This window comes from Nocardioides donggukensis (assembly GCF_014842875.1).
GTDB classification, from domain to species: Bacteria; Actinomycetota; Actinomycetes; order Propionibacteriales; family Nocardioidaceae; genus Nocardioides; species Nocardioides donggukensis.
Genome location: NZ_JACYXZ010000002.1, coordinates 511,973 through 569,063 on the forward strand (window position 1 = coordinate 511,973; position 57,091 = coordinate 569,063).

The 57,091-nt window shown below is 73.2% G+C and carries 54 protein-coding genes and 1 riboswitch (2 of these 55 cut by a window edge); of the genes, 7 read left to right on the plus strand and 47 right to left on the minus strand.

Annotated features, from left to right (window positions below):
- From IE331_RS08785 to rpe, 4 genes are all read right to left on the minus strand, one after another.
- Window positions 1–274, minus strand: the start of a protein-coding gene (locus IE331_RS08785; protein WP_318646797.1) for a bifunctional 3,4-dihydroxy-2-butanone-4-phosphate synthase/GTP cyclohydrolase II. It extends 974 nt beyond the left edge of the window; 274 of the gene's 1,248 nt are visible here — the first part of the coding sequence; its start codon is at window positions 272–274; the stop codon falls past the left edge of the window.
- Window positions 271–939, minus strand: a complete 669-nt coding sequence (locus IE331_RS08790) for a riboflavin synthase (RefSeq protein ID WP_192142587.1) — start codon at window positions 937–939, stop codon at window positions 271–273. Before IE331_RS08790 ends, IE331_RS08785 begins: the two co-directional genes overlap by 4 nt.
- Window position 940: 1 nt before the next feature.
- On the minus strand, window positions 941–2,011 hold the full coding sequence (gene ribD, locus IE331_RS08795; protein ID WP_201931485.1) for a bifunctional diaminohydroxyphosphoribosylaminopyrimidine deaminase/5-amino-6-(5-phosphoribosylamino)uracil reductase RibD: 1,071 nt from the start codon (window positions 2,009–2,011) through the stop codon (window positions 941–943).
- 107 nt (window positions 2,012–2,118) lie between these two features.
- A riboswitch (FMN riboswitch) is annotated at window positions 2,119–2,249 on the minus strand.
- Between the two features lie 282 nt (window positions 2,250–2,531).
- A complete protein-coding gene (gene rpe / locus IE331_RS08800) occupies window positions 2,532–3,194 on the minus strand; it encodes a ribulose-phosphate 3-epimerase (protein WP_192142589.1) in 663 nt (220 codons plus the stop codon).
- Between the two features lie 193 nt (window positions 3,195–3,387).
- Between rpe and IE331_RS08805 the strand changes: the two genes are divergently transcribed.
- Window positions 3,388–3,729 carry a hypothetical protein gene (locus tag IE331_RS08805; RefSeq protein WP_192142591.1) on the plus strand — a complete coding sequence of 114 codons (342 nt, stop codon included), beginning with the start codon at window positions 3,388–3,390 and terminating at the stop codon, window positions 3,727–3,729.
- Window position 3,730: 1 nt separating this feature from the next.
- On the opposite strand, the gene ligD is transcribed toward IE331_RS08805, so the two are convergent.
- The 39 genes from ligD to IE331_RS09000 form a co-directional block, all read right to left on the minus strand.
- A complete protein-coding gene (ligD, locus tag IE331_RS08810; protein ID WP_192142593.1) occupies window positions 3,731–4,735 on the minus strand; it encodes a non-homologous end-joining DNA ligase in 1,005 nt (334 codons plus the stop codon).
- Window positions 4,736–4,744: 9 nt separating this feature from the next.
- Window positions 4,745–6,310, minus strand: coding sequence for an MFS transporter (locus tag IE331_RS08815; RefSeq protein ID WP_201931487.1), 1,566 nt, complete (start codon window positions 6,308–6,310; stop codon window positions 4,745–4,747).
- Window positions 6,310–7,737, minus strand: a complete 1,428-nt coding sequence (locus tag IE331_RS08820) for an RsmB/NOP family class I SAM-dependent RNA methyltransferase (RefSeq protein ID WP_192142597.1) — start codon at window positions 7,735–7,737, stop codon at window positions 6,310–6,312. The genes IE331_RS08815 and IE331_RS08820 overlap by 1 nt, the downstream gene beginning before the upstream one ends.
- Complete coding sequence (fmt, locus tag IE331_RS08825; protein WP_192142599.1) at window positions 7,730–8,668, minus strand: methionyl-tRNA formyltransferase; 939 nt, start codon at window positions 8,666–8,668, stop codon at window positions 7,730–7,732. The genes IE331_RS08820 and fmt overlap by 8 nt, the downstream gene beginning before the upstream one ends.
- 13 nt (window positions 8,669–8,681) lie before the next feature.
- A complete protein-coding gene (gene def / locus IE331_RS08830; RefSeq protein ID WP_192142602.1) occupies window positions 8,682–9,227 on the minus strand; it encodes a peptide deformylase in 546 nt (181 codons plus the stop codon).
- Window positions 9,228–9,260: 33 nt separating this feature from the next.
- Window positions 9,261–9,671, minus strand: a complete 411-nt coding sequence (locus tag IE331_RS08835; protein WP_192142604.1) for a YdeI/OmpD-associated family protein — start codon at window positions 9,669–9,671, stop codon at window positions 9,261–9,263.
- A 57-nt stretch (window positions 9,672–9,728) separates the two neighbouring features.
- Window positions 9,729–11,795, minus strand: coding sequence for a primosomal protein N' (locus tag IE331_RS08840; RefSeq protein WP_192142606.1), 2,067 nt, complete (start codon window positions 11,793–11,795; stop codon window positions 9,729–9,731).
- A 44-nt stretch (window positions 11,796–11,839) separates the two neighbouring features.
- Window positions 11,840–13,036, minus strand: coding sequence for a methionine adenosyltransferase (gene metK, locus IE331_RS08845; RefSeq protein WP_192142608.1), 1,197 nt, complete (start codon window positions 13,034–13,036; stop codon window positions 11,840–11,842).
- A 73-nt stretch (window positions 13,037–13,109) separates the two neighbouring features.
- Entirely contained in the window at window positions 13,110–14,384 is a 1,275-nt protein-coding gene (coaBC, locus tag IE331_RS08850) for a bifunctional phosphopantothenoylcysteine decarboxylase/phosphopantothenate--cysteine ligase CoaBC (protein ID WP_192142610.1), read from the minus strand.
- A 7-nt stretch (window positions 14,385–14,391) separates the two neighbouring features.
- A complete protein-coding gene (gene rpoZ, locus IE331_RS08855; protein ID WP_192142612.1) occupies window positions 14,392–14,718 on the minus strand; it encodes a DNA-directed RNA polymerase subunit omega in 327 nt (108 codons plus the stop codon).
- Between the two features lie 11 nt (window positions 14,719–14,729).
- The gene (gene gmk / locus IE331_RS08860) at window positions 14,730–15,326 is read right to left on the minus strand and encodes a guanylate kinase (RefSeq protein WP_192142615.1); all 597 of its coding nucleotides are present in this window, start codon (window positions 15,324–15,326) and stop codon (window positions 14,730–14,732) included.
- 8 nt (window positions 15,327–15,334) lie between these two features.
- Window positions 15,335–15,655 (minus strand): integration host factor, actinobacterial type, encoded by a 321-nt coding sequence (mihF, locus tag IE331_RS08865; RefSeq protein ID WP_192142617.1) that lies wholly within the window; start codon window positions 15,653–15,655, stop codon window positions 15,335–15,337.
- 113 nt (window positions 15,656–15,768) lie between these two features.
- Window positions 15,769–16,215 (minus strand): hypothetical protein, encoded by a 447-nt coding sequence (locus tag IE331_RS08870; RefSeq protein WP_192142619.1) that lies wholly within the window; start codon window positions 16,213–16,215, stop codon window positions 15,769–15,771.
- Window positions 16,212–17,048 carry an orotidine-5'-phosphate decarboxylase gene (pyrF, locus tag IE331_RS08875; protein ID WP_192142620.1) on the minus strand — a complete coding sequence of 279 codons (837 nt, stop codon included), beginning with the start codon at window positions 17,046–17,048 and terminating at the stop codon, window positions 16,212–16,214. The genes IE331_RS08870 and pyrF overlap by 4 nt, the downstream gene beginning before the upstream one ends.
- Window positions 17,045–17,881 carry a nitronate monooxygenase gene (locus IE331_RS08880; protein WP_192142628.1) on the minus strand — a complete coding sequence of 279 codons (837 nt, stop codon included), beginning with the start codon at window positions 17,879–17,881 and terminating at the stop codon, window positions 17,045–17,047. Before IE331_RS08880 ends, pyrF begins: the two co-directional genes overlap by 4 nt.
- Window positions 17,878–18,711, minus strand: coding sequence for an iron-sulfur cluster-binding protein (locus IE331_RS08885; RefSeq protein WP_192142630.1), 834 nt, complete (start codon window positions 18,709–18,711; stop codon window positions 17,878–17,880). The genes IE331_RS08880 and IE331_RS08885 overlap by 4 nt, the downstream gene beginning before the upstream one ends.
- On the minus strand, window positions 18,708–19,799 hold the full coding sequence (locus IE331_RS08890; RefSeq protein ID WP_201931488.1) for a quinone-dependent dihydroorotate dehydrogenase: 1,092 nt from the start codon (window positions 19,797–19,799) through the stop codon (window positions 18,708–18,710). The genes IE331_RS08885 and IE331_RS08890 overlap by 4 nt, the downstream gene beginning before the upstream one ends.
- On the minus strand, window positions 19,796–23,128 hold the full coding sequence (gene carB / locus IE331_RS08895; RefSeq protein ID WP_192142639.1) for a carbamoyl-phosphate synthase large subunit: 3,333 nt from the start codon (window positions 23,126–23,128) through the stop codon (window positions 19,796–19,798). Before carB ends, IE331_RS08890 begins: the two co-directional genes overlap by 4 nt.
- 1 nt (window position 23,129) lies before the next feature.
- Complete coding sequence (gene carA / locus IE331_RS08900; protein ID WP_192142647.1) at window positions 23,130–24,317, minus strand: glutamine-hydrolyzing carbamoyl-phosphate synthase small subunit; 1,188 nt, start codon at window positions 24,315–24,317, stop codon at window positions 23,130–23,132.
- A complete protein-coding gene (locus IE331_RS08905; protein ID WP_192142649.1) occupies window positions 24,314–25,600 on the minus strand; it encodes a dihydroorotase in 1,287 nt (428 codons plus the stop codon). Before IE331_RS08905 ends, carA begins: the two co-directional genes overlap by 4 nt.
- Window positions 25,597–26,529: an aspartate carbamoyltransferase catalytic subunit gene (locus tag IE331_RS08910; RefSeq protein ID WP_192142651.1), complete on the minus strand. Its 933-nt coding sequence runs from the start codon at window positions 26,527–26,529 to the stop codon at window positions 25,597–25,599. Before IE331_RS08910 ends, IE331_RS08905 begins: the two co-directional genes overlap by 4 nt.
- Complete coding sequence (gene pyrR / locus IE331_RS08915; protein ID WP_192142653.1) at window positions 26,526–27,116, minus strand: bifunctional pyr operon transcriptional regulator/uracil phosphoribosyltransferase PyrR; 591 nt, start codon at window positions 27,114–27,116, stop codon at window positions 26,526–26,528. Before pyrR ends, IE331_RS08910 begins: the two co-directional genes overlap by 4 nt.
- Window positions 27,117–27,879: 763 nt before the next feature.
- A complete protein-coding gene (locus IE331_RS08920; protein WP_192142655.1) occupies window positions 27,880–29,373 on the minus strand; it encodes an HNH endonuclease signature motif containing protein in 1,494 nt (497 codons plus the stop codon).
- Between the two features lie 494 nt (window positions 29,374–29,867).
- Window positions 29,868–31,205, minus strand: coding sequence for a dihydrolipoyl dehydrogenase family protein (locus tag IE331_RS08925; RefSeq protein WP_192142657.1), 1,338 nt, complete (start codon window positions 31,203–31,205; stop codon window positions 29,868–29,870).
- Between the two features lie 33 nt (window positions 31,206–31,238).
- Window positions 31,239–32,075 (minus strand): DUF1206 domain-containing protein, encoded by an 837-nt coding sequence (locus IE331_RS08930; RefSeq protein WP_192142659.1) that lies wholly within the window; start codon window positions 32,073–32,075, stop codon window positions 31,239–31,241.
- Window positions 32,076–32,126: 51 nt separating this feature from the next.
- Window positions 32,127–32,528, minus strand: coding sequence for a transcription antitermination factor NusB (nusB, locus tag IE331_RS08935; RefSeq protein ID WP_192142661.1), 402 nt, complete (start codon window positions 32,526–32,528; stop codon window positions 32,127–32,129).
- Complete coding sequence (efp, locus tag IE331_RS08940) at window positions 32,528–33,091, minus strand: elongation factor P (protein ID WP_192142663.1); 564 nt, start codon at window positions 33,089–33,091, stop codon at window positions 32,528–32,530. Before efp ends, nusB begins: the two co-directional genes overlap by 1 nt.
- Window positions 33,092–33,164: 73 nt before the next feature.
- Window positions 33,165–33,608 (minus strand): type II 3-dehydroquinate dehydratase, encoded by a 444-nt coding sequence (locus IE331_RS08945; RefSeq protein ID WP_192142664.1) that lies wholly within the window; start codon window positions 33,606–33,608, stop codon window positions 33,165–33,167.
- The gene (gene aroB / locus IE331_RS08950; RefSeq protein WP_192142665.1) at window positions 33,605–34,711 is read right to left on the minus strand and encodes a 3-dehydroquinate synthase; all 1,107 of its coding nucleotides are present in this window, start codon (window positions 34,709–34,711) and stop codon (window positions 33,605–33,607) included. Before aroB ends, IE331_RS08945 begins: the two co-directional genes overlap by 4 nt.
- Window positions 34,708–35,187, minus strand: a complete 480-nt coding sequence (locus tag IE331_RS08955) for a shikimate kinase (protein WP_192143193.1) — start codon at window positions 35,185–35,187, stop codon at window positions 34,708–34,710. Before IE331_RS08955 ends, aroB begins: the two co-directional genes overlap by 4 nt.
- A gap of 26 nt (window positions 35,188–35,213) precedes the next feature.
- Complete coding sequence (gene aroC / locus IE331_RS08960) at window positions 35,214–36,392, minus strand: chorismate synthase (RefSeq protein ID WP_192142666.1); 1,179 nt, start codon at window positions 36,390–36,392, stop codon at window positions 35,214–35,216.
- A 34-nt stretch (window positions 36,393–36,426) separates the two neighbouring features.
- Entirely contained in the window at window positions 36,427–37,194 is a 768-nt protein-coding gene (locus IE331_RS08965; RefSeq protein ID WP_192142667.1) for a prepilin peptidase, read from the minus strand.
- Window positions 37,195–37,214: 20 nt separating this feature from the next.
- Window positions 37,215–38,018 (minus strand): shikimate dehydrogenase, encoded by an 804-nt coding sequence (locus IE331_RS08970; protein WP_192142668.1) that lies wholly within the window; start codon window positions 38,016–38,018, stop codon window positions 37,215–37,217.
- Window positions 38,019–38,028: 10 nt separating this feature from the next.
- Window positions 38,029–39,231, minus strand: coding sequence for an endolytic transglycosylase MltG (gene mltG, locus IE331_RS08975; RefSeq protein WP_192142669.1), 1,203 nt, complete (start codon window positions 39,229–39,231; stop codon window positions 38,029–38,031).
- A gap of 6 nt (window positions 39,232–39,237) precedes the next feature.
- Window positions 39,238–39,711, minus strand: coding sequence for a Holliday junction resolvase RuvX (gene ruvX, locus IE331_RS08980; protein WP_192142671.1), 474 nt, complete (start codon window positions 39,709–39,711; stop codon window positions 39,238–39,240).
- Between the two features lie 3 nt (window positions 39,712–39,714).
- A complete protein-coding gene (alaS, locus tag IE331_RS08985) occupies window positions 39,715–42,420 on the minus strand; it encodes an alanine--tRNA ligase (protein WP_192142673.1) in 2,706 nt (901 codons plus the stop codon).
- Entirely contained in the window at window positions 42,420–42,767 is a 348-nt protein-coding gene (locus IE331_RS08990) for a DUF6167 family protein (RefSeq protein WP_192142674.1), read from the minus strand. Before IE331_RS08990 ends, alaS begins: the two co-directional genes overlap by 1 nt.
- Complete coding sequence (locus tag IE331_RS08995) at window positions 42,767–43,276, minus strand: hypothetical protein (protein ID WP_192142675.1); 510 nt, start codon at window positions 43,274–43,276, stop codon at window positions 42,767–42,769. Before IE331_RS08995 ends, IE331_RS08990 begins: the two co-directional genes overlap by 1 nt.
- A 10-nt stretch (window positions 43,277–43,286) precedes the next feature.
- Window positions 43,287–44,639 (minus strand): replication-associated recombination protein A, encoded by a 1,353-nt coding sequence (locus tag IE331_RS09000; protein WP_318646798.1) that lies wholly within the window; start codon window positions 44,637–44,639, stop codon window positions 43,287–43,289.
- A 187-nt stretch (window positions 44,640–44,826) separates the two neighbouring features.
- On the opposite strand from IE331_RS09000, the gene IE331_RS09005 reads away from it, so the two are divergent.
- The 5 genes from IE331_RS09005 (at window position 44,827) to IE331_RS09025 (ending at window position 50,494) form a co-directional block, all read left to right on the plus strand.
- A complete protein-coding gene (locus IE331_RS09005) occupies window positions 44,827–46,416 on the plus strand; it encodes a peptide ABC transporter substrate-binding protein (RefSeq protein WP_201931492.1) in 1,590 nt (529 codons plus the stop codon).
- Window positions 46,417–46,513: 97 nt separating this feature from the next.
- On the plus strand, window positions 46,514–47,524 hold the full coding sequence (locus IE331_RS09010) for an ABC transporter permease (RefSeq protein ID WP_192142676.1): 1,011 nt from the start codon (window positions 46,514–46,516) through the stop codon (window positions 47,522–47,524).
- Window positions 47,517–48,437 carry an ABC transporter permease gene (locus IE331_RS09015; protein WP_192142677.1) on the plus strand — a complete coding sequence of 307 codons (921 nt, stop codon included), beginning with the start codon at window positions 47,517–47,519 and terminating at the stop codon, window positions 48,435–48,437. The genes IE331_RS09010 and IE331_RS09015 overlap by 8 nt, the downstream gene beginning before the upstream one ends.
- Before the next feature lie 7 nt (window positions 48,438–48,444).
- A complete protein-coding gene (locus tag IE331_RS09020; RefSeq protein ID WP_192142678.1) occupies window positions 48,445–49,491 on the plus strand; it encodes an ABC transporter ATP-binding protein in 1,047 nt (348 codons plus the stop codon).
- Window positions 49,436–50,494 (plus strand): ABC transporter ATP-binding protein, encoded by a 1,059-nt coding sequence (locus IE331_RS09025; RefSeq protein WP_404821745.1) that lies wholly within the window; start codon window positions 49,436–49,438, stop codon window positions 50,492–50,494. The genes IE331_RS09020 and IE331_RS09025 overlap by 56 nt, the downstream gene beginning before the upstream one ends.
- A gap of 62 nt (window positions 50,495–50,556) precedes the next feature.
- Here IE331_RS09025 and aspS read toward each other — a convergent pair whose 3' ends face one another.
- The 3 genes from aspS to IE331_RS09040 are packed head-to-tail and all read right to left on the minus strand — an operon-like array spanning window position 50,557 to window position 54,489.
- A complete protein-coding gene (gene aspS / locus IE331_RS09030; RefSeq protein WP_192142680.1) occupies window positions 50,557–52,353 on the minus strand; it encodes an aspartate--tRNA ligase in 1,797 nt (598 codons plus the stop codon).
- Window positions 52,350–53,762 (minus strand): histidine--tRNA ligase, encoded by a 1,413-nt coding sequence (gene hisS, locus IE331_RS09035; RefSeq protein WP_192142682.1) that lies wholly within the window; start codon window positions 53,760–53,762, stop codon window positions 52,350–52,352. The genes aspS and hisS overlap by 4 nt, the downstream gene beginning before the upstream one ends.
- A gap of 4 nt (window positions 53,763–53,766) precedes the next feature.
- A complete protein-coding gene (locus IE331_RS09040) occupies window positions 53,767–54,489 on the minus strand; it encodes an MBL fold metallo-hydrolase (protein WP_192142684.1) in 723 nt (240 codons plus the stop codon).
- Window positions 54,490–54,577: 88 nt separating this feature from the next.
- On the opposite strand from IE331_RS09040, the gene IE331_RS09045 reads away from it, so the two are divergent.
- Window positions 54,578–55,813: a DUF349 domain-containing protein gene (locus tag IE331_RS09045; protein ID WP_192142686.1), complete on the plus strand. Its 1,236-nt coding sequence runs from the start codon at window positions 54,578–54,580 to the stop codon at window positions 55,811–55,813.
- Here the strand turns inward: IE331_RS09045 and IE331_RS09050 are convergent.
- On the minus strand, window positions 55,806–57,091 hold the 3' portion of the coding sequence (locus IE331_RS09050; protein WP_192142688.1) for a lytic murein transglycosylase. It continues 82 nt past the right edge of the window; only the last 1,286 of its 1,368 coding nucleotides appear in the window; the start codon falls outside the window, past its right edge — the gene reads right to left on this strand; its stop codon occupies window positions 55,806–55,808. The genes IE331_RS09045 and IE331_RS09050 overlap by 8 nt on opposite strands.

A 57,091-nucleotide genomic window follows, 5' to 3' on the forward strand; every position in this document is an offset into this window, starting at 1 on the left:
TCGTGTACGCCGTGCGCAGCTTGTCCTTGTTGTGCGGGGTCATCAGCGGGATCTCGAGCCGGTCCAGCATGTCGGCCGGCATCGGCACGCAGATCACCCCGCTGGAGTGCCGGATCGTGAACGCCATCAGCGCCGGGGTCGCCTTGCTGGCCGCGAAGATGATGTCGCCCTCGTTCTCACGGTCCTCGTCGTCGACGACGACGACCGCCCTCCCGGCGGCGATGTCGGCGATGGCGCGCTCGACCGGGTCGAGTCGCACGGTGTCGTGGGTCACTGGGTCTCCTTCGGGGAGTGGGCGAGGTAGCCGCCGGCGAGCAGCTTCTCGACGTGCTTGGCGAGGACGTCCACCTCGAGGTTGACCCGGTCCCCGGGCTGCCGGGTCCCGAGCGTGGTGCGGGCGAGGGTCTCCGGGATCAGGCTGACCGTGAACGAGTCGGCGCCGACCCCGACGACGGTGAGGCTGACGCCGTCCACGGTGATCGAGCCCTGGTCGACCAGGTAGCGGCCCAGCCCCTCGGGGAAGCCGATCTCGACGACCTCCCAGTGCTCGCTGGGGCGGCGGGCCACGAGGATCCCGACGCCGTCGACGTGGCCCTGGACGATGTGGCCGCCGAGCCGCTTCTCGACGGTGACCGCCCGCTCCAGGTTGACCCGGTCCCCCGGTCCCACCCCGCGGAGCGAGGTCAGGTCGAGGGTCTGCTGCATGACGTCGGCGGTCCACACCCCGACTGCCCCGTCGGCCCCGTCGGCCCCGTCGGTGTCGGCGCTGTCGGCGCTGTCGACCGCGGTCACGGTCAGGCAGCAGCCGTTGACGGCGATCGAGTCGCCCGTGCTGACGTCCTCGAGCACCGTGCTGGCGCGGATCGAGAGCCGGATGGCGTCCGCCTGCTCCTCGACCCGCTCGACGGTGCCGAGCTCCTCGACGATCCCGGTGAACACTTCAGTCTCCCCTCGTCCGCTGCGGCCGCATCGTGATGCGGACGTCGGTCTGGTGCACGGTCGGCTCCTCGGTGTCGCCCGGCACGTGCGGGAGAACGGTCACGTCGGTGACCTCGAACCTCCGGGCGTCGCCGATCGTGCCGACCCCGAGGTCGGCGACGGCGCTGCGCCCGGAGCCGAGCACCATCGGGGCGACGTACGCGACGACCTCGTCGACCAGTCCGGCCTCGAGGAACGCGGCGGCCAGCGTCGGACCGCCCTCCAGGAACACGTGCTGGCGGTCCCGGGCGAAGAGCTCCTCGAGCGCGGTCCCCGGGTCGCGGGTGCGCAGGTGGAGCGACGGCGCCCGGTCGTTGAGGATCCGACGGTCCGCAGGCAGGTCCCGCTCCCCCATCACCACCCGGAGCGGCTGGTGCGGCACCGGCTCGCCGAGGTCGTCCCGGACGGTCAGCTCCGGGTCGTCCACGGCGACGGTGTTGGTGCCGACGAGCATGACGTCGCAGGCCCCGCGCAGCCGGTGCGTGTCCCGGCGCGAGGCCAGCGAGGAGACCCAGCGGCTGGTGCCGTCCGCCGCCGCGCTCCGACCGTCCAGCGTCGTGGCGAACTTCCAGGTGACGAACGGACGGCCGTGCTCGACCGCGAACGTCCAGGCCGCGTTGACCTCGCGCGCCTCCGGCTCCCGCAGGCCGGCCGCCACGTCGACCCCGGCCGACCGCAGGGTCCCCGAGCCACCGGTGGCCACCGGGTTCGTGTCCCGCTGCGCGAACACCACCCGGGCGATCCCGGCGGCGGCCAGCGCGGACGCGCACGGCGGCGTACGACCGGTGTGGTTGCACGGCTCCAGCGTGACCACCGCCGTCGCCCCGCGAGCCAGCTCCCCTGCCTCGTGCAGGGCGGCCGCCTCCGCGTGCGGCGTACCGGCGCCCCGGTGGAAGCCCTCGGCGACCTCGCGGCCGTCGGGCCCCAGGATCACGCAGCCCACCCGGGGGTTCGGGCCCAGCGGTACGCCGGGGGTGCGCGCCAGCTCGAGTGCGCGAAGCATGGCGCGGTCCTCGGCTTCGGTGAACGACATCGGCTGGCCCCTCTCGTGCCGCACGGGTCCGTCGCGGACTCCGGGGCGTCGTGGGGGCACCCTCCGGGCGACGACGCCGGGGCGCTCGTCGTCGGAGTGTCGCCTCACCGCGTGCGCTTCCCATCCGGACTCTCACCGTCGGTCCAGGATTTCCACCTGGTCAACCGGTCACTGGCTTGTGACCGGGTCGCGGACTGTCACCGCCGGCTCGGAATTGCACCGACCCCAGAGCACGCGAGCTTGGACAAACTCGACGCCTCCATCCTGCCACAGCCGCCGACGCCCGGCGATGTGAGCCCTCCCACCCCGAGCGGCCCTGTCAAAGCGCCGCAATTGCGGCCGTTCGACATGGTTTCGGGCCAGATCTCTGTCATTCGGCCGCAATTGCGGCCGTTGGGCGCGTCCGCGGAAGACCGCCCTGTCGAAGCGCCGCAATTGCGGCCGTTCGACATGGTTTCGGACGAGATCTCTGTCATTCGGCCGCAATTGCGGCCGTTGGGCGCCTCCGTGCTCGGGGAGGTCAGGCGGAGGCGGCCTCGGCCCGGGCCCGCAGCTCGGCGACCATGGCATCGGGGTCGTCGGCGGCGTAGACGGCCGACCCGGCCACGAAGACGTCGGCGCCGGCATCGGCGCAGCGCTCGATCGTCTCGAGCGAGACGCCGCCGTCCACCTGGAGCCAGGTCTCGACGCCGTGCCGGCGCATGAGCTCCCGGGCCCGGCGGATCTTCGGCAGGCAGAGGTCGAGGAACTTCTGGCCGCCGAACCCGGGCTCGACGGTCATGATCAGCAGCGTGTCCAGCTCGGGGAGCAGGTCCTCGTAGGGCTCGATCGGCGTCGCCGGCTTCAGGGCCATGCTGGCCCGGGCACCCAGGCCCCGGATCTCCCGTGCCAGCCGCACGGGGGCACCCGCCGCCTCCACGTGGAAGGTCACCGACCCGCAGCCGGCCTCCGCGTAGGCGGGCGCCCAGCGGTCGGGGTCGGCGATCATCAGGTGCGCGTCCAGCGGCTGCTCGGCGACCCGCGCGAGCGACGCGACGACCGGGAGGCCGAGGGTCAGGTTGGGCACGAAGTGGTTGTCCATGACGTCGACGTGCACCCAGTCCGCCCCGGGGATGCGGGCCACCTCGTCGGCGAGGTGCGCGAGGTCGGCGTTGAGGATGCTCGGCGTGATCTGGATACCCACGCGCAGGATCCTAGTGGCCGGCGACCCGCCGGGAGGACCGGGGAGCGCCGCGGGGGTGGCGGTGAGAGGGTGTCCGGCGTGGGTGGCAGGCTCACCGTTTCGGGACCGAGCGAGCAGGCCGGGACAGACAGGGACAGACAGGGACAGACAGGGACAGACAGGGACAGGTCGGGGCCAGGCCGGGAGAGGGCAGATGACAGCAACACTCATGATCGTCGGCGGGCTGGTGCTGCTGGCGCACAACCTCTGGCAGCGCCGCGGCGCGTCGGCCTCGGCCCGGAGGTGGACCTCGAGCTACCAGGGCCATCTCAAGCACCGCAGCGTGCTGCTGGTCCGGCCCCTGGTCGCGGTGGTGGTCCTGGCGGCCGGCGTCGTCGCCGCCGGCGTCCCGTCGTACGTCGCCCAGGTCCTCGCCGTGCTGGTCGTGCTCAGCCTCATCCTGCTGGTGGCCTGCCTGATCCTGCCGGCACCGATCCCGCGGTGGGTCCAGCCCGCGTGGTACCGCGAGCTCGGCCGCGGGGAGCCGTCCCCCTGACCTACCGGCTGCCGCCCACGCCGCTCGGCGACGAGGAGCCGTCCGGCTGGTCCGGGTCGGGGGGCGGCGCCGTCCCGGCCGCCTCGTCCCGCGCGGCCCACTCCAGCAGCGGTGCGAGGTCGAAGGGGTGCTCGTCGATGTCGGCGTGCAGGTCGCCGAGCTCGGCGTACCGGGCCGGGACCGTGAGCATCGTCAGGTCGTGCGGGTCCACGTCGTCCACCTCGTCCCAGCGGATCGGCGTGGAGACCCGGGCGTCGGGGAGCCCGCGCACCGAGTAGGCGGCCGCGATCGTGTGGTCCCGGGCGTTCTGGTTGTAGTCCACGAAGAGGTGGTGCGGGTCCCGGTCCTTGCGCCACCACGCGGTGGTGACGTCGTCGGGGGCCCGCCTCTCGACCTCGCGGGCGAAGGCGAGCGCCGCCCGGCGGACGTCCTGGAAGCCGTGGTCCGGGTGGATCCGCACGTAGACGTGCAGCCCGGACCCGCCGCTGGTCTTCGGGTGGCCACGTGCGCCCAGCTCGTCGAGCACCTCGTGCGCGACGTGCGCCACGCGCTGGACCGTCCCGAAGTCGCACAGGGGCCCGGGGTCGAGGTCGATCCGCCACTCGTCGGGCCGCTCGGTGTCGGCCCTCCGGCTGTTCCAGGGGTGGAACTCGACCGTCGACATCTGCACCGCCCAGATCACGCTGGCGAGCTCGGTGACGCAGAGCTCGTCGGCGGTCCGGTTCCAGCGCGGGAAGTGCAGCCGGACCGTCTCCACCCACGGGGGCGCACCGGCCGGCAGGCGCTTCTGGTGCACCTTGTCGCCGGCCAGCCCCTTCGGGAACCGGTGCAGCATGCACGGCCGCTCGCGGAGCGCGTTGACGATGCCGTCGCCGACGGAGAGGTAGTACTCGACCAGGTCGAGCTTGGTCGCGCCGGACTCGGGGAAGTACACCCGGTCCGGGTTGGTGACCTTGACGACCCGGTCGTCGACGTCGATCTCGACGGAGGGCGGCTTCGATGCCATGCGGCCACGCTAGCGTCCGGACTCCTCCGGCTCGCAGACTCCGTCGGTGACCGAGGCCAGCGGCGTGCCGGTGACCGCGCAGTACCGGGTCGGCGCCTCCGGGTGCGGGTGCCCGCCCGACGCGGCCGTCGACGCGACCGCCGCCCCGGCCGCCGGCTCTGCCGCCGGCACTGCCTCGGGCTCGGCCAGCACGTCGTTGCTGATGGCCACGGCCGCCAGCGCGGAGCCGGCCACCAGCAGGCCGACCGAGATCAGCAGCACGGTGCGGAACCCGGCCGCGAACACCTCGGGGACGTCGTAGTCGGCGCCGGTCAGCCCGGCCACCGCGGGGAGTACGGCGATCGCGAACAGGCCGCCGGCCCGGGCGACCGCGTTGTTGACCCCCGAGGCGAGTCCCGCGTGCTCCTCGTCGGCGGCGGCCAGTGCCGTGGCGGTCAGGGGCGCGACCAGCAGTGCGAACCCGAGCCCGAGCACCACCACGCCGGGCAGGACCGCGGTGGCGTAGGAGGCGTCCGGCCCGATTCTGAGCATCAGCAGCAGGGCCACGGCGCACACCACGGGACCGAGGCTCATGGGCAGCCGCGGGCCGATCCGCGCCGCCAGCTCACCGGACCGCGCGGACAGCGCCAGCATCACCACGGTGATCGGGAGCAGCGCGGTGCCGGCGGCCAGGGGGCCGAAGCCGGCGACGACCTGCAGGTGCAGGACCAGCAGGAACAGCACCACCGAGAACGCGGCGTAGATGACGAACGTGAAGGCGTTGGCCGCGCTGAACTGGCGGGAGCCGAAGATGCCCAAGGGCAGCATCGGGTGCGGGATCCGGGCCTCGACCGCCAGGAACAGGCCGGCCGCCCCGAGGCCGACGAGGCCGGCGACCAGCACGGCGCCGACCAGGCCCTGCTCCGGCGCCTGGATCAGGGCGTAGGTCAGCCCGCCGAGCGCGGTCGCACCGAGCGCCGCCCCCGCCAGGTCGACCCGGCCGGACGCGAACGGGTCGCGCGACTCGGGGACGTGGCGGTGGGCCACGACGATGACCACGAGCGCCAGCGGCACGTTGATGAAGAACACCCAGCGCCAGGAGACGGCCTCGACCAGCCACCCGCCCAGGAACGGGCCGGCCGCGGTGGCCAGGCCGCCGAGCCCGGACCAGGCGCCGATCGCCCGGGCGCGGTCGGCCGGCACGAATGAGGCCTGGATGATCGCCAGGCTGCCGGGGGTGAGCAGGGCGGCGCCGACGCCCTGCAGCGCCCGGGCGGCGATCAGCGTGGAGGCGGTCGGGGCCAGCCCGCACAGCAGCGAGGCGACGGCGAACCACGCCACCCCGACCACGAACACCCGCCGTCGGCCCATCCGGTCACCCAGGGCGCCGCCGGTGAGGATGAAGGACGCCAGCGTCAGCGTGTAGGCGGTGACCGTCCACTGCAGGTCGGCGAAGTCGGCGTCGAGGTCGTCCCCGATCGCCGGCAGCGCCACGTTGACGACCGTGGCGTCGATCCCGGCCAGCCCGGAGCCGAGGATCGTGGCGAGCAGGATCCAACGCCCCGCTGGTGACCCGAACCTGACCGGCGCCGACATCATCCGATCCTGTCCCCCGGACGGCGGCGGAGCAAGGCCACGAACATCGCGTCCGTCCCGTGCCGGTGCGGCCACAGCTGCAGGGTGCCCGGGAGCGGGCCACCGGCGTCGGTGACCCCCGGCAGCAGTCCGGAGGCGTCCACCAGCTCGGCGTCGCCCCGCTCGGCGAGCACGGCCTCGACGACCCCGACGGTCTCGGCGAGCACCGGGGAGCAGGTCGCGTAGGCTACCACTCCCCCTGACCGGGCGGCGGTCACCGCGGCCGACAGCAGCGACCTCTGGAGCGGCACCAGGTCCGTGAGGTCCTCGGGGGTGCGGCGCCACCGGGCCTCGGGCCGTCGTCGGAGCGCACCGAGCCCGGTGCAGGGGGCGTCGACGAGGACCCGGTCGAAGCGGTCCGACGCCCAGGCGGGGACCGTGCCGTCGGCCGCGACCACGCCGAGCATCCCGGGAGACGCCGGCCGGGTGGATCGCCGGACCAGCCCGGCCCGGTGCGGGGCCCGCTCGACCGCCAGCAGCCGCGCCCCCCGCTGCGCGGCCATCGCCGCCAGCAGCGTCGCCTTGCCGCCCGGTCCGGCGCACAGGTCCAGCCAGGTGTCGTCGGCACCCTCCAACGGGAGCGAGGCGAGGGCGAGCGCGACCAGCTGGGAGCCCTCGTCCTGCACCCCGGCCCGGCCCTGGCCGACGGCGGGCACGGCGCCCGGGTCGCCGCCGGCCAGCTCCACGGCGTACGGCGACTGCGGCGAGGCGGTGCCGCCGGCGGCGACCAGCTCGGCGACCTCGGCCAGCCCGGGCCGGGCGACCAGGGTCACCCTGGGGGCTGCGTTGTCGGCGGCCAGCAGGTCGTCCAGCTCGTCGGCCCGCGGTCCCAGCGCCTCGGCCAGCGCGTCGACCACCCAGCGCGGGTGGGCGTGGGCGACGGCCGCGAAGCCCCGGGGGTCGGCCGGCGCCACCAGCCGGACCCAGTCGGCCAGGTCCCGCTCGGAGACCCTGCGCAGCACGGCGTTCGCGAAGCCGGCCGGTCCGCCGCCGGCCCGGGCCCGGACCAGGTCGACGGTGGTGGAGATGGCCGCGTGCGCCGGCACCCGCATCGAGAGCAGCTGGTGCGCCCCGAGCCGCAGCGCGTCGAGCACCTTGGCCTCCACCTTGGCGAGCGGCCGGTCGATGCAGGCGGCCAGGACCAGGTCGTAGGTGCCGCGGCGGCGCAGCGTCCCGCTGGCCAGCTCGGTGGCGAACGCCGCGTCCCGCCCGGAGAGCCCGTGCCGCTCGAGTGCCGGCGGGAGGGCCAGGTTGGTGTAGGCGTCGTCCACCCGGACCGCGCGCAGCACCTCGTACGCCGCGGCGCGCGGCGCGTCCACGCCCGCGCGGGCGGGTGGTCGACCCCCGGACCGGCGTCCTCGCTGCCCGCGTCGGCGCGGGTCAGCCATCCTCGAACCCGGTCCCGGGCTCCGGCCGGGTGCCGCGAGCCCAGTCGGCTGCGGCCATCTGCCGCTTGCCGAACGCCTTGACCTCACCGAGCCGGACCGGGGTCGTCCCGGTGCCCACGAAGACCGCCTGCTTGGTGACCTCGAGCCGGCCCGGCGGCAGCGCGTCGGGGAGGTCGCCGTCCGCGGGCGTCACCGGACCGATCTTCATCCGCTCGCCGTCGAGCATCGTCCACGCGCCCGGGCCCGGGGTGCAGGCCCGCACCAGGCGGTCGACGGCGACCGCGGGGCGGGTCCAGTCGATCCGGGCGTCCTCGACCAGGATCTTGGGTGCGAAGCTGACCCCGTCGTCGGGCTGGGGGCGGGCCTCCAGCGAGCCGTCGGCGATCCCGTCGAGGGTGCGGACCAGCAGCCCGGCGCCGCCCTCGGCCAGCCGGGCCAGCAGGTCCCCCGCGGTGTCGGTCGCCCGGATCCGCTCGGTCATCACGCCGAACGTCGGACCGGCGTCGAGCTCCTTGACGATCCGGAACGTGGTCGCCCCGGTGATCTCGTCCCCGGCCCACAGCGCGTGCTGCACCGGCGCCGCGCCGCGCCAGGCCGGCAGGCAGGAGAAGTGCAGGTTCACCCATCCGTGCCTCGGGATGTCGAGCGCGGACTGCGGCAGCAGTGCGCCGTAGGCCACCACCGGGCAGCAGTCGGGCGCCAGGGCCCGGAGCCGCTCCTGGAAGTCCGGGTCGCGGGGGTGCTCGGGCTTGAGGACCGGGACCCCGAGCTCCTCGGCGCGCACCGCGACCGGTGAGGCGACCAGCCGTCGACCGCGCCCGGAGGGGGCATCGGGCCGGGTGACGACGCCGACCAGGTCGTGGCCGGACGCGGCCACGGCGTCGAGGGCCGGGACAGCCACCTCGGGGGTGCCGGCGAAGACCACGCGCATCAGAGGACCCCGCTCACAGGCCGAGGCCGTTCGTGCGGTGCGGGGAGACCTTGACCATCGGCCGCTCGGCGCCGAACCAGTCGGACTCGCGGATCTCCTTCATCGCCAGCTTGCGCGACGCCGTGTCGAGCTTGTCGATGAACAGGATGCCGTCGAGGTGGTCGGTCTCGTGCTGGATGGCCCGGGCCAGCAGTTCGCTGCCCTCGATGCGGACCGGCTCGCCGTGCATGTCGAACCCGCGCGCCACCACCGAGAGGGCGCGGACGCAGTCGTAGGTCAGCTCCGGCAGCGAGAGGCACCCCTCCGGACCGTCCTGCAGCTCCTCGGAGAGGTCCAGCGACGGGTTCACCAGGTGGCCCACCTCGCCGTGGACGTGCCAGGTGAACACCCGCAGGCCGACGCCGATCTGGGGCGCGGCCAGGCCGGCTCCGGGCGCGTCGAGCATGGTGTCGGTGAGGTCGGAGACCAGGCGCCGGAGCTCCTTGTCGAAGGTCGTGACCTCCGTGGCGCGGGTGCGCAGCACGGGATCCCCGAACAGGCGGATGGGCTGGATGGCCACGGAACTCCTCGGTGGGTGGGTGGGCGGACCAGTTTAGGACCGGGGTCCCGGCTCCGGATCGCCGGAGCCCCACCGGCCCTCGGACCGGGCCTGCTCGACCCGCGCCAGGCCGGCGGGCCTCATGCGTCCCGCCTCGACCAGCCGCGCGACGATCCGCTGGTTGCGCTCGGACCAGTTCGACCGCGGTCGGCGCGGCTGGCACCGCAGCAGGAACCAGTCGTCGTCGAGCCGCCGCCCCTTCGAGTCGATCCACCCGAAGCAGAGCAGCACCTCGATCGCCTCCTCGAGGGTGAGCGAGGGTATCCCCCGCCCCTTCTTGGCGATCCTCACCCACACCCCCGGCGCCGTGTCGTGGTGGAGGTCCAGCCACTCCTCGAACGCGGCGGGCGTCACGAACGGCCGGATCTCCCAGCCGTCCTCGGGGCTGGTCTCGAAGCTCTCCACGGCTCGGTCCTCCTCGTCTGGGTCCCCCGTCGCGATCCCCTCAGTCTCGGTCCCTGCTCACAGCGTCAGCGGGTCGACCTGGATCCGCACCGGGTCGAGCTTGCGCGCCGAGCGCAGCCGCTGGAGCTCGGCCAGCGCCTCGCTCAGGGCCTCCCCCTGCGCCCGCGGCACCCGGATCACGGCCCGCACCTCGGGTCCGGCCCCCGGCCGGGGTGGGCCGGTCTCCTCGACCGGGACCGGGCCCAGCAGCTCGGCCACCTCCGGCAGGGCCGCCAGCGTCAGGGCGTCGTCGACCGCGCCGGGCGGCCCGGTGACGGTGGCCAGCCGGCTGGCCGGCGGCAGGTGCGCCGAGCGCCGCTCGTCGATCTCCCTCCGCGCGAAGCCACCGGGGTCCCACCGGACCAGGGCCTGCAGCGTCGGCTCGGCCGGGTCGCCGACCGCGACCGCCCGTCCCCCGGGGCGGGCCAGGGCGACGGCGTTCATCCAGCGGCGCAGCGCCTCCTCCGCGGTGCGCAGGTCGAGCCGGGCCAGCGCCAGGCCGGTGTCCATGAGGACCACGGCGGCGTACCCGGCCTCGGCCACCGGCTCGGCGCCCGGCGTGGCGACGACGATCGCCGGAGAGTCGGGCACCGACGCCAGCACCCGGTCACCGCCGGAGGTGCGGACCACGGTGCTCGGGAAGCTGCGGCCCAGCTCCTCGGCGGTGCGCCCCTCGCCGCGCACCGGGGCGCGCATGCCGCGGTGGCCGCACTCGCGGCAGGACCAGGCGGGGTCGGCGGTGCCGCACCAGGCGCACGCGGGCGGCTCGGTCGGTCCGGTCAGCCGCATCGGGCCTCCGCACCCGGCGCAGCGGACCGGGGTCCGGCAGCGCTCGCAGGCCAGGCTGGGGGCGTAGCCGGCGCGGGGCGTCTGCACGAGCACGGGCCCCGACGCCAGCCCGGAGCGGAGCGCGTCGGCGGCCTGCGTCGGCAGGCGGGTCACCCGGGCCTGCGGGTCGCGGGCCAGGTCCCGGTCGCTGGCTCCGGTGACCTCGACCCGCACCCGCTCGCGCACGGTCGCCCGGGGCGCGGAGATCTCCCGTGCCCAGCCGGTGGCGAGGAGGTACTCCGCCTCGACCGTGCGGGCGAATCCGCCGACCAGCACCGCCGTGTCCTCGGCGGCGGCCCGCAGCAGCAGCACGTCGCGGGTGTGCGGGTACGGCGCGCGGGGCTCGGCGTACAGGTCGTCGCCGTCGTCCCAGATCACGACCAGCCCCAGGTCGGCGACCGGCGCGAACGCCGCGGCCCGGGTCCCGACCACGACCCGGCGGGCACCTCGGGACACGGCGAGGAAGTCGCGGTAGCGGGCGGCCGGCCCGCTGTCCGCGGTGAGCGCGACGTGGTGTCCCTCGCCCAGGAGCCGACCGAGCGCGACGTCGACCCGGGCGACGTCCTTGCCGTCCGGGACGCAGATCAGCACCCCCCGGCCCGCGGCGCGGGTCGCGGCGGCGGCCCGGGCCAGCAGCGCCGGCCAGTCCTCCCCGGGGGCCGCCGAGAGCACCGCCCGGGGTGCCTCACCCCGGGCGAGCGCGCCGACGAACGACCCCCCGGCGTCGTAGCCGGACCACGCCCCGGGGTCGGGGGGTGCGGCCGGCGGCGCGGGCGCTTCCGGGGACGGCTGCTTCTCGGTCGTCGCGTGCCGGGGCGGGACCGCCAGGCGCAGGACGTCGGCCCTCGTGCCGGCGTACCGACGGGCGACCTGCCGCACGAGGGCCGCGACCTGCGGGGTCAGGACTGGCTCGGGGCTGACGACGCGCCGCACCGGGGACAGCCGGCCCGGGTGGTCGCTCGCGTCGAGCCGCTCCAGGACGTAGGCGTCGGCGTCCTGACCGGCGAAGCGCACCTTCACCCGGGCGCCGGGCACCGCCTGCTCGGCCATCGTCTGCGGGACCTGGTAGTCGAAGGTCCGGTCCAGGTGGGCCAGGGGCAGGTCGACCAGCACCCGGGCGACCGGCGCGACCTCGGCCGCCGGGGTCGGCGCCGTCTGCCGGGGCGCCCGACGGGTCCGGGCCCGGACCCGGGCCAGGCCGGGCAGGGTCTCGCCCTCGGCGCCCCCGCCTCGGTCGTCGTCCCGCAGCTCGCTCACGGGCCCTTCCTACCAGTCCCCGGGGACAGTGCTCCGGGGTCGCCTCAGGCGCCGGCCGCTGCCCGCAGCGCGTCGGCCCGGTCGGTGCGCTCCCAGGTGAACTCGGGGAGCTCGCGACCGAAGTGCCCGTACGCCGCGGTCCCGGCGTAGATCGGCCGCAGCAGGTCCAGGTCGCGGATGATCGCGGCCGGGCGCAGGTCGAAGACCTCGAAGACCGCCCTCTGGATGTCCTCGTCCGGCACGGTGCCGGTGCCGAAGGTCTCGATGAAGACGCCCACCGGGTGCGCCTTGCCGATCGCGTAGGCGACCTGCGCCTCGCAGCGCCGGGCCAGGCCGGCGGCCACGACGTTCTTGGCCACCCAGCGCATCGCGTACGCCGCGGACCGGTCGACCTTCGACGGGTCCTTGCCGGAGAACGCGCCACCGCCGTGCCGGGCCATCCCGCCGTAGGTGTCGATGATGATCTTGCGACCGGTCAGCCCGGCGTCGCCCATGGGACCGCCGACGACGAACCGTCCGGTCGGGTTGACCAGGATCCGGTACCCCTCGGACGGGATGTCGAAGGTGGCCAGCACCGGGTCGATGACGTGCTTCTTGATGTCGGGCTGCAGCGTCGACTCGAGGTCGATGTCCTCGGCGTGCTGGGTCGAGAGCACCACGGTGTCGACCCGGATCGGCCGGTTCTCCGCGTCGTACTCGATGGTGACCTGGGTCTTGCCGTCGGGTCGCAGGTAGTCCAGCGTGCCGTCCTTGCGGACCGCGGTCAGCTGCTGGGAGAGCCGCTGGGCCATCATGATCGGCAGCGGCATCAGCTCAGGGGTGTCGTCGCAGGCGTAGCCGAACATCAGTCCCTGGTCGCCGGCGCCCTGGCGGTCCAGCTCGTCGACCGAGGACTCCACGCGCGACTCGTGGCCGGTGTCCACGCCCTGGCCGATGTCGGTCGACTGGGCCCCGATCGCCACCTGCACTCCGCAGGTGGTGCCGTCGAAGCCCTTGTCGGAGTGGTCGTAGCCGATCTCGAGGATCTTGTTCCGGACCAGCTCGGCCACCGGCGCGTAGGCCTTGGTCTTGACCTCGCCGGCCACCACGACCAGACCGGTCGTCAGCAGCGTCTCGACCGCGACCCGGCTGTCGGGGTCGTGCTTGATGAGGAAGTCGAGGACGGTGTCGCTGATCTGGTCGGCGATCTTGTCCGGGTGACCCTCGGTCACCGACTCGGAGGTGAACAGGCGTCCGGCCACGGTGGTTCTCGCTCCCTCTGCAGGTGGTGGTGGTTGAACCCTAGCGGGCGTCCCGAAAGCCGAGACGGCGGTCTCAGCCGCGGTCGGGGTCCTCGAGCAGGAGGCCCACCCGGTCCCACACGGCGTGTGCCAGGGCCGCCTTGGTGCCGCGCGGTACGACGACCGGCTCACCCTCGGCGGACAGGATCACCGCCTCGTTGTCCGGGCTGCCGAAGACCGCGCCGCCGCTCACGTCGTTGACGACGAGCAGGTCGCACCCCTTGCGGGCGAGCTTGGCCCGGGCGTGCTCGAGGACCGTCCCGGCGTCGTCCCCGGTCTCGGCGGCGAAGCCGACCACGACGCTGCCCGGCCGGGCCCGGTCGGCGGCCACCTCGGCCAGCACGTCGGGGTTCTGCACCAGGTCGATGGCCGGGGCGGTGCCGTCGTCGGCCTTCTTGATCTTGGCGGTGCTAACCGACACCGGTCGGAAGTCGGCGGGGGCGGCCGCCATGACCACCGCGTCCGCCGAGGGGGTCGCGGCCAGGACGGCGTCGCGCAGCTCGGCCGTGGTCGCCACCCGGACCACCTTCACCCCGGCCGGGTCGGGCAGGGAGACGTTGGCGGCGACGAGGGTCACCTCCGCGCCCCGGGCCGCGGCGGTCGAGGCGAGGGCGTAGCCCTGCCGACCCGAGGAGCGGTTGCCCAGGAACCGGACCGGGTCGAGGTACTCCCTCGTGCCGCCGGCCGAGACCACGACGTGCCGGCCCCGCAGGTCGTCGCCCGGGGAGCCGCCCCGGACCAGGACGTCGCGGGCCAGCTCGAAGAGCTCGCCGGGCTCGGGCAGCCGGCCCTTGCCGGTGTCGGCGCCGGTGAGCCGGCCCTCGGCCGGCTCCACCACCACCACGCCCCGCGAGCGCAGGGTGGCCACGTTGGCGCGGGTGGCGGGGTGCTCCCACATCTCGGTGTGCATCGCCGGGGCGAGCACGACCGGGCAGCGGGCGGTGAGCAGGGTGTTGGTGAGCAGGTCGTCGGCCAGGCCGTGGGCGGCCTTGGCGAGCAGGTCAGCGGTGGCCGGCGCGACCACCACCAGGTCGGCCTGCTGCCCGATCTGCACGTGCGGCACGGCGTGGACGTCGCTCCACACCTCCGCGGAGACCGGCTTGCCGGACAGCGCCGCCCAGGTCGGCGCGCCGACGAACTCCAGCGCCGCGGCGGTCGGGACGACGGTCACGTCGTGCCCGGACTCGGTGAACCGGCGCAGCAGCTCGCACGCCTTGTACGCCGCGATCCCGCCGCTGACGCCCAGGACGACGCGAGGCCGTCCCTCCGGCTGCGGAGGAACGGCCTGCTGACTCCCGGGTCCGGGCAAGGTCAGGTCACTCGCCGGCGGTGAACGACGGCGCCGCGGCGGCGGCCTTGGCGGCTGCCTCCTCGGCGGCCAGCTCGGCCGGGTCGACGTCCTCGCAGGTGAGCAGGTCGTCGTTGATCTCGCGGAGCGCGATCGACAGCGGCTTCTCCTGGACGTGGGTGTCCACGAGCGGGCCGACGTACTCCAGCAGGCCCTCGCCGAGCTGGGAGTAGTAGGCGTTGATCTGCCGAGCCCGCTTCGCGCTGTAGAGGACCAGCTTGTACTTGGAGTCGGTCTTGGTGAGCAGGTCGTCGATCGAGGGGTTGGTGACTCCCTCGCCGGTGGGGGCAGACACGTAGATGCGCCTCACATGGTGTCGGTGGATGGATCGGGCTCGAGGTCGAGCCCCATCAAGGCTACCAACTGACCTGCCGCAGCGTGAACTTCACGATTCACCACGGTCACGTCGAACTCCTCCTCGGCCGCCAGCTCGGTCCGCGCCGTGGCCAGTCGCCGCTCCCGCTCCTCGCCCGACTCGGTCCCGCGGCCGACCAGCCGGCGGACCAGCTCCTCCCAGCTCGGAGGCGCCAGGAACACGAACAGCGCGTCGGGCATCGTCCGGCGCACCTGGCGGGCGCCCTGGAGGTCGATCTCGAGCAGGGCCTTGCGACCGGCCGCCAGCGCCTCCTCGACGGGACGCCGGGGGGTGCCGTACCGGGCGGCTCCGTGGACCACCGCCCACTCGAGCATCTCGTCGCCGGCGACCATCGCGTCGAACCGGGCGTCGTCGACGAAGTGGTAGTGCACACCGTCGACCTCGCCGGGCCGAGGCGGCCGGGTGGTCGCGGAGACCGAGATCCACACGTCCGGGTGCTCGGCGCGGATGACGGCGGCCACCGTGCCCTTGCCGACCGCTGTGGGTCCGGCGAGCACGACCAGCCGCGAGGAGGTCGGTGACGTCAACGCGTGGCTCAGTCCCGCGCGGCGAACTCCGCCTCGAGGGCGGCGACCTGCTTGGTGCCCAGCCCCCGGACCCGGCGGCTCTCGGCGATGTGGAGGCGCTCCATCAGCTGGCGGGCCCGGACCTTGCCGAGCCCGGGCATCGCCTGGAGCAGGTCGAGGACCTTCATCTTGCCGATGACCTCGTTGGTCTGGCCGTCGTGCAGCACCTCGACGATCGAGGCGCCCGAGTTCTTGAGCCGGTTCTTCACCTCGGCCCGCTCGCGTCGGGAGGCGGCGGCCTTGTCGAGGGCAGCCTGGCGCTGTTCGGGCGTGAGCGGGGGCAGGGCCACGGACTTGCAACCTCGTCAATCGTGGGACTTCGGGTGAGTGGTCAATCTAGTCACCTCGCGCCGGACACGGCAACGCCGGGCCACCCTTCGGGGTGGCTGCCCGCCGCGACCGCCTACAGGAGGGGCGTCGAGCACACGTCCAGGGCGTGCTGCTCGATGCCGACCGTGGCCGAGCGCACGTCGTCGCGGGCCAGCACCGAGGCGGCGCCGCTGACCCGCCGCCGCTCCTGCTGGGAGAGCCCGTCCGGCAGCCCGTCGGCGGTCACGTCGTCGGGGTCCAGGCCGGTCTCGGACAGTGCGTCCCTGAGGCCGCGCAGCGCGTCGAGGAAGGTCCGCCACTCGTCGCGGAGGTCCGCCGGGGCCTGCCCGGCCAGCTCCTCGAGCACCGGCAGCGCCTCGATGAAGCCGCCGGGACCCCCCTCGTCGGAGATCCGCGTGAGCCGGGCGCCCTGCTCCTCGACCGCGGCGCAGTAGTCGTCACGCTGCTCCTCGGCGCTGCTGCCGCACCCGCCGCCGGCCAGCCCGAGCAGCACGACAGCCACGCCCAGCAGCCGGGTCACCGCACCCCGCCCAGGAGCGCGACGTACTCGTCGTTGGCCCGGAGCACGGCGTCCCGCAGCCGGGCCGGCTCCGGCCCGGCGCCGAGCACCTCCCGGGAGGAGGAGGGCAGCACGTCGGGGAGCGACGCGCCGAAGATCCGGCGTACGTCGGCCGCGGTGCCGCCCTGCGCCCCCACGCCCGGGGCCAGCAGCGGGCCGTTGATCGCCAGCTCCTCCTCGGTCGAGCCGATCGTCGCACCGACCACGGCGCCGTAGGACCCGATGGGGTCCTGGCCACGGTTCAGCTCGGCCAGGCCGGCCAGGACGCTGCCGGCCACCGTGCCGCCGGAGGCGCGGGCGTGCTGGACCTGGTCGGCGCCCGGGTTCGAGGTGAGGGCGAGCAGGAACAGGCCGGCACCGTGCTCGCGCGCGGCGTCGACGAAGGGCTGCACCGAGCCGAGTCCCAGGAACGGGCTGACGGTCATGGCGTCCGCCGCCAGCGGGGAGGAGCGGTCGAGGTAGGCGTCGGCGTAGGCCTGGGCGGTGCTGCCGATGTCGCCGCGCTTGACGTCCAGGAGCACCAGCGCACCCGCGTCCCGGGCGTCGGCGAGCACCCGCTCGAGCACGACGATCCCGCGGCTGCCGTGCCGCTCGAAGAACGCGGCCTGCGGCTTGAGGATCGCCGACACCGGGGCGAGCGCCTCGACCGCCGTCCGGGCGAAGCGCTCCAGGCCGTCCGGGGTGTCGTCCAACCCCCACGCGTGCAGCAGCGCGGCGTGCGGGTCGATCCCGGGGCAGAACGGTCCACGGGCGTCGGTGGCGGCCCGGAGCCGGGCGCCGAAGGGGTCGGTCATGCGTCTCCTCGCAGGGTGGCCGCGGCCCGGGCCGCGGCGGTGGGGTCGTGCAGCAGTGCGCTCCCGACCTGGACGGCCACGGCACCGACGTCGAGGAGGGCCCGGACGTCGTCAGCGTCGACCACTCCCCCGGCCGCGATCACCGGCAGGTCGGGCACCTGCGACGCTACGTCGTGCACGCAGCGCAGCGCGAGCGGGCCGATCGCCGGTCCGGCCAGACCGGCGGGGCGGCCGTCGGGCATCAGGGCCGGCAGCCCGTTCACCAGTACGACGGCGTCCGCGCCGGCCTCGGCCAGGGCCCGTGCGGTCTCCGCCAGCCGGCCCGGGTCCGCCGACGGCTTGGCCCACAGCTGTACGCCGGCGGGAAGGTCGCGGCGCACGGCGCCCACGACCCGGGCCGCCTGGAACGGCTCACGGGCGTCGAAGAGGCCGGCACCGGCCGCATCCGGCGGGACCAGGTTCAGCTCGATGGCCGCGACCCCCGGGGAGCGGCCCAGGCGGCGGCCGAGGTCGGCGTACTCCCCCAGGGACGCGGCGCTGATCGAGACCGCGACCCGGATCCCACGGCTCACCAGCCAGGGAAGCTCGAGTGCGAGGAACCCGTCGATCCCGGGGTTCTGCAGGCCCACGGCGTACCGGAAGCCGCTGGGGCTCTCCACCACCCGGGGGCGGGGGCCACCGTCACGGGCGTCGAGCGTGATCGTCCGGGTGACGAACCCCCCGATCCCGTCCAGGCCGCCCAGCGCGTCGAGCTCGCGGCCGGTCCCGCCGCACCCGGAGGCGACGAGGACCGGGGCGTCGGATCCGGTGACCGGACCGGGATCCCGGCTCACCGGGCGTCCACCTCGAGCCAGCGCACCCGGTCGCCGCGGAAGACCGGCCCGTCGGTGCAGGCCCGCACCAGCCGGCCGACGCCGTCCTCGGCGACCACCGGCACCGGGCAGCCCTGGCAGAGGCCGGTGCCGCACGGCTGCGCGGTCTCCAGTGCGGTCTGGCTCCAGGCCCCGTGCTGCTCGGCGGCGGCCGCGGCCGCGTGCAGGGTGGCCACCGGGCCCGCGGCATAGACGACGTCGGCGGCGGACCGCGTGAGCAGCTCCGGGAGCGCGTCCACCACGGTGCCGCGCACGCCGACCGAGCCGTCCGCGGTCACCACGGTCACCGAGCGGGCGGTCCGCCGCGCCTCCAGCGCCCCCAGGAGGTGCGCCTCGTCGGGAGCGGCGAGCAGCACGCTGACGGTGCAGCCCCGCTCCCGGAGCCGCTCGGCGAGCGGGAAGAGCGGCGCGGCGGCGTAGCCCTCCCCGACGAGCAGGCAGGAGACCGGCTCCCGGGGCTGGGCGAACGGCCGGCCGAGCGGACCCGTGACCCGGACCGGCGACCCCTGCGGCAGCGCGACCAGTCGCCGCGTGAAGCGGGATCCGGCGGCCACGACCAGCTCGATCGTCGCGCCGTGGCTGCCGGTCGGCCGGACCCGGTGGATCCAGAAGCTGCGGGGCTGCAGGCGCGCGGTGTCGGCGGCGTCGTCCAGCGTGAGCACGACGAAGGTGCCGGGCCGGAAGCGCTCGGCGATCCCCGGCGCGACCACCGTGACGTGGTGGTGGGCGCCGATCCGCTTCACCGACAGCACCTCGCCGGCGACGTGCAGGGGCCCTCGGTCGGGGCTCATCGAGCGTGCTGCTCCGCGGCCAGGCCCCGGACCAGCCGGGAGGGCCAGAGCGGGCCCTCGTAGACGAAGGCGGTGTAGGCCTGCAGGAGGCGCGCCCCGGCCTCGAGTCGGCTCCTCGCGTCCTCCACCGTGGACAGCCCGCCGACGGAGACCAGCGTCACGGAGGGGTCGAGCCGCCCGTGCAGGAGGCGCAGCACCTCCAGGGAGCGCTCCCGCACCGGTGCTCCGGACAGCCCGCCCGCGCCGATCCGGGCGACGACCTCGGCATCGGTCGCCAGCCCCTCCCGGGAGATCGTGGTGTTCGTCGCAATCACGCCGTCCAGGCCCAGGGCACCGGCCAGGTCGGCCACCGCCAGGACGTCCTCGTCGTCGAGGTCCGGCGCGATCTTCACCAGCAGCGGCACCCGGTGATCGGTGACCTCGTCGGCGCGGTGTCGCACCGCGCGCAGCAGCGGCTCCAGCCGCTCGACCGACTGCAGGTCGCGCAGTCCCGGCGTGTTGGGCGAGCTGACGTTGACCACGAGGTAGTCGGCGTGCGGCGCGAGCAGGCCGGCACTCTTGCGGTAGTCGGCGAGCACCGCCTCGGCGTCGGACTCGGGGACCAGCTTGGTCTTGCCGATGTTGACGCCGAGGACCGGTCCTGGGCGCCGCTCGGACCGCGCGCCGTGCCGCCGCGACCGCTCGGCCAGTCGCCGGGCCACCGCCTCGGCGCCGTCGTTGTTGAAGCCCATCCGGTTGACCACGGCCCGGTCGGCCGGCAGCCGGAACAGGCGCGGCCGCTCGTTGCCGGGCTGCGGCTCCCCCGTGACCGTGCCCACCTCCACGTGCCCGAAGCCGAGGGCCCCCAGCGCGTCGATGCCGACCGCGTTCTTGTCGAACCCCGCCGCCAGCCCGAGGACGTGCGGGAAGTCGATGCCCATGGCCCGCACCGGCCCGGGCGGCCCGACAGCAGCGACGGGTCGGCGGGGTGCACCCAGGCGACTGGTCACCGGGGTGGCGGCGCGGATCGCGGTGAACGCCGCGTGGTGCGCCCGCTCCGCGTCGGTCCGGGTCAGCACCCGGTCGAACAGCGTCCGGTAGAGCGTCACCTCGCCGACCCGTCGCCACTGTCGGCGCTCGTCGCCCTGCGGGCCCAGTCCTGCAGGCTGCGCACGCCGATGTCGCCGCGGCGCATCGCCTCGATCCCCTGCACCGCCGCCCCGAGCCCCTGCACCGTCGTCAGGCAGGGGACGTTCGCCATCACCGCCGCGGTCCGGATCTCGTAGCCGTCGAGCCGGGCCTGCCCGCCGTCGCCCGCGCCGTACGGCGTGTTGACGATCAGCTGCACGTCGCCGTCGAGGATCAGCTGGACGGTGGTCCGCTCGCCGGACTCGCCCGGCCCCTGGTAGTGCTTGCGCACCACCGTGCAGCGGACGCCGTTGCGGCGCAGCACCTCCGCGGTCCCCTGGGTGGCGAGGATCTCGAAGCCGTGGTCGGCCAGCACCTTGATCGGGAAGATCATCGACCGCTTGTCGCGGTTCGCCATGCTCACGAACACCCGGCCCTGCGTCGGCAGCGAGCCGAACGCCGCGGTCTGCGCCTTGGCGAACGCGGTGCCGAAGTCGGCGTCGAACCCCATCACCTCGCCGGTCGACTTCATCTCCGGGCCGAGCACGGTGTCGACCTGCGAGCCGTCGGCGGTCTTGAACCGGTTGAACGGCATCACCGCCTCCTTGACGGCGATCGGGGCGTCGGTGGGCAGGCGCCCGCCGTCCCCCTCGGCGGGCAGCACCCCGATCGCCCGCAGGTCGGCGATGCTCTCGCCGAGCATCACCCGCGCGGCCGCCTTGGCGAGCGGCGTCGCGGTCGCCTTGGAGACGAACGGCACGGTGCGGCTGGCCCGCGGGTTGGCCTCGAGCACGTAGAGGATGTCGGAGCCGAGGGCGAACTGGATGTTGAGCAGCCCACGCACGCCGACGCCGCGCGCGATCGCCTCGGTGGCCTCGCGGATCCGCTCCACCTCGCGGGCGCCGAGCGTGATCGGCGGCAGCGCGCACGAGGAGTCCCCGGAGTGGATGCCGGCCTCCTCGATGTGCTCCATGACCCCACCGAGGAACAGGTCGTCCCCGTCGAAGAGGGCGTCGACGTCGATCTCCACCGCGTCGTCGAGGAACCGGTCGACGAGCACCGGCGCGCTGGCGCTGATCAGACCGGCGGCGACGTACTTCTCGAGGTAGGCCTCCAGCGCGGCGTCGTCGTACACGATCTCCATGCCCCGCCCGCCGAGGACGTACGACGGCCGCACCAGCACCGGGTAGCCGATCTGGTGGGCGATCTGCTCGGCCTCCACCCACGACGTGGCGGTGCCGTGCTGCGGGGCGTTCAGCCCGGCGGCGGCGAGCACCCGTCCGAACGCGCCGCGCTCCTCGGCGAGGTGGATCGCCTCCGGAGAGGTGCCGACGATCGGCACGCCGGCGTCCTGCAGACCCTGCGCGAGGCCGAGCGGGGTCTGCCCACCGAGCTGGCAGATCACGCCCGCAATCGGGCCGGCCTGCGACTCGGCGTGCACGATCTCGAGCACGTCCTCCAGCGTCAGCGGCTCGAAGTACAGCCGGTCGGAGGTGTCGTAGTCGGTGGAGACGGTCTCCGGGTTGCAGTTGACCATGATCGTCTCGTAGCCGGCCTCGCTGAGCGCCAGGCAGGCGTGGACGCAGGAGTAGTCGAACTCGATGCCCTGGCCGATCCGGTTCGGCCCGGAGCCGAGGATGATCACGGCCTCCTTCTCCCGCGGCGCGACCTCGGTCTCCTCGTCGTAGGAGGAGTAGTGGTACGGCGTCCGCGCGGCGAACTCGGCGGCGCAGGTGTCGACGGTCTTGTAGACCGGGCGGACCCCCAGCGCCTGCCGGACGCCCCGGACCACGTCCTCGGCCAGACCACGGATCCGGCCGACCTGGTGGTCGGAGAAGCCGTGCCGCTTGGCCAGCCGGAGCGTCGGCTCGTCGAGCCTGGGGGCCGCGGCCACCGTCCGGGCCACCTCGGCCAGCAGGAACAGCTGGTCGAGGAACCACGGGTCGATCCGGGTGGCCTCGAAGACCTGCTCGGCGGTGGCGCCGGCCCAGATCGCGTCCATGACCTTGCGCAGCCGCCCGTCGTGGGGCGTGCGGACCGCCTCGAGCAGCGACTCGACGGTCTCGGTGGGCCGGGCCCCGAAGTCGAACACCGCCGTCGGGCTCTCCAGGCTGCGCAGCGCCTTCTGCAGCGCCTCGGTGAAGTTGCGGCCGATCGACATGGCCTCGCCCACCGACTTCATGTGCGTGGTCAGGGTCGGGTCGGCGGCGGGGAACTTCTCGAACGCGAACCGGGGCGCCTTGACCACGACGTAGTCCAGGCTCGGCTCGAAGGAGGCCGGCGTCTCCCGGGTGATGTCGTTGGGGATCTCGTCGAGGGTGTAGCCGATGGCGACCTTCGCCGCGATCTTCGCGATCGGGAAGCCGGTCGCCTTGCTGGCCAGGGCGCTGGAGCGGGAGACCCGTGGGTTCATCTCGATGACGATGAGCCGGCCGTCGGCGGGGTTGACGGCGTACTGGATGTTGCAGCCGCCGGTGTCGACGCCCACCGAGCGGATGATCCCGATGGCGAGGTCGCGCATGGCCTGGTACTCGCGGTCGGTCAGCGTCATCGCCGGCGCCACCGTGATCGAGTCGCCGGTGTGCACGCCCATGGGGTCGAGGTTCTCGATCGAGCAGACGATCACGACGTTGTCGGCGGGGTCGCGCATGACCTCGAGCTCGTACTCCTTCCACCCGATGATCGACTCCTCGAGGAGCACCTCCGTGGTGGGCGACGCGGCCAGCCCGGCGCCGGCGATGCGGCGCAGGTCGGTCTCGTCGTAGGCCATGCCGGACCCGGTCCCGCCCATCGTGAACGAGGGCCGGACCACCATCGGGTAGCCGAGAGTGCCGGCCGCGGCCAGGCAGTCGTCCATCGAGTGGCAGATCTCCGAGCGGGCCGACTCGCCGCCGAGCTCGTCGACGATCTTCTTGAACACGCTGCGGTTCTCACCGCGGTCGATCGCCTCGATGCTGGCGCCGATCAGCTCGACGCCGTACTTCTCCAGCACCCCCGCGGCGTCGAGGTCGATGGCGCAGTTCAGGGCCGTCTGCCCGCCGAGCGTGGCCAGCAGCGCGTCCGGGCGCTCCTTGGCGATCACCTTCTCGACGTAGTCGGCGGTGATCGGCTCGACGTACGTCGCGTCCGCGAACTCGGGGTCGGTCATGATCGTGGCCGGGTTGGAGTTGACCAGGATCACCCGCAGGCCCTCGTCCTTGAGCACCCGGCAGGCCTGGGTGCCGGAGTAGTCGAACTCGCAGGCCTGGCCGATGACGATGGGGCCGGATCCGATGACCAGGACCGAGGAGATGTCCTCGCGCTTGGGCATGTCAGTGTCCTCCGTCGTTGCGCTGGTGGTCGCCCTGCGACCGTCTCGACACCATCAGGTCGCTGAACCGGTCGAAGAGGTACGCCGCGTCGTGCGGCCCGGCGGCCGCCTCGGGGTGGTACTGCACCGAGAACGAGAGCAGCCGGCCGGCGTCGTCGCGCAGCTCCAGGCCCTCCACGACGTCGTCGTTGAGGCAGACGTGGGAGACGCTGGCGGCGCCGTACGGCGTCGGCTGCGGCGTCATCTCGGGGGCGTCCGGCCAGGCGACGGCGAAGCCGTGGTTGTGCGCGGTCACCTCGACCTTGCCGGTGGTGCGGTCCATGACCGGCTGGTTGATACCGCGGTGGCCGTACCGCAGCTTGTAGGTGTCGAAGCCGAGGGCCCGCCCGAACAGCTGGTTGCCGAAGCAGATCCCGAAGTACGGCAGCCCGTGCGCGAGGGCCCCCTGCAGGAGCTCGACCTGGCTGGTGGTGGCGGACGGGTCGCCGGGGCCGTTGGAGAAGAAGAGCCCGTCCGGCCGGACCGCGAGCACGTCGTCGAGGGTGCTGGTGGCCGGGAGGACGTGCACCTCGATGCCGCGCTCGGCGAGCATCGCGGGCGTCATCGCCTTGATCCCCAGGTCGACCGCAGCGACGGTGAGCCGACGCTCCCCCACGGCGGGGACGACGTACGCCTCGGTCGTGCTGACCTCCCCGGCCAGCTCGGCACCGACCATGCCGGCCGAGGCCAGGACCCGCCCGAGCAGCGCCTCGGGGTCGGTCTCGGTGGTGGAGATGCCCACGCGCATGGCGCCGCGCTCGCGCAGGTGCCGGGTGAGCGCGCGGGTGTCGACGCCGCTGATGCCGACCACGCCCTGCTCGTCCAGCTCCTGGTCGAGGGTGCGCCGGGCCCGCCAGTTCGAGGAGACCCGGGCGGGGTCGCGGACGACGTACCCGGAGACCCAGATCCGCCGGGACTCGGGGTCCTCGTCGTTGACGCCGGTGTTGCCGACGTGCGGCGCGGTCATGACCACGACCTGCCGGTGGTACGACGGGTCGGTCAGCGTCTCCTGGTAGCCGGTCATGCCGGTGGAGAAGACCGCCTCGCCGAAGGTCTCCCCGGTGGCGCCGAAGGCCTCGCCGCGGAACGTGCGGCCGTCCTCGAGGACCAGGATGGCCGGGCGGGGGGCGAGGGTGGCGGGGCCGGTCATGCGAGCTTCCCTTCCAGGACGGTGGGGACGCCGCGCAGCAGCGTCGCATGGACGGAGCCGGTCAGCCGGCGTCCGTGCCAGGGGTTGTTGCGCGACAGCGACACCGAGTCGGCGCGGTCGACAGTGACCTCGGCAGTGGGGTCGACGAGCGTGAGGTTGGCCGGGGATCCCACGGACAGGGCCTGGCCCTGGTCCTCGAGCCCGGCGATGCGGGACGGGGTCGTGGACATGGTGCGGGCGACGTCCGACCAGCCCATGCGGCCCTCGCGCACCATCACGGTGCTGACCACCGACAGGGCGGTCTCGAGGCCGAGCATGCCGAAGGCGGCGTCGACGAAGGCGTGCTCCTTGTCGTGCCGGGCGTGCGGCGCGTGGTCGGTGGCGACCGCGTCGATGGTGCCGTCGGCCAGGGCGGCGCGCAGCGCCTCGACGTCCTCGGCCGGCCGCAGGGGCGGGTTGACCTTGAACGTCGGGTCGTAGCCGGAGAGCAGGTCCGTGGTCAGGAGCAGGTGGTGCGGGGTGACCTCGGCGGTGACCGCGATCCCCTGGGCCTTCGCCCAGCGGAGCACCTCGATGCTCCCGGCGGTGCTGACGTGCGCGACGTGGAGGCGGCTCCCGGTGTGCCGGGCCAGCATCACGTCGCGAGCGACGACGACCTCCTCGGCGATGCCCGGCCAGCCGGGCAGGCCGAGCCGGCCGGAGAGCTCGCCCTCGTGGCAGCAGGCGGTCGGGCCGGCCAGGTGCGGGTCCTGGGCGTGCTGGCTGATGACGCCGCCGAAGGTGCGGACGTACTCGAGCGCCCGACGCATCACCCGGGCGTCGTCCACGCAGCGGCCGTCGTCGGAGAAGACCCGGACCCGGGCCCGCGACCGGGCCATCAGGCCGAGCTCCGCGAGCTCCTGGCCGCCGAGGTCGCGGGTGACCGCGCCCACCGGGTGGACGTCGACCAGTCCCGCTCGACGGCCCAGGTCGTGCACCCGCTCGGCGTTCTCGGCGGTGTCGGTCACCGGTGAGGTGTTGGCCATCGCCAGCACCGCGGTGTAGCCGCCGACCGCCGCGGCCATGGAGCCGCTGAGGATCGTCTCGGCGTCCTCCCGGCCGGGCTCGCGCAGGTGCGTGTGCAGGTCGACCAGGCCGGGCAGCGCGATCAGGCCGTCCGCGTCGATCACCTGGGTGGCCCCGCCGAGGTCGGCGGTGCCCACGTCCCGGATGACGCCGTCCTCGACCGTCAGGTCGGCGGTGGTCTCCCCGAGGAGCGAGGCTCCCCTGATCACGACGGTCATGAGGCCGTCTCCTCTCCGGCGAGCAGGTGGTAGAGCACGGACATGCGCACCGCCACCCCGGCGGACACCTGGTCGAGCACGGCCGACTGGGCGGCATCCGCGGCGTCGGCGGCGATCTCGAGGCCGCGGTTCATCGGCCCCGGGTGGCAGATCGGGGCGTCCGGCTGGAGCTGGGCGAGCCGCTCCTTCGTGAGCCCGTAGCCGACGGTGTACTCCCGGGCGCTGGGGAAGTAGCCGCCGGCCATCCGCTCGCGCTGGACCCGCAGCATCATCACCGCGTCGGCCTTCGGCAGCACCTCGTCGAGGTCGTACGACGTCGCGAAGCCGGCTGCCCGCGACCACGGCTCGATGCCGCTGGGCATGAGTGTCGGCGGGGCGACGACGGTGACGTCGGCGCCCAGCTTGGTCAGGCACTGCAGGTTGCTGCGGAAGACCCGGCTGTGGGTGAGGTCGCCGACGATCGCGACCCGACGCCCTTCGAGGCTGCCGAGCCGGCGCTGCAGGGTGTAGGCGTCGAGCAGTGCCTGGGTGGGGTGCTCGTGCATCCCGTCTCCGGCGTTCACCACGATCGCGTCGACCCACTGGCTGACCTGGCGGGCGGCGCCGCTGGCGGGGTGCCGGATCACCAGCCCGTCGACGCCCATGGCGCAGACCGTCAGCACGGTGTCGCGCAGGCTCTCGCCCTTGCTGGCCGAGGACCCCTTCGCCGAGATGTTGATGACGTCCGCGGAGAGCCACTTGCCGGCGATCTCGAAGCTCGACCGGGTGCGGGTGGAGTCCTCGAAGAACATGTTGATGACGGTCCGGCCGCGCAGGGCGGGCAGCTTCTTGACCTCGCGGTGCTGCACGTCGTGCATCTCCGCGGCGGTCTCGAAGATGGTGGTGATCTCGTCGACCGACAGGTCGTCGATGCTCAGCAGGTGCTTCATGCGGGGCCTCCCACGCCGGAGATGCGCACCTCGTCGTACCCGTCGATCTCCTCGAGCAGCACCCCGACCCGCTCGGTGCGGGCGCTGGGGAGGTTCTTGCCGACGTGGTCGGCGCGGATCGGCAGCTCGCGGTGGCCGCGGTCGACGAGGACCGCGAGGCGTACGGCGGCGGGTCGGCCGAGGTCGGAGACGGCGTCCAGCGCGGCGCGGACGGTGCGGCCGGAGAACAGCACGTCGTCGACGAGGACGACCACCTTGCCGTCGATGCCGGTGGCCGGGATGTCGGTGCGCTGCGGGCCGCGGGTCGGGTGCGACCGGAGGTCGTCGCGGTACATCGTCACGTCCAGCGAACCCACCCCGACGCGGTGTCCCTCCACGGAGTGGATCCGCTCGGCGATCCGGCGCGCGAGGGGTACGCCTCTGGTGTGCACCCCGAGCAGCAGCAGGTCGTCGGCACCCTTGTTGCGCTCGAGGATCTCGTGCGCGATGCGGGTGAGGGCCCGGGACACGTCACGGGCGTCGAGGACGGTGCGCCCCTCGTCGGGGGTCGGATCCGGCCGAGCCGGGTCCGCCTGTGCAGCAGGCATCAGTGCCAACTCCTTCTCCGCCTCACGGGACGGCTCGTTAAAGGATGTCGATCGCGGGCAGACTACCAGTCCTCCTGGGCCGGTCGACCGGCTCGCCCGCGGCGTGTCAGCCCGTGGAATCCCGCCCGCGGCGCGCCTCCTCCAGACCCGGAGCGAGCGCGGTCCCCGGTGGTTGAGGAGCGAGCCCCAGCGAGCGTCTCGAAACCACCCCCGGCCGGTGGTTGCCCTTCGAGACGGCGCTGGCGCGCCTCCTCAGGAACCGGAGCGAGCGCAGCGAGCGTCTCGAAACCAGAGCGCACGGTCCCCGGTGGTTGAGGAGCGAGCACCAGCGAGCGTCTCGAAACCACGGCTGCCGCTCCCCATCCGCTGGACGTGCAGAACGACGTGCAGCCGCCGCCCTCAAGCGCCGAATGACACTCGAAAGTGGGGTGCTGCACGTAGTCCTGCCCGGGCACCGGGTTTCGACACGGTCGCAGAGCGACCTGCTCAACCGACGAAGATCGTGGCCCTTCGAGACAGCGTTGGCGCGCGCTCCCCGGGAACCGGAGCGAGCGCCAGCGAGCGTCTCGAAACCACCCCCTCGACGGCACGCTGGTTTCGAGACGGGCCTTGGCGGCCCTCCTCAACCACCGACAGACGGGCGTGGTCTCCGGTGGTTGAGGAGCGAGCGCCAGCGAGCGTCTCGAAACCACTCCCCACCCACCGGTGAACATGCCACTGCCCCCACCCGGTCCTGCCTGGGGTGGGGTGTGGGGCGGTGTCCTCAATGCTCGGGCGGGGAACCGGCCGGGCAGGCCGGGTCGGTGATGTCGAGGGTGCCGGTGCGGTCGCGTCGGAACCGCAGCCCGTGCGGGGAGGTCCACTCGAACACCCCCGGCCTCGGGGTGTGACAGCTCCAGGCGCCGTGGGTCTTGAGCCGGTGATGCCGCCGACACAACGCGCCGAGATTGCCGGTCGCGGTCTGGCCCGGTGGGCCGTCGGGGTCGTAAGGAACCACGTGGTCGGCATCACAGGACCGGGCCGGGCGGGTGCACCACGGGAACACACACGTCCCATCCCGCAGGCGGATCGCCTCGCCCATCCGGTCCGGCACCTCGTAGGCATCGACCGGGACCAGCCCCTGGTGGTCCAGCACCGGCTTGACCACGACCTGGGCGTCGGGGTGGGCCAACCAGGTGCGGATCTGGTCGGCGGTCACCGGGGACCGGGACAGCTCACAGCGCCCCACCACCCCCGACCGCCCGGGCTGACCGGTCTTCTCGGTGCGGTGACCGGTGCCGGTGATCGCCTCCGCGGCCAGGTGCAGGTAGAGCACCGCCTGCCGCGGCTTCACCCTCCCGCTCCCGGCTCGGCCGGCAGGCTCGTGCGCGCCCGCGGCGGCGTCGGCGACCTGCTCGCCGCCCGCCTCGTCCGTCTCGTCGACGCCGCGGTCGGCCTCAAGGTCGCCGGTGTCGGGGGTGTTGGGGTTGAGGTCCAGGGCGAGCTGGCGGCGGGCCAGGCTGCCGAGTGCGGTGGCCCGGCGGGCGTCCAGGTCCTCGGTGGACCCGAGGGCCTTGAGCTGTGCGGCGCCGTTGGCGACGGCGGTGTCGAGGTCCAGGGCGTCGGCCAGGTCCAGGATGCCGTGGACCTGGCTGGTGCCGTCGAAGGAGACCTGGCCGTGGGTGATCGTCACGTGCCGGCCCGCGACCGCCCGGTCGGCCCGCTCTTGGGCCAGCTGCGGGTCGCACCGGCCGATCGCCTCCGCAACCAGCCGGTCCACCTGGCCGGGGGTGACCTTGTGCGCCACCGGCGTGACCGCCACGTCCACGAACTCCACCGCTGCCGGGGACAGGACGATGGTGGCGGCCGCGACCCGACGGGCCTTCCAGGCGGCCAGCTCACCGGACATCACCCGGGTCCACAGGTTCGGCAACCGGTGCCGCAACTCGAGCGCCTCCCCGATCAGCGCCTTCCCGGACTCGGTGCCCAACCCCACACTCGCGGCGAACTCGGCCACGCAGAACTCCGCCACCGCAGGGGCACCCTCACCTGCCAAGGGGAGGCCGGTGTCGCCGAACAACGCCGTGGTCACCGTCGCCGCCGGGTGAATGCCCTCCGGGGGGTGCAGGTCCGCCCACGCGCAGGCGTCCTGGAGGAGCCGGACCTCGGCCGCGTCCGCAACCTCCCGGTTCGACCGCGCCGAGGCCAACACCGCATCCGCGGTGCCCGCGGTGCCGGTGCCAGAAGCACCGGGGTTCGGGGTGGTCTTCGTCCTCATGGCAACCACGCTAGCCGTGCCCACTGACAGTCACCCCGGGGCGAGAACCGGTTGTGCACAACGGGGTTTCGACACGCTCGCCAGGGCTCGCGGCTCAACCGGCGGGGGCGGGTTTCGAGACGGTCGCTGCGCGACCTCCTCAAGCGGCGAGGGGCGCCGGCGGCGGGTTTCGACACGCTCGCCGGGGCTCGCGGCTCAACCGGCGAGGGGCGCCGGTGGCCTGGTTTCGAGACGGTCGCTGCGCGACCTCCTCAACCACCGGGGGCCTGGTTTCGACACGCTCGCCGGGGCTCGCTGCTCAACCGGCGAGGGCGGCCGGTGGCGTGGTTTCGAGACGGTCGCTGCGCGACCTCCTCAACCACCGACGGGCGGCCGGCGGCGGGTTTCGACACGCTCGCTGGCGCTCGCGGCTCAACCGGCGAGGGGCGGCCGGTGGCGTGGTTTCGAGACGGTCGCTGCGCGACCTCCTCAACCACCGGCGGGGGGGGGGGGGGTCAGTCGAGGTCGTGGAGCACGCTCTCGACCGCCCGGTGGTAGGTCGGGTAGGCGTAGTGCATGCCGAGCAGGGTCTCGACCGGCACCCGCGCGTGGATGGCGGTGGCGAGCATGCCCATGATCTCGCCGCCGGCGGACCCGACGACCGTCGCGCCCACGAGGACGCCGTCCGAGGCGACGACCTTGATCAGCCCCTCCTCCTTGGCCAGCCAGCCGCGCGCACCGAGGTCGCCCGAGGCGACGCGCACGTCGAGGCCCTGCTCCCTGGCCTGGGCCTCGGTGAGCCCCACGGAGGCGACCTCGGGGCCGGTGAAGGTGACCCGGGCGACCGCACGGTAGTCCGCCCACGGACCGTCCTCACCGAGGATGTCGCGGACCGCCACGTCGGCCTGGTACATCGAGACGTGCGTGAAGGCACCCTTCCCGGTGATGTCGCCGATGCCCCAGAGCCTGTCGCCCGCGCGCATCCGCTCGTCCGTCTCCAGGGTGCTCGCCTCCGGGTCGGCACCCATGTGCTCCAGGCCGATCCCGGCCAGGTTGCTCCGCCGCCCCGCGGAGACCAGCAGCTTGTCCGCGGTGATCTGCTCGTCGCCCAGCGACACCGTGAACGTGCCGTCGGCGTGGTCCACCCGCGAGATCGACACCCCGGTGCGCACCTTCATGCCCTCGGCGACGAAGGCGTCCTGGAGCATCGCCCCGGCCTCCGGCTCCTCCGGCGGCAGCACTCGGTCCGCGACCTCGAGCAGGGTCACCTGCACCCCGAACCGGGCCATCACCTGGGCCAGCTCGGCGCCGATCGCTCCGGCGCCGATGACCACCAGCGACGCCGGCAGCTCGGTGAGCTGCACGACGTCGCGGTTCGTCCAGTACGGCGTGTCCGCGAGGCCGTCGATCGGCGGGATCGCCGGCTCGGTGCCGGTGTTCACGACGACGGCGCGCGAGGCGGCGTACGTCGTGCCGTTGACCTCGACCTGTCCGGGGCCGGTGATCGTGCCGGTCCCCCGGACGAAGGTCGCTCCCGAGCTCTCGAGACGCTCGACCGCGACGGTGTCATCCCAGTCGTCGGTCGCCTCCTCACGGATCCGGGTCGCGACCGGCGCCCAGTCGGGCTGCACCTGCGCGGCCCCGGCGAGCTGGGGGACGTGCCGGGCCTGGGCCAGCGTCCCGGCCGCGGCGATCATCATCTTGGACGGCACGCAGCCGTAGTAGGGGCACTCACCACCGACCAGCCGGGCCTCGATCCCGACCACACTCAGCCCGGCCTTGGCCAGCTTGGCCGCGACCGTCTCGCCTCCGGGCCCGAGACCGAGCACCACCACGTCCACGTCAGTCGTCATGCCCCCCAGCCAACCATGAGGGCCAAGGACCGCTCACCGGTCGAGGTGCCGGGCCCTCGCGAAGCAGAACAGTCCGTAGCTGCCGATGCCGAGACCCACGGCCACCAGCAGGTAGGGACCGAACGCCTGCTGCCGGATCTCCTGGAGGGCTTGGTCCAGGCCGCCGGACTTCTTGGCCTCGTGGGTCACGGCGGCGTACAGGAACAGCGTGCCGACCACGCCGACGGCCACACCCTTGGCGGCGTACCCGACCTTCCCGAACCACACGTACGCCGTGCCGTCGCCGCCCCGCTTGCCCTCGGCGGTGAGGTGCTTGCGGAACTTCTCGGTCCACGCGATCCGCACCTGGTTGAGCCCGTAGCCGATGATCCCGAGCCCGACGAGGCCCACGATCCACTGGCCGGCGGGCAGGTCCATGAGCTTGGCCGTGGTCGAGTCGGTGCCTCCCTTGGAGCCCTCGCCGACCGCCACCCGCAGCGCCGAGATCCCGATCGCTCCGTAGAGCACGGCCTTGAGCACCGAGACCGCCCGCTTGCGCGCGAGCTCGGCGCCGTCCTCGTCGCGGTGGCCGGTGACCGCCTCGAGCAGCCGCCAGGCCACGAGCACGAGCATGCCGAGCGCGACCAGCCAGACCGCCACCGCGCCGAACGGCTGCGAGGCGATCTCGTGCAGGGCGCCGCTGCTGGAGGCGTTCTGCTTCTGGTCCCCGAACGCGATCTGGATGGCCAGCCACGCGATCACGAGGTGCACCACCCCGTAGACCACCATCCCGAACCGGACGACGTGGTCGATCCGGTCGCTGTCGTCGGCCTTGCGCCCCATCCGGCGCGCCCGATCACCGACCCCGCCTGTCGTGCTCCCTGCCGCCATGGCTGTCTCCCTTCCCACCCGAACCCTAGGGCAGAGGGGAAGCCCGCGGCCTCAGGCCTTGCGGGCCTTCAGGACCGCGCCCAGGACCCCGTTGACGAAGGAGGGCGAGTCGTCGGTGGACAGGTCCCGCACGAGGTTCATCGCCTCGGTGACCGCCACCGCGTCCGGCACGTCGTCGACGTGCAGCAGCTCGTAGACGCCGAGTCGCAGGACGTTGCGGTCGACCGCCGGCATCCGCTCGAGGCTCCAGCCCTGCGCGGAGGACGCGATCAGCCGGTCGATCTCCTCCCGCTCGCCGGCCACTCCGCGCACCAGGGTGACGGTGTAGTCGTTGGTCGGGCCCTCGCCCTCGGCGATCGCCCGGTCGAGGGCCACGACCGGGCTCTCCCCGCGCAGCTCGCTCGCGAACAGCAGGTCGAGGGCACGCTTGCGGGCCTTGGAGCGAGCCGCCATCAGGACTTGACGCGACCGAGGTAGGAGGAGTCGCGGGTGTCGACCTTGACCTTCTCCCCGGTGGTGATGAACAGCGGCACCTGGATGGTGTGGCCGGTCTCGAGCGTGGCCGGCTTGGTGCCGCCGGTGGAGCGGTCGCCCTGCAGACCGGGGTCGGTCTGGGCGATCTCGAGCTCGACCGAGGCGGGCAGCTCGATGTAGAGCACCCGGCCCTCGTTGGTGGCGACGATCGCCTCCTGGTTCTCGAGCATGAAGTTGCTGGCCTCGCCGACGATGTCGGGGCCCACCTCGAGCTGGTCGTAGGTGCTGACGTCCATGAAGACGTACGACGTGCCGTCGTTGTAGAGGTACTGCATGGTCCGCTTGTCGACCGAGGCCACCTCGACCTTGACGTCGGCGTTGAACGTCTTGTCGACGGTCTTGCCGGACTCCACGTTCTTCAGCTTGGAGCGCACCACGGCGCCGCCCTTGCCGGGCTTGTGGTGCTGGAACCAGATGACCTGCCAGAGCTGGCCGTCGAGGTTGAGCACCATGCCGTTCTTGAGGTCGTTGGTCGTAGCCATGCGTTCGGTGGGCCTTCTTCGCAGTCGGAGACGGGGGCACCCGCGCAGGGCGCGCAGGCAACAGCGGGCCAGTCTATACGCGTGGCTCCGCGAGCAGCGCGAGCGCGTCGCGGTAGCCGCTCACTCCGCGCCCCGCGATCACCGCGACCGCGTGCTCGGTGACGACCGACGTGTGCCGGAAGCGCTCGGGCCGCTGCGTCGGGTCGGAGAGGTGGACCTCCACCAGTGGCGCGGTCAGCTGGGCGCAGGCGTCGAAGATCGCCCACGAGTAGTGGGTCCACGCGGCGGCGTTGAGCACCACCGGTGTCGCCGCGTCGGCGGCGTCGTTGAGCCAGTCCAGCAGCTCACCCTCGTGGTTGGTCTGGCGCACCTCAACCTCCAGCCCCAGCTCAGAGCCCCAGCCGCGGCACAGCTCGGCCAGCTCCGCGTGCGTGGTGTCGCCGTAGATCTCGGGCTGGCGGCGACCCAGCCGACCGAGGTTCGGACCGTTGAGCACCAGCACCCGGGTGCCGGTCACGACGCCGCCCCGCTCATCACGTCGTACGCCGTCTGCAGGTGCGCCTCGTCCGGCCCGGCCAGCACCCGGGGGGAGGCGAGGGCGTCGAGCACGACGAAGCGCAGCTGGTCACCGCGGGTCTTCTTGTCCACCCGCATGGCGGCCAGCAGCTCCTCGAAGCGGGCGCCGGCCCAGGTCGTGGGCAGTCCGACGGCCGCGAACGCCGTGCGGTGCCGATCGGCCACGTCGTCGGCGAGCAGGCCGGCCGCGCGGGCCAGCTCGGCCACGTAGACGCAGCCGATGGCGACCGCCTCGCCGTGCCGCACGTCGTACTCGCTGGCGCGCTCGATCGCGTGCGCCATCGTGTGCCCGTAGTTCAGCACCTCCCGCCCGGGGTGCCCGCCGGCGCCGCCGGTCTCGCGGAGGTCGCCCACGACCACGTCGATCTTCACCCGCACCGAGCGCTCGACCAGCTCCCGGAGCACCGGCGACGTCGGGTCGAGCGCCGCCCGGGGGTCGGACTCGACCATGTCCAGGATCGCCGGGTCGGCGATGAAGCCGCACTTGACCACCTCGCCCAGCCCGGCCCGCAGCTCCGGGGTGGGCAGGCTGGCCAGGGTGGCCAGGTCGCACAGCACGCCGGCCGGCTCGTGGAAGGAGCCGACCAGGTTCTTGCCGGCACCGGTGTTCACGCCGGTCTTGCCGCCGACCGCGGCGTCGACCATCGCCAGCAGGGTGGTCGGCACATGCACGACCCGCACCCCCCGCAGCCAGGTCGCGGCCACGAAGCCGCCGAGGTCGGTCGTCGCCCCGCCGCCGAAGGTCACGACCGCGTCAGAGCGGGTGAACCCGGCCTCGCCGAGCGCCTCCCAGCAGTCGTTGGCGACCGAGGTGCTCTTGGCCTGCTCCCCCGCCGGCAGCCCGAGGGCGAGCACGTCGTAGTGCGCCACCAGGGTGTCCAGCACCGGCTGCGCCTGCTCGGCCAGGTCGTCGGCGTACAGGAGCGCCACCCGGCGCACGTCCTCGCCGAGGATCCCCGGCAGCCGGTCGCCGAGGTCGTGCCCGATGACGACGTCGTACGGCGAGGCGCCGGGCACGGGCAGGACGGTCTCGGAGCCGCTCACGTCAGCGCCACCAGCCGCTCGTCGATCTCGGCGGCCACGTCCTCGGGGGTCCGGCCGTCGGTGTCGACTGTCAGCTCCGCGACCGCGGCGTAGACGGGCGTGCGCTCGTCGAGGAGGGCCTTGATCCGGCCCCGGACGTTGCCGAGGAGGAGCGGCCGGGCGGTGCCCAGCCCGACCCGCTTCACCGCGTCGGAGAGGCCCACCCGGAGGAACACCACCCGGTGCCCGGCCAGGGCGTCACGGGTGCCCTCGTCGAGGACCGCACCGCCGCCCAGGGCGAGGACGCCCTCGTGCTCGCGCAGCGCGACGGCGACCGCCCTGGCCTCGAGCCGGCGGAAGTGCTCCTCACCGGAGTCGACGAAGATCTCCGCGACGCTGCGACCCTCGGTCGCCTCAACGTCGTGGTCGGTGTCACGCAGGGGCACTCCCCAGGTGTCGGCGAGCACCGCCCCGACCGTCGACTTGCCGGCGCCCATGGGGCCCACCAGCACGACCCGGGGGCTCACCGGAACCGGATCGCGTCGAGGTAGGACGCGCAGTTGCGGGCGGTCTCGGCGACGGAGTCACCGCCGAACTTCTCGAGCACCGCGTCGGCGACGACGAGCGCCACCATCGCCTCGGCGACGATGCCGGCGGCCGGCACCGCGCACACGTCGGAGCGCTGGTGGTGCGCGGTGGTCTGCTCACCGGTCGCGACGTCGACGGTGCGCAGGGCACGGGGCACGGTCGCGATGGGCTTCATCGCCGCCCGCACCCGCAGCAGCTCGCCGGTCGTCATGCCGCCCTCGGTGCCGCCGGAGCGGCCGGTGGCGCGGCGGATGCCGCCGTCGGAGGCGACGATCTCGTCGTGCGCACGGGAGCCCGGGTCCGCGGCCAGGCCGAAGCCGTCGCCGACCTCGACGCCCTTGATGGCCTGGATCCCCATCAGCGCGCCGGCCAGCCGCGAGTCGAGCCGGCGGTCCCAGTGCACGTGCGAGCCGAGACCGGGCGGGAGGCCGTGCACGACGACCTCGACCACGCCGCCCAGGGTGTCGCCGTCCTGGTGCGCCTGGTCGATGGCGGCGACCATCTGCTTGCTCGCGTCCGGGTCGAGGCACCGGACCGGGTCGTCGTCGAGCCGGGCCACGTCGTCGGGTCCGGGGACCGAGCCGTAGGGGGCAGGCACCCCGCCGAGCTCGACGACGTGGGAGACCACCCGGGCGCCGACGGCCTGCTCGAGGAAGTTGCCGGCCACCCGGCCGAGCGCGACCCGGGCCGCGGTCTCGCGGGCCGAGGCCCGCTCCAGGACCGGCCGGGCCTCGTCGAAGTCGTACTTCTGCATGCCGACCAGGTCGGCGTGGCCGGGTCGGGGCCGGGTGAGGGGCGCGTTGCGGGCGCTGGACTCGAGCTCGGCGGGGTCGACCGGGTCGGCCGACATGACCTTCTCCCACTTGGGCCACTCGGTGTTGCCGACCTGGATGGCCACCGGCCCGCCCTGGCTGCGGCCGTGCCGGACCCCGCCGACGAGTGTCACCTCATCCTGCTCGAACTTCATCCGGGCCCCACGGCCGTAGCCGAGGCGGCGCCGGGCGAGGGCGTCGGAGATGTCGTCGGTGGTCACCTCGACGTGGGCGGGCAGGCCCTCGAGGATCGCGACGAGGGACGGTCCGTGGGACTCGCCCGCGGTGAGCCAGCGCAGCATGCGGCCAGTGTTTCACGCCCGGTACGGCGCGCGGTCAGGCCCGTCTCGCGGCGAGATACTCGCCGATCTCCGGGCCCCACACGATGCCGACGAGGGCACCGATCAGCATGAACGGACCGAACGGGAAGTTCCGGTCCTTGGTGATCCGCAGCAGGCGCAACGGGATCCAGCCGACGCTCCCGAGCAGGAACCCGGAGTAGAGGCCGACCAGCGCCTCGGACCAGCCGAGGTAGCCCAGCGCGATCCCGAGGATGCCCGAGAGCCGGACGTCGCCGTAGCCCATGCCGGGGGTGAAGCGCCACAGCAGCCAGAACACCAGTCCGAACACGAGCCACCCGAGCGCCGCCCGGCCCAGGTCGTCGAGGTCGCCGGTGACGGCGGCGCACAGCAGCACCAGCGCCGCCACCACGCCGTACGTCGGGGCGATGACCTTCGTCGGCAGCAGCCGGACCCGGCTGTCCACGTAGCCCAGCGCGAGCCCGATCGGCACCAGCACCAGCAGGTAGGTCAGCGGCCAGATCCAGCCGGTCGCGGCGCCGATCACGCCGCCGACCAGCGCCCCGCCGACCGCCGAGCGCTGCGCCAGTCCCGGCGCCGCGGCCAGCTCGACGTACGACGGCCTCGGCTCCTCCTCGTGGGCCGCCGGATCCGGACCTGCCGGCCCTGCAGGCCCGGCAGGCACCGCCACCGGCTCCGGGATCCGGGCCACCAGCCGCGGCACGAGCCAGCCACCGAGAGCGCCGACGACGGCACACACGGCAGCGGTGTCCGCGTGCCATCCTCCACCGAGCAGCCAGTCCATGGCCGGAACCCTAGTGCGACTCAGCGCTCGCGCAGGGCGGTTTCGCCGGCCTCGCGCATGGCCGACAGCGGAGCCGACCGTCCGGTGAACGCCTCGAACTGCAGGGCCGCCTGGTGCACGAGCAGGTCCAGGCCCCCGACGAGGATGCGACCGGGGCCCACGGAGTCGGCCAGCGGCGTGGGCCACGGGTCGTAGAGCGCCTCGAAGACGAGCGGGACCTCCCGGCAGCGGGCCACCAGGTCCGGCCCCTGGGCGGCGGCCGGGATCGTGGAGACCACGGCGTCACCGGTCACGGGGCCCGAGGCCAGGTCCGCCACCGAGACCTCCGGGTGGGCCGGGTGCGACCTCAGCGCGACAAGGGTCGGCTCCGCCCGGTCCGGCGACCGGACCAGGAGCCGCAGTCGCGTCGCGCCGAGCTCGACCAGCGCCAGGCCGAGGGAGGTCGCCGTGGCGCCGCCGCCCAGCACGGTCGCCGACGTCACCGAGGAGACGCCGCGCTCGCGGACCGCCGCGACGGCGCCGGGGATGTCGGTGTTGTCGGCCAGCACTCCCCCACCGGCGAGCACCAGCGTGTTGGCCGCCCCGGCCAGGCGGGCCCGGTCGGTCACGGTCGTCGCGATCCCGGCGGCCTCGCGCTTCAGCGGCATCGTCAGGGACAGCCCCCGCCAGCTGGCGTCCAGGCCGGCGAGGAAGCCGGGCAGTCCGCCGGCGACCACGCGGTGCGCCTCGTAGGTCCAGTCCAGGCCCTCCTCGGCGTACCCCGCCCGGTGCAGGACCGGCGACAGGGAGTGCCCGATCGGGTCTCCCAGGACCGCGCACCTCACGCCCGGGGCCTCAGCACGCGTCGGAGGTCTGGCAGTACTCCTGGAACTCGGCCTTGTACTCCAGGAACTGGTCGTAGTCCTCGGCGAACTTGGTCTCCCCCGTCTTCAGGTTGACCGTCACGTAGAAGAACCAGTCCCCCTCGGCCGGGTTGGCCGCCGCCTCGAGCGCGGCCAGGCCCGGGGCCTCGATCGGCCCGGGAGGCAGACCGGGGTACCTGCGGGTGTTGTACTCCGAGTCGACGTCGAGGTCCTCCTGGCTGATGGCGACGCCGAGGTTGCGACCCAGGGCGTAGTTGACCGTCGCGTCGATCTCGAGCTTCCCGTAGGTCGGCTCGCCCTTGGTCTCCAGCCGGTTGTAGATCACCCGGGCGATCTTCGGCATGTCGTCGCCGCGCCCCTCCGCCTCGACCAGCGAGGCGATCGTCACCAGTTCCTCCGGCTCGTAGCCCAGCTCGTCGGCGGCCTCGACGATCCCGGCCTCGTCGGCCGCCTGCTTCCAGCGATCGACCATGGTGCGCAGGATCGAGGTCGGGTCGTCGTTCGGCTTGAACATGTACGTCGCCGGGAACAGGTAGCCCTCGGCCTCGCCGCCGGCGTACTTCGGCAGCCCGAGCTTGCCGGGCTCGTCGAGCGCCTTCTCGTAGCGGGCCTTGCCGAAGTCGGTGTTCTTGGCCAGCAGCTCGACGATGTCGACCACGCGCAGCCCCTCGGGGATGGTCACCGCGCTCTGCAGCAGGTTGGCCGGGTCGACCAGCACCGACAGGGCGTCGTTCGCGCGCATCTCCGACTGCACCTCGTAGAAGCCCACCTGGATCCTGCCGGCCTCGTCGGAGCGGGCGTTGGCGGCGGCGGTGAAGGCGTCGACGGAGGCGACCACACCCTTCTCCTTGAGCATCCGCCCGATGTCGGCGGCGGTGTCGCCCTGCTCGACCTCGACGGTGACCGAGCCGGAGCCGGGGCCCGGGAAGTCCTCCGGGTCGGCGAACTGGTCCCGCACGTAGTCGACCCCCTTGGTCAGCGCGATCCAGCTGCCGCCGACCAGCATCGCCACGATCAGCAGCGGGATCAGGCAGCCGGCCACGCCCTTGGCGCGACGGCCGCGCCTGCTGCGCCGTCCGCCGCGGTGGGAGCGCGACTCGCGCGGCTCGGCGAGGCCGATCTCGGCGAGGTCCGCCGGGGGTTCGGTCCCGCGCTCGTGCTCGTGCTCGCTCACTCGTGCTCAGCCCCTTGTCGCGTCTGCCGTCGGGTCCACCAGTTCACCGGGTGCGGTCCCCCGGGTCCGCTCCGTGTCCAGGGCGTGCTGCAGGATCACCACCGCAGCGGCCTGGTCCACGACCGCGCGCCGACGGGTCCCCTTGCGGCCGCGCTCGCGCAGCTGGGACTCGGCGGTGATCGTGGTCAAGCGTTCATCACACAGCCTGACCGGCAGCGGGGCAAGTCCGCGCGCCAGCTCGACGGCGAACTCGCGGGCCAGCGCGGCGGCGGGTCCCTCGCGTCCGGACAGCGACCGGGGCAGGCCCACGACGACCTCCACCGCGCCCTCCTCCTCCACGATCCGGGCCAGCCGGGCCAGGTCCCCGGCCCCGCGGGCCACGGTCTCCACGGGCGTCGCGATCAGGCCCGAGGGGTCGCTGCGGGCGACCCCGATCCGCGCCTGTCCGGGGTCGATCCCGAGCCGTACGCCGGGGCGCACCGCTCAGGCCTGCCCGGCGGCGCGCGCCACCTCGGTCTCGACGAGCGCCAGCGCCTCGTCGATGCGGGAGCTGTCACTGCCGCCGCCCTGCGCCACGTCGTCCTTGCCGCCGCCCTTCCCGCCCAGGAGCGGTCCGACCGCCCGGATCAGCGCGTTGGCGCTCACCCCGCGGGCCCGGCCCTCGTCGTTGACGGCGGCGACCGCCGCGACCTTGCCGGACGCGGCGCCGATGATCACCACGGCGCCGGGCCGGCCGACCGGGAGCCGGCTGCGGACGTCGAGGGCGAGGGTGCGCACGTCGCCGGCCCCGGCGCCGTCGGCACGGTGGGCCACCAGGCTCACCCCGGCGACGTCCCGGGCGCCCTCGGCGAGCGACGAGCCGGCGGCCAGGAGCTGGCCGACGCGCACCTTCTCGATCTCCTTCTCGGCCGCGCGGAGCCGCTCCACGATGTCGTTGACCCGCTCCGGCAGCTGCTCCGGGCGCACCTTGAGCGCCTCGGACAGCTGCGCCACGAGCACGTGCTCGCGGGCCAGGAAGCGGTAGGCGTCGCCGCCGACGAGGGCCTCGACCCGGCGCACCCCGGACCCGATGGAGGACTCGCCGAGCAGCTTGATCACGCCGAGCTGGCCCGAGCGCCCGGCGTGGGTGCCGCCGCACAGCTCGCGGGCCCAGTCGCCGACGGAGATCACCCGCACCTCGTCGCCGTACTTCTCGCCGAACAGGGCCATCGCACCCGAGGCCACCGCCTCGGCCTGGGTCATCAGCTCGGCCTCGACCTCCAGGTCGGCCAGGACCAGGTCGTTGACCCGGGCCTCGACGTCGGCCATCACCGAGCCGGGCACCGCGCCGGAGGCGGAGAAGTCGAACCGGAACCGGCCCGGGGAGTTCTCCGAGCCGGCCTGGGTCGCGGTGTCGCCCAGCGCCTCGCGGAAGGCCTTGTGCACCATGTGGGTGGCCGTGTGCGAGCGCGAGATGGAGCGTCGCCGCTCGGTGTCCACGAGCAGCTGCGCCTCGTCGCCGAGCCCGACCTCGCCGGCCAGGACCCGGGCCCGGTGGACGATGACGCCGGTGATCGGCGACTGGACGTCGGTGACCTCGACCCGGGCACCGTTGGCCAGCTCGATCACGCCCTGGTCGGCCAGCTGCCCGCCGCCCTCGGCGTAGAACGGGGTGCGGTCCAGGACCAGCTCGACCTCGTCGCCCTCGCGCGCCGACCCCACGGAGCCGCCCTCCGACACGATCCCGCGGACCCGGCCCTCGGAGACCACCTCCTGGTAGCCGGTGAACTCCACCGGCCGGCCGAGCGCGTCGGCGACCTCGCGGTAGGCGCGGGCGTCGACGTGCTGGCCCTTCTTCGCCCTGGCGTCGGCCTTGGCCCGGTCCCGCTGCTCGGTCATCAGCCGGCGGAAGCCGGCCTCGTCGACGGAGAGCCCCTGCTCGGCGGCCATCTCCAGGGTCAGGTCGATCGGGAAGCCGTAGGTGTCGTGGAGCGCGAAGGCCTTGTCGCCGGAGAGCTGGCCGCCCCCGCCGCGCTTCACCGCGGTGGTGGCGAGGTCGAAGATCTGGGTGCCGGCCCGCAGCGTGGCGCGGAAGGCCTCCTCCTCGGCGTACGCCACGGTGGAGATGCGCTCCCAGTCGCGGTGCAGCTCGGTGTAGGTCTCGGCCATCCGGTCCCGACTGACCGGCAGCAGCTCCGGGAGCGCCGGGTCCTCGTAGCCGAGCAGGCGCATGGAGCGCACCGCCCGCCGCAGCAGTCGGCGCAGCACGTAGCCGCGCCCGTCGTTGCCCGGGGTGACCCCGTCGCCGATGAGCATCATCGAGGAGCGGACGTGGTCGGCGACGACCCGGAGCCGGACGTCGTCCTCGTGCGCCGCGCCGTAGCGGCGGCCGCTGAGCTGCTCGGCACGCTCGATGACCGGGTACATCACGTCGATCTCGTACATGTTCTCGACGCCCTGCATGAGGAAGGCGACCCGCTCCAGGCCCATGCCGGTGTCGATGTTCTTCTTCGGCAGGGGGCCGACGATGTCGAAGTCCTCCTTCGACCGCACCGCGCTGAGCTCCTCCTGCATGAACACCAGGTTCCAGATCTCGAGGTAGCGGTCCTCGATCTCGGTCGGCATCGAGGTCCGGGTCGTGGTCGCGAAGTCGCCGTCCGGGCCGTACTCCGGGCCGCGGTCATAGAGGATCTCCGAGCACGGGCCGCCGGGACCGGGCACGCCCATCGACCAGTAGTTCTCCTTGGGCCCGAGCTTGACGATCCGCTCGGCGGGCAGCCCGGTGACCTTCATCCAGAGTCGCAGCGCCTCGTCGTCGCCCTGCAGGATCGAGGGCCACAGCCGGCTCTCCTCGAGCCCCCAGCCGCCGTCGGCGACCGGCTTGGTGACCAGGTCCCAGGCGAGCTCGATGGCGCCCTCCTTGAAGTAGTCCCCGAAGGAGAAGTTGCCGCACATCTCGAAGAAGGTGCCGTGCCGCGTGGTCTTGCCGACGTCCTCGATGTCGGGGGTGCGCACGCACTTCTGCACGCTGACCGCGCGGGGGTACGGCGGCGCCTCCTGACCGAGGAAGTACGGCTTGAACGGGACCATGCCGGCATTCACGAAGAGCAGGTTGGGGTCGTCGAGCAGCAGCGACGCCGAGGGCACGGCCCGGTGGCCCTGCCCCTCGAAGTGCGACACGAACCGGCGGCGTATCTCCGCGGTGTCCATCAGCTGGGGCCTTCCTCGTGCGGGGTCTGCTCGTCAGGGGGCTGCTCGGGTGGGGCGTCCAGGCGCCGGTGCCGGCCGCCCCCTGTGGGGGCCGTGGTCGGGGCCGGGGTCGGGGTGGTGAGCTCCGGGGGGCCGGTCCGGGCCAGGCCGAGACGTTCCCGGAGCTCGGCCTCCTTCTCGGCACGGCCCCGGCCCACCTCGTCGGCGAGCAGCCGGGCCCCCAGGGCCAGCCCGCCCGCCCGGTCCCGCAGCCCGTCGGGGGTGAACGTGTCGCGGAGCCGCCGGGCCCGGTTCATGGCGTAGACCGCCGCGCCGGCACCGGCGGCGAACCAGAAAGTCCGCGGCATCAGGCGACCTCCTCGGCACGCTGGCGCGCCTGCCGCTCGCGACGCAGGCTCCGGAGCTGGTCGCGCCGGTCGCGGCGGGCCCGCTTGACCTCGCGACGCATCTCGAACCGGATCCGGTTGCGGGTCTCGGGCCGCATCGCGAGGCGTACGCCGTGGGCGAGGGCGGCGGCCTTCACGACCGACTCCCGCAGCACGATGTCGGCGAAGAGCCGGCCCTCGATCCGCCCGTCACCCGGCGGCAGCGGGTCCGCAGGACCCTGCTCGCCGACCCGGGTGATGAGGTACTCCGGCTCCGGCCCGGGCCGGTCCCGTGCGGCGACCAGCTCGGCGAGGGCGTCGACCCTGGCCCGCAGGTCGGCGGACTCGGCGCGACTGCGATCGGCCTCCGCCCGGACCCGGTCCCGGTCCCGGCGCGACCTCGCCAGCAGCAGGAGAAGGAGTCCGCACAGGGCGGCCAGCGCGACCGCGAGGGTCAGCGCAGCCGGCACGAAGAGGTCCTGACCCACCATGGCGGCGACCCTATCGCGCACCCCGGATCAGTCGTCGTACCCGTTCCCAGCGGTCCTTGACCGCCGCCTCGGCGCCCCGGTCGGTGGGCCGGTAGTAGCGCTGGTCGGTGACGACGTCGGGGGCGTACTGCTGCTCGGCGATCCCGAACGGCTCGTCGTGGGAGTAGCGGTAGGTCGCGCCGTGCCCGAGCTTCTTCGCCCCTCCGTAGTGGGCGTCCCGCAGGTGCGCCGGCACCGGCCCGACCTTGCCCGCGCGTACGTCGGCGCTCGCCGCCCCGATCGCGGTGGTGACCGCGTTCGACTTCGGGGCCACGGCCAGGGCGATCGTGGCCTGGGCGAGGTTGAGCTGCGCCTCGGGCAGCCCGATCAGCTGCACCGCCTGGGCCGCCGCCACCGCCGTCGGCAGGGCGGCCGGGTCGGCGAGCCCGATGTCCTCGCTGGCGGAGATCACCAGTCTCCGGGCGATGAACCGCGGGTCCTCACCGGCCTCGATCATCCGCGCCAGGTAGTGCAGTGCGGCGTCGACGTCGGAGCCGCGGATCGACTTGATGAAGGCCGAGGTCACGTCGTAGTGCTGGTCGCCCTGGCGGTCGTAGCGCACCGCGGCCCGGTCGACCGCGGTCTCGGCGGTGGCCAGGTCGATCGTGGCGAGGTCCCGGCTGGTGGCCGCGCCGGCGGCCGCCTCGAGGTAGGTCAGCGCCCGGCGGGCGTCGCCGCCGGCGAGCCGGACCAGGTGCTCGCGGGCGTCCTCGTCGAGACCCACGGACCCGCCCAGGCCGCGCTCCTCGGTGAGCGCACGGGCGATCACCCCCCGCACGTCGTCGTCGGTGAGGGACTCCAGCCGCAGGAGCAGCGACCGGGACAGCAGCGGCGAGATCACCGAGAAGAACGGGTTCTCCGTGGTGGCCGCGACCAGCGTCACCCAGCGGTTCTCCACGCCCGGGAGCAGGGCGTCCTGCTGCGCCTTGCTGAACCGGTGCACCTCGTCGACGAAGAGGACGGTCTCGCGGCCCTCGCCGGCCAGTGTGGCCCGGGCCGCGTCGATCGCGGCCCGCACCTCCTTCACCCCGGCCGAGACCGCCGAGACCTCGACGAAGCGCCGGTCGGTCTGCTGGGAGACGATCGAGGCGATCGTCGTCTTGCCGGTCCCGGGCGGCCCCCAGAGCAACAGCGACATCGAGGCGTCTCCCTCGATGAGCTGCTGCAGCGGCGCCCCGGCCGTGCGGAGCTGCTCCTGGCCGGCCAGCTCGTCCAGGGTGCGGGGTCGCATCCGCACGGCCAGCGGGGCCGAGCTGTGGCTGTTGCCGGCCAGGGAGCCACGGGCTCCCGTGCCGGGGGTCGCACCGAACAGGGCCTCGTCCACGCCGGCCACCCTAGCCGCCGCTGCGGGGTCGAACACCGCCGTGTCTCTGTCCGGTTTCGAGTTGATAACGGGCCTACTCAGGTCGGGTGCTGCGGTGTAAGAGTGTGCTCCGGGCGGAGGTCTGTCCGTCGTCCGCGTCATTCGGGCGCGTCAATCTGGAGGAGAATTTATGCGTAGGACCGCAAGGTTGAAGGCGGTAGCAGCAGTTGCCGCCGTCGGCATGCTGGCTGCGGCGTGTGGCGGAGGGGGTGACTCGGACAGCGACAGCGGGAGCGGCGGCGAAGCCGGCGGCGACCTGCGCATCTACAGCTCCGAGCCGGCCTTCCTGGTGCCGACCGCGGCGAACGACGAGCCGTCGATCCTGGTGCTTCGCCAGCTGTACCGCGGCCTGGTGAAGTACAACGCCGACTCGGGCGCTCCCGAGCTGGACCTGGCCGAGTCGATCGAGTCCGACGACAACAAGCTGTGGACCATCAAGGTCAAGGAGGGCTACACGTTCTCCAACGGCGAGGACGTCAACGCCGACGCGTTCCTGCGTGCCTGGAACTACGCGGGCAACCTGAAGAACGCGCAGAACAACTCCTACTTCTTCAACCGGTTCGCCGGCTTCGACGACATGCAGTCCGAGGACGTCAAGAAGGACACGACGTTCTCCGGCCTGGAGAAGGTCGACGACTACACCTTCACCGTCGAGCTCGCCGACCCGTTCTCCGGCTTCGAGGCGATCCTCGGGTACTCCGGCTTCTTCCCGGTCGCCCAGGAGTGCCTGGACGACTTCGAGGCCTGCAACGAGGCGCCGATCGGCAACGGTCCGTACAAGATGCAGGGCGAGTGGGAGCACAACGTCCAGATCACCCTCGAGCGCAACGACGACTACGCGGGTGAGGACACCGGCAAGGCCGACACCCTGACCTACAAGATCTTCGACGACCAGAACACCGCGTACGCCGCCTTCGAGGGTGGCGAGCTCGACGTGATGTACAACGTGCCGCCGGAGCAGCTGGGGCAGATCAAGCAGAAGCAGGGCGACCGGATCTACCAGGCGCCGAGCGACAGCTTCACCTACGTCGGTCTCCCGCTCTACGACAAGCAGTTCGACAACGTCGACCTGCGCAAGGCCTTCTCGCTGGCGATCGACCGGCAGGCCATCATCGACGCCATCTTCAGCGGCGCCTACACCCCGGCGACCGGTTTCGTGTCCCCGAACTTCGACGGCTACCGCGAGGACGTGTGCGACGCGTGCACCTACGACCTCGAGCAGGCCAAGGAGCTCTACGAGCAGTCCGGCGGCTACAAGGGCAAGCTGACCCTGTGGGCCAACGCCGGTGCCGGTCACGACGCCTGGCTGCAGGCCGTGGGCGACGCCCTGAAGAGCGCCTTCGGCATCGACTACGAGCTGCGCGTGGACCTCGAGTTCCCGGAGTACCTCGAGCTGGCCGACAACGAGGGCTTCGACGGCCCGTTCCGCCTCGGCTGGGGCCCGGACTACCCGGTGATGGAGACCTACCTGCAGCCGCTGTACGGCTCGGGTGCGTCCTCGAACTCCTCGGGCTACGAGAACCCGGAGTTCGACGCCGCCATCAAGGAGGGCGACCAGGCCGCATCGCTGGAGGAGGCCATCCCCTCCTACCAGGCGGCGGAGGACATGCTGGCGGAGGACCTGCCGGTCATCCCGATGTGGTTCGGACTCACCACGGCCATCTGGAGCGACAACGTGGACGAGTTCAAGTACAACACCATCTCCGACGTGGAGTACGGCCAGATCACGCTGAAGTAGTCTGACCACACACCACAACTGCGTAGCGGCGGGGGTGCTCACTCCGGTGGGCATCTCCGCCGCGGCGCGGCACGGAGAAACCTAGGAGGGCTCCCTCGTGGGAACCTATGTTGTCCGGCGCCTGCTCCAGTTCATCCCCACCACACTGGGCGCCATCTTCCTGCTGCACTACCTCACGTCGCTCGGCATCCAGCTGACCGGCAACCCCGCCCGCGCCCTCTTCGGCGACCGTCGCCCCAGCGAGGCCCAGCTCGGCGCCCTCACCGAGGCGCTCGGGCTGGCCGACCCGTGCCTGACCCGCACCGGCGACCCGTGCGTCGGCCTCTACTTCGATCGGCTCCAGAAGATCTTTCTGCAGTTCGACTTCGGCATCAACTTCAACCGGCGCCCGGTCACCGACATCGTCGCCGACGCGCTGCCCTACACGTTCAAGCTGGTCGTCATCGCGATCATCTTCCAGGCCGTCGTCGGCATCACGGCCGGTGTGCTCGCCGGGCTCCGCGCCGGTGGCTTCTTCGACTACTTCGTGAAGGTCAGCACCGTGCTGCTGATCTCGGTGCCGGTCTTCGTGCTCGGCTTCGTGGTCCGCGACATCATCAACGTCAACGTCGGCAACAAGCTCCGGGAGGCGGGCACCCTGCCCGACTGGTTCACCTTCGGGGTGATGAGCCCGGTCTACAAGCCGGACTACCCGATCGCCAGCCTCGTGGTGCCCGGTCTGGTGCTCGGCGCGCTGTCCCTCGCGACCACCGCCCGCCTCACCCGCACCAGCATCCTGGAGAACGTCCGCTCCGACTACGTGCGCACCGCCCGCGCCAAGGGCCTGGCCCCCAAGCGGGTCATCGGCGTGCACACCCTGCGCAACTCCCTGATCCCCGTGATCACCTACCTCGGCGTCGACTTCGGTGGCCTGATGGGTGGCGCGGTCGTGACCGAGGGGATCTTCGGGGTGCCGGGCATCGGCCGGGAGATCTTCCGCGCGACGATCTCCAAGGAGCCGTCCGTGGTGCTGGGCATCGTGACCCTGCTCGTGCTGGTGTTCCTGATCGTCAACCTGATCGTGGACGTCCTGTACGCCGTACTCGACCCGAGGATCCGCTATGACTGACCCGTCCCTCGCCACCTCCGTCGAGCCCGGGGTGGGTGTGGCCTCCGGTGGGCCCGCCGCCGGCAAGCCGTCCAGCCTGTGGGGCGACGCCCGCAAGCGGCTGATGCGCAGCCCGGTCTTCATCGGCTCGGTGCTCTACCTGCTGGTCGTCACGTCGATGGCGCTGTTCCCGCGGCTCTGGACCAGCCAGACCCCGGACACCTGCAACATCAGGAACTCCCGGAACTCCCCGGAGCTCTGGGACCACCCGTTCGGCTTCAACCTGCTCGGGTGCGACTACTACGCGCACGCGATCTACGGCGCCCGGCCCTCGCTGGCCATCGCCGTGCTCGCCACCGCCTCGGTCGTGGTGATCGGCGGCCTGCTCGGCCTGCTGTCCGGCTTCTTCGGCGGCTGGCTGGACGCGATCCTGTCCCGGATCACCGACATCTTCCTGTCGCTGCCGTTCCTCCTGGGCGCGCTGGTGCTGCTGGCGATCGTCAGCAAGCGCAACATCCTGACGATCTCGCTGGCGCTGATCGTGCTCGGCTGGACGGTGATCGCCCGGATCATGCGGGGCAGCGTGCTCGAGGCCAAGAACCTCGACTACGTCCATGCCGCGCGGGCACTCGGCGCCTCGAACGGCCGGATCATGCTCAAGCACATCCTGCCCAACGCGGTGGCCCCGGTCGTCGTCTACGCGACGATCCTGCTCGGCGGCTTCGTGGCGGCCGAGGCGACGCTGACCTTCCTCGGCGTCGGGCTGCAACCACCGGCAGCCTCGTGGGGCGTGATGATCGCGATGCACCAGATCTACTTCGCCCAGCAGCCGTGGCTGCTGTTGTTCCCCGTCGGGCTGCTCGTCGGCACGGTGCTCTCGTTCATCCTCGCCGGTGACGTGCTCCGCGACGCGCTCGACCCGAAGCTGCAGTGAGGACCCGATGAACCAGACAACCGACACCCTCACCGCCGGGGACGGCGGCTCGTCCGGCACCCCCGCCGGCGGTCCACCGCTGGCGGTGAAGGACCTCCACGTGGAGTTCCGCACCCGCGCCGGCATCGCCCAGGTCGTCAACGGCGTGAACTTCCACGTGGAGGCCGGCGAGACCCTGGCCATCCTCGGGGAGTCCGGCTGCGGCAAGAGCGTGACCGCCCAGGCGATCATGGGGATCCTCGACACTCCCCCGGCGGCGATCACCGGCGGCGAGATCCTCTACCACGGCACCGACCTGCTGAAGCTCTCCGAGGTCAAGCGTCGCGAGGTCCGCGCCAACCAGATCGCGATGATCTTCCAGGACGCCCTCTCGGCCCTGAACCCGGTCTTCACGGTGGGCTTCCAGCTCGCCGAGCTGTTCCGGGTGCACCGGGGGATGTCCCGCAAGGACGCCAAGGCCAAGGCGGTCGAGCTGCTCGACCTGGTGAAGATCCCGGCGGCCCGGCAGCGGGTCACCGACTACCCGCACCAGTTCTCGGGCGGCATGCGGCAGCGGGTCATGATCGCGATGGCGCTGGCGCTGGACCCCGACGTGCTGATCGCCGACGAGCCGACCACCGCGCTCGACGTGACCGTCCAGGCGCAGATCATGAAGCTGCTCGCCGAGCTCAAGGACGAGCGCAACATGGGCCTGATCCTGATCACCCACGACATGGGTGTGGTCGCCGACGTCGCGGACCGGATCTCGGTCATGTACGCCGGCCGGATCGTGGAGCGGGCCAACGTGCACGACATCTACGCCAAGCCGTCCCACCCCTACACCAAGGCGCTGCTGCAGGCGATCCCCCGCCTGGACCAGAAGGGTGAGGACCTGTCGGTGATCAAGGGGCTCCCCCCGCTGCTCACCGACATCCCGCCGGGCTGTGCGTTCCACCCCCGGTGCACGTTCGCCCAGGACACCTGCAAGACGGGCGAGGCGCCGCCGGAGTACGCGGTGAATGCCAGCCATGACAGTGCCTGCCACTTCTGGAAGGACGTGCGTGGAGATGACTGACGTCGTACTCGAGACCTCCGGGCTGGTGAAGCACTTCCCGCTCACCAGCGGGATCGTGTTCAAGCGCAAGGTCGGCGCCGTGCAGGCCGTCGACGGGGTGAACCTCACCCTGAACCGCCGCGAGACGCTGGGCGTCGTCGGCGAGTCCGGCTGCGGCAAGTCGACGCTGGCCAAGCTGCTGGTCGGCCTGGAGCGACCCAGCGCCGGCTCGATCACGGTCAACGGCACCGACCTGTCGGACCTGTCCAACGAGGAGCTGCGCCGCAGCCGGCGGGACATCCAGCTGGTGATGCAGGACCCGTACACCTCGCTGAACCCGCGGATGACGGTCGGCGACATCATCGGCGAGCCGTTCGACATCCACACCGACGTGGTGCCGAAGAACGAGCGGCAGGGCAAGGTCCGCGAGCTGATCGACCTGGTCGGCCTGAACCCCGACCACATCAACCGCTACCCGCACCAGTTCTCGGGCGGTCAGCGGCAGCGGATCGGGATCGCCCGTGCCTTGGCGCTGCGCCCGAAGATCATCGTCTGCGACGAGCCGGTCAGCGCGCTCGACGTCTCGGTGCAGGCGCAGGTCATGAACCTGCTCGACCAGCTGCAGAAGGAGCTGGACCTCTCCTACGTGTTCATCGCCCACGACCTCTCGGTGGTGCGGCACATCGCGGACCGCGTGGCCGTGATGTATCTCGGCAAGGTGGTCGAGGTCGGGACGCACACCGAGATCTACGAGCACCCGACGCACCCGTACACGCAGGCGCTGCTGTCCGCGGTGCCGGTGCCGGACCCGACCCTGCGCGGCATGCGGGACGAGATCGTGCTCGAGGGCGACGTGCCGTCCCCGGCCGACCCGCCGTCGGGGTGCCGGTTCCGGACCCGCTGCTGGAAGGCGCAGGACATCTGCGCCACCGACGAGCCGGCGCTGGAGAACCGCGCCGAGCGGCCGCACCTGAGCGCCTGCCACTTCGCCGAGGAGCGCGACGTCATCCACGCCGCGACCTGAGCCGGACACCGGACCAGGACGACGAAGCGCCCCGCACCGATCGGTGCGGGGCGCTTCGTGGCTCAGGCCTGCGATGCGGCTGGGTTCGCCTGGGCCGCCCGGGCGTCCACGCCGGCCTCCTTGCGCTGCTCGGGGGTGATCGGGGCCGGAGCCGCCGTGAGCGGGTCGAAGCCGCCTCCGCTCTTCGGGAAGGCGATCACGTCGCGGATCGAGTCGGTGCCGGCCAGCAGGGCGCAGACCCGGTCCCAGCCGAAGGCGATGCCGCCGTGCGGCGGGGCGCCGAACGCGAACGCGTCGAGCAGGAAGCCGAACTTCTCCTGGGCCTGCTCCTCGTCGAGCCCCACGACCGCGAAGACCCGCTTCTGGATGTCCTCGCGGTGGATCCGGATCGACCCGCCGCCGATCTCGTTGCCGTTGCAGACGATGTCGTAGGCCCAGGCGACCGCGGTGCCGGGGTCCTTGTCGAAGGTCTCGAGGTCCTGCGGCGAGGTGAAGGCGTGGTGGACCGCGGTCCAGGCCCCGCTTCCGACCGCGACGTCGCCGGCCGCGGTGGCCTCCCCGGCCGGCTCGAACAGCGGTGCGTCGACGACCCACACGAAGCTCCAGGCGTCCTCGTCGATGAGCCCGCCACGGCGTCCGATCTCGAGCCGTGCCGCGCCCAGCAGCGCCCGGCTGCTCTTCACCGCGCCGGCGCCGAAGAAGATGCAGTCGCCCGGCTCCGCGCCGACGTGGGCGGCCAGCCCCGCGCGCTCCTCCTCGGTGAGGTTCTTCGCGACCGGGCCGCCGAGCGAGCCGTCCTCGGCCACCAGCACGTAGGCCAGGCCCTTGGCGCCGCGCTGGCGGGCCCACTCCTGCCAGGCGTCGAGCTGCTTGCGGGGCTGGGAGGCACCTCCGGGCATCACCACCGCACCGACGTAGGCGGCGTTATCCGGCGAGAACACCCGGAAGGAGGTGTTCCGGAAGTAGTCGGTGCACTCGACCAGCTCCAGACCCATCCGCAGGTCCGGCTTGTCGCTGCCGAAGCGCGCCATCGCGTCGGCGTACGTGATCCGCGGCAGCGGGGTGCTGATCTCGTGGCCGATGAGCTGCCAGATCGCCACGAGGAGCTCCTCGGCCAGCGCGATCACGTCGTCCTGCTCGACGAAGCTCATCTCGACGTCGAGCTGGGTGAACTCCGGCTGGCGGTCGGCGCGGAAGTCCTCGTCGCGGTAGCAGCGCGCGATCTGGTAGTAGCGCTCCAGGCCACCCACCATGAGCAGCTGCTTGAACAGCTGCGGGCTCTGCGGGAGCGCGTACCAGCTGCCGGGCTGCAGACGGGCCGGCACCAGGAAGTCGCGGGCGCCCTCGGGCGTGGACCGGGTCAGCGTCGGGGTCTCGACCTCGAGGAAGTCGTGCCGGTCGAGCACGTCCCGGGCGGCCTTGTTGACCTGGCTGCGCAGCCGCAGGGCGGCCGCCGGGCCGGAGCGGCGCAGGTCGAGGTAGCGGTGCCGCAGCCGGGCCTCCTCGCCGACGTCGATGTGCTCGTCGATCGGGAACGGCAGCGCCGCGGCGGCGCTGAGCACCTCGACCCCACCGTCCGCGGCGGCGATGACCTCGATCTCGCCGGAGGGCAGGTTGGGGTTCGCGTTCCCGTCCGGGCGGAGGCTGACCTCCCCGGTGATCCGCAGGCAGTACTCGTTGCGCAGGCCGTGCGCGACCTGCTCGTCCCGGATCACGACCTGGACCAGGCCGCTGGCCTCCCGGAGGTCGATGAAGGCGACGCCGCCGTGATCCCGCCGCCGTGCCACCCACCCGGCGAGGGTGACGGTCTGGCCGACGTGCGCAGGCCTGAGGGCACCTGCGTCGTGTGTGCGGATCACTGTTGCTGCTCCTTCGTGGTGGTCGGCGCCGGGCCGGTCGGCCCGTCGCTGGAGGTCTCGTCGCCGGATGCCTCGTGCCGGTCGGCACTCACCTGCGGCCGCAGGTCGGCCGCCGGGGGCCGCCAGGTCGCGGGGTCGGCTGCCTCCTGGTCGCCGGTCCTGATGTCCTTGACCTCGTGGCCCTCGGCTCCGGGGAACCAGACGTAGGGGATGCCGCGGCGCTCCGCGTAGCGGATCTGCTTGCCGAACTTAGGGGCCCCGGCCACGACCTCGCACGGCACGTCGTTGGCACGCAGGGCGGTCGCGACCCGTTCGCTGGCCGGGCGGGAGTCCTCGTCGACGACCGCCACCAGCACGGCGCTCGGGACCGAGCGGTCCGCGGTGACCGCGCCCCGCTGCAGCAGCGGGACCAGCACCCGGCTGACGCCCAGCGAGATGCCGACCCCGGGGTAGCTGGTCCGGCCGTCGCTGGCCAGCGAGTCGTAGCGTCCCCCGGAGCAGATCGAGCCGAGCGACTCCAGGCCGGAGAGGGTGGTCTCGAAGACGGTCCCCGTGTAGTAGTCGAGCCCCCGTGCGATGCGCAGGTCGGCCAGGATCCGGGCCCGGTCGGTCACCAGCGGCAGGCAGCCCTCCACCAGGGCGGCGAGCTCGGTGAGCCCCTCCTCGAGCAGCTCGTGCTCGACCCCCAGCTCGCGGACCCGCTCCACGAAGGACAGGTCGCCGGCACGGATGGAGGCCAGCGCGAGGCACTGGTCCGCCTGGGCGGCGCTCGTCCCGGCCTCCTCGACCAGTCGGGTGCACACCTGCTCGGGCGGGAGCTTGTCGAGCTTGTCGATGATCCGGATCGCCCCCTCGACGTCGGCGATGCCGAGGCCGGCGTAGAAGCCCTGGATCAGCTTGCGGTTGTTCACCTGGAGCGTGAACGCCGGCAGGAAGTCGAGCCGCGAGAGCGCGTCCAGCATCACCCGGGCGACCTCCACGTCGTGCTGGAAGGGCAGCGTGTCCCGGCCGACGATGTCGATGTCGGCCTGGGTGAACTCGCGGAACCGGCCCTCCTGCGGTCGCTCGCCGCGCCAGACCCGCTGCACCTGGTAGCGGCGGAACGGGAACTCCAGCCGGCCGGCGTTCTCGAGGACGTAGCGCGCGAACGGCACGGTCAGGTCGAAGTGCAGGCCGAGCCCGGCGTCCGCCCCGGCCGCCTCCTCCTGGAGCCGGCGCAGCACGTAGACCTCCTTGGAGGTCTCCCCCTTGCGGAGCAGCTGGTCCAGGGGCTCGACGGCCCGGGTCTCGATGTTGGCGAAGCCGTGCAGCTCGAAGGTGCGGGCGAGGGTGTCGATCACCTCCCGCTCGACCACCCGCTGCTCGGGCAGGAGCTCGGGGAAGCCGCTCAGCGGCGTGGGCCTGGCCATCGGCTCAGAGCCCCCGGGCCTGGCCGGTGGCCGCCGGGTCCCCGTCGAGCAGGTCGCGGAGGTAGGGGTTGCTGGCCCGCTCGCGGCCGATCGACGTCTGCTCGCCGTGGCCCGGCAGCACCACGATGTCGTCGGCCAGCGGCAGGACCCGGTCGCGCAGCGACGCGAGCATCGTCGGGTGGTCTCCGCCGGGCAGGTCGGTGCGGCCGATCGACCCGGCGAAGAGCAGGTCGCCGGAGAACATGACCTCGGAGATCCGGCCGGCCAGGTCGCCCAGGGCCGGGGTCCGGAAGGTCACGGAGCCCTCGGTGTGCCCGGGGGTGTGGTCGACGACGAGCTCCAGCCCGGCCAGCTCGAGGGTACGGCGGTCGGTCAGCTCCTGGACGTCGTCGGGCTCCACGAACTCGTACTTCCCGCCGAGGAGCATGCCGGCGGACTCGGGCGAGAGCCCGGCCATCGGATCGGTCAGCAGGTGCCGGTCACCGGGGTGGATCCAGGCGGTGGCGTCGTAGGCGCCGGAGACCGGGGTGACGCTCCACATGTGGTCGACGTGACCGTGGGTCAGCAGCACCGCCACCGGCTTCAGGCCGTGCTCGCGCACCACCTCGTCGACGCCGGGCGCGGCGTCCTTGCCGGGGTCGACCACGATGCACTCGGAGCCGGCAGCCGTGGCCAGGACGTAGCAGTTGGTTCCCCAGGGACCTGCGGGGAATCCGGCGATGAACAACGTCGATCCTTGTCGTCGGGGGCGGTGGCAGGGCTTCCGGGAGAGAGCCTACCGAGGACCGCACCCGGGTTGACTACGATGGGGTCCCATGAGCGCGCAGCAGGAGACCCCGTGGGGTCGGGTGGCCGATGACGGCACCGTGTACGTCCGTACCTCCGAGGGCGAGAGGTCGGTCGGGCAGTACCCCGAGGGGACGCCGGAGGAAGCGCTCAAGTTCTTCACCGACCGCTACGACGCCCTGGCCTTCGAGGTCGGTCTGCTCGAGCAGCGGATCGCCGGGGGCGCCCTCTCCCCCGACGAGGCTGTGGTCTCGGTGCGCACCGTGCGCGAGCAGGTCGTGGACGCCCACGCGGTGGGCGACCTGGACGGCCTGGTCCGGCGGCTCGACGCGCTCGGACCGGTGATCGAGAAGCAGCGCGAGGCCCGCAAGGCCGAGCGGGCGGAGAAGGTGGCCGCGTCCCGCACCGAGAAGGAGCGCATCGTCGGCGAGGCCGAGAAGCTGGCCACCTCCAAGGACTGGCGCAACGGCGCCAACCGGCTGCGCGACCTGCTCGAGGAGTGGAAGGCGCTCCCCCGGCTCGACCGCAGCTCCGACGACCAGCTGTGGCGCCGGTTCTCCACGGCTCGCACCGCCTACACGAAGGCCCGCAAGGCGCACTTCGCCGAGCAGCACGAGAAGCGGGACGCCGCGAAGGTGGTCAAGCAGCGGCTGGCGAAGGAGGCCGAGGCACTCGCCGACTCCACCGACTGGGGTCCGACCGCCGGCAGGTTCCGCGACCTCATGCGTGAGTGGAAGGCGGCCGGCCCGGCCCCGCGGGACGTCGACGAGTCGCTCTGGAAGCGCTTCCGCGGCGCCCAGGACACCTTCTTCGGCAACCGCGACGCCCAGAACGCCGAGCTGGACCGCGCCTACGCCGCCAACGCCGAGGTCAAGGAGGCGATCCTGGTCGAGGCCGAGGCGTTGCTGCCGGTCACCGACCTGGACGCGGCCAAGAAGGCCTTCCGCGACCTGGCCGACCGCTGGGAGGCCGCCGGCAAGGTCCCCCGGGACCGGATGAAGGAGCTCGAGGGCCGGATCCGCAAGGTCGAGCAGGCCATCCGCGGCGTCGAGGACGAGCAGTGGCGGCGCACCGACCCGGAGAAGTCGGCCCGTGCCGACGACATGGTCGGCAAGCTCGAGTCGGCGATCGCCGACCTCGAGGCCGACCTCGAGCGGGCCCGCTCCACCGGGGACGACAAGCGGGCCTCCCGGCTCGAGGAGGACCTCGCCGCCCGGCGCTCGTTCCTGGACATGGCCCGCAAGGCGGCCCAGGAGTTCAGCTGAGGAAGCTGCCGTCCGCGCCGCGGTAGTCGAGCCCGGCGATGACGTAGACGACGCCGGTCCCCTGCTTCACCTGGATCGCGACCTGGCGGCCCTCGAGGCCGGTGAACTCGGCCCGGTTGGTCTCCACGGCTCCGTCGCCGTCGTAGTCCTTGTGCGCCTTGACGTCGAGTCGGGCCGCGCCCCCGAGGTCGAGCTGGAGCGCGCCCAGCGTCCAGCCGGCACCGCCGGCCGACCAGGTCCCGCTGACCGGGGCGAGCACCAGCGGTGGTGGTGCGGGAGGCTTCGTCGGCTCAGCGGGCTTCGGGGGTTGCTTCGGCGGCTTCGAGGGGGTCTTGGTCGGCTGCTTCACCGTGGGCGTGGACGGTGACTTGGTCGGGGCCTTGGTCGGGGCCGCGGTCGGCTGCTTGACCGGCTGCCTCACCGGTTGCCGGGCCGGCTGGGCCTTCCGGGCCGCTCGCGGCCTCTCCGCACTGGTCCGGGCGACCTGCGCCGGCTCCGGGGCCGGCGGCGCCGGGATGTCGAAGACCCCGGTCTCGTAGCCGCGGGCGAAGGCCAGGACGAGGTCGACGTAGTAGGTCGAGTGGTTGTAGGAGAACACCGCGGCCCGGCGCCGCGACTCCAGGCGCAGGTCGCCCGCGCGGCACAGGTAGGCCGCCGCGGCCAGCGCCGTGTCGTCGATGTCGTGCGGGTCGCGCCGCCCGTCCCGGTCCCCGTCGCGGGCGACCATGGCCCAGGTCGACGGGATGAACTGCATGGGCCCGACGGCCCGGTCCCAGGTGCGGTCACCGTCGAGCCGACCACCGTCGGTGTCGCGGATCGCCGCGACCGGGCCGACGCCGTTGAGCGGGAGGCCGAGGATCTTCGGTCTGGCCACACCGTCGGAGCGGAGCTCGGCGTCGCCGTACCGTCCGTGGTCGGACTCCACCCGGCCGATCCCCGCGAGCAGCGGCCAGCGCAGGCCGCAGCCGGGGTCGACCCGCGCGGTGGTGGCCGCGGCCGCCTCGTAGGCGCGCCGGGCGACGACCGGCAGCCCGTAGGTCGTGGTGGCGCTGATCCCCCAGAGCCGGGTCCCGTTCGGGCTGACCCGGCTCGTCCGGTCCGGCTTCAGCCGGAACCTGGCCCGGGCCGCCGTCGCCGGCCCGGTGGGCGCGTCGGAGGCGACCGTGGCGGTGCCGGCGGCATCGACGGAGTCGGTGGGAACGGCGGCGCTGGTCGCTGTGACCGGCACCTCGCCCTGGTACGCCGAGGCGCCGAGCAGCAGCGCGACGGTGACCGTGA

Excerpts from the sequence above, each read along its gene's own strand:
- ribD (WP_201931485.1), bottom strand. The coding sequence starts at position 2,011 with ATGTCGTTCACCGAAGCCGAGGACCGCGCCATGCTTCGCGCACTCGAG.
- IE331_RS08805 (WP_192142591.1), top strand. The coding sequence starts at position 3,388 with ATGACAGCAACACTCATGATCGTCGGCGGGCTGGTGCTGCTGGCGCAC.
- ligD (WP_192142593.1), bottom strand. The coding sequence starts at position 4,735 with ATGGCATCGAAGCCGCCCTCCGTCGAGATCGACGTCGACGACCGGGTC.
- IE331_RS08815 (WP_201931487.1), bottom strand. The coding sequence starts at position 6,310 with ATGTCGGCGCCGGTCAGGTTCGGGTCACCAGCGGGGCGTTGGATCCTG.
- IE331_RS08820 (WP_192142597.1), bottom strand. The coding sequence starts at position 7,737 with ATGGCTGACCCGCGCCGACGCGGGCAGCGAGGACGCCGGTCCGGGGGT.
- fmt (WP_192142599.1), bottom strand. The coding sequence starts at position 8,668 with ATGCGCGTGGTCTTCGCCGGCACCCCCGAGGTGGCTGTCCCGGCCCTC.
- pyrF (WP_192142620.1), bottom strand. The coding sequence starts at position 17,048 with ATGACCGACCCCTTCGGCGCCCGGCTCCGGGCCGCCACCGACGCCCGT.
- IE331_RS08885 (WP_192142630.1), bottom strand. The coding sequence starts at position 18,711 with ATGAGCCCCGACCGAGGGCCCCTGCACGTCGCCGGCGAGGTGCTGTCG.
- carB (WP_192142639.1), bottom strand. The coding sequence starts at position 23,128 with ATGCCCAAGCGCGAGGACATCTCCTCGGTCCTGGTCATCGGATCCGGC.
- carA (WP_192142647.1), bottom strand. The coding sequence starts at position 24,317 with ATGACCGGCCCCGCCACCCTCGCCCCCCGCCCGGCCATCCTGGTCCTC.
- IE331_RS08905 (WP_192142649.1), bottom strand. The coding sequence starts at position 25,600 with ATGACCGTCGTGATCAGGGGAGCCTCGCTCCTCGGGGAGACCACCGCC.
- IE331_RS08910 (WP_192142651.1), bottom strand. The coding sequence starts at position 26,529 with ATGAAGCACCTGCTGAGCATCGACGACCTGTCGGTCGACGAGATCACC.
- pyrR (WP_192142653.1), bottom strand. The coding sequence starts at position 27,116 with ATGCCTGCTGCACAGGCGGACCCGGCTCGGCCGGATCCGACCCCCGAC.
- IE331_RS08920 (WP_192142655.1), bottom strand. The coding sequence starts at position 29,373 with ATGAGGACGAAGACCACCCCGAACCCCGGTGCTTCTGGCACCGGCACC.
- IE331_RS08925 (WP_192142657.1), bottom strand. The coding sequence starts at position 31,205 with ATGACGACTGACGTGGACGTGGTGGTGCTCGGTCTCGGGCCCGGAGGC.
- IE331_RS08930 (WP_192142659.1), bottom strand. The coding sequence starts at position 32,075 with ATGGCGGCAGGGAGCACGACAGGCGGGGTCGGTGATCGGGCGCGCCGG.
- nusB (WP_192142661.1), bottom strand. The coding sequence starts at position 32,528 with ATGGCGGCTCGCTCCAAGGCCCGCAAGCGTGCCCTCGACCTGCTGTTC.
- efp (WP_192142663.1), bottom strand. The coding sequence starts at position 33,091 with ATGGCTACGACCAACGACCTCAAGAACGGCATGGTGCTCAACCTCGAC.
- IE331_RS08955 (WP_192143193.1), bottom strand. The coding sequence starts at position 35,187 with ATGGGCGCCGGCAAGTCGACGGTCGGGGCGGTGCTCGCCGACACCTGG.
- aroC (WP_192142666.1), bottom strand. The coding sequence starts at position 36,392 with ATGCTGCGCTGGCTCACCGCGGGCGAGTCCCACGGACCGTCCCTCGTC.
- IE331_RS08965 (WP_192142667.1), bottom strand. The coding sequence starts at position 37,194 with ATGGACTGGCTGCTCGGTGGAGGATGGCACGCGGACACCGCTGCCGTG.
- alaS (WP_192142673.1), bottom strand. The coding sequence starts at position 42,420 with ATGGACACCGCGGAGATACGCCGCCGGTTCGTGTCGCACTTCGAGGGG.
- IE331_RS08990 (WP_192142674.1), bottom strand. The coding sequence starts at position 42,767 with ATGCCGCGGACTTTCTGGTTCGCCGCCGGTGCCGGCGCGGCGGTCTAC.
- IE331_RS08995 (WP_192142675.1), bottom strand. The coding sequence starts at position 43,276 with ATGGTGGGTCAGGACCTCTTCGTGCCGGCTGCGCTGACCCTCGCGGTC.
- IE331_RS09015 (WP_192142677.1), top strand. The coding sequence starts at position 47,517 with ATGACTGACCCGTCCCTCGCCACCTCCGTCGAGCCCGGGGTGGGTGTG.
- IE331_RS09020 (WP_192142678.1), top strand. The coding sequence starts at position 48,445 with ATGAACCAGACAACCGACACCCTCACCGCCGGGGACGGCGGCTCGTCC.
- IE331_RS09025 (WP_404821745.1), top strand. The coding sequence starts at position 49,436 with ATGCCAGCCATGACAGTGCCTGCCACTTCTGGAAGGACGTGCGTGGAG.
- hisS (WP_192142682.1), bottom strand. The coding sequence starts at position 53,762 with ATGGCCAGGCCCACGCCGCTGAGCGGCTTCCCCGAGCTCCTGCCCGAG.
- IE331_RS09045 (WP_192142686.1), top strand. The coding sequence starts at position 54,578 with ATGAGCGCGCAGCAGGAGACCCCGTGGGGTCGGGTGGCCGATGACGGC.